Here is a 49739-nt window from a genome sequence, read left to right as displayed (position 1 = left end):
ATCCGATGACTCCCTTCGGGAACCTTGAATCAGAAAACGCTTCAAAGCGAAAGTGCTTTTATGGGTCCGGAGCCTATATCAAGCGTGATTCTTTGTGTTTGTATTTTTTATTAAATTATTGAGCATATTAATGCTTGATTTCACAAATTCGCGATTTTCATCTGACAGCATCGTCTCATTAAGGCCCAAAGCTGTACTCGCTACCAATTCAATCTCTTGCGCAACTTTATCAATTTCAAAAAGAAATTGCATAATTATGCTAATAATTGAACGAATATCTGTAATATTATTTTGCATATATGCTGTATTGCCACTGTTATCGACGGCAGTGAGCCGCTCCAGCAAATTCAGTTGTTCATGCATATTCATATCAGTTCCTCGGCGCGGCAATGACCGTTACGATATTTTCCCGTGTATTCGTTGTCATCCGGATTCCGTTTTTCATTATAGTACTCATCTGTTCCATGAATCTTTCCATCTCCGACTAAATGCCTTTTCGAAACTGTGCCCTTGCAACACTAAATTCTCAATATTTTGCATTTAACCAAGCTCGCGGCCTGAAAATTTCTGTGCGCCATGATTGATTTTCGATTTCGAGGCGAATCGGACGGGAGTTGTTTTCTACATTCGATGAATAGCAGCCAGCTCTAATTAGATTTCATTGTTAGAATAAGATGGGAAAGGGCATTTTTGCGAAAATCCGCTTTTGTTGTGTATAAAAAATTTATTAAATTTACAATTTCGGCCTCACTTAAAGAAAAATCGCTGTCCGCTAGGCCGTCGCATAGAGTTTCCATCCCGAGCGCCGCCTCTCCGTGTTCAACGTAGTCAATAGACATCAAGATGATTTCGTTGCAGATTCGATTCTTGAAGCTTGTGATAAATTCAATTATCCGAATGCTGGAATTATTCATAATAGCTAATGTATCCGATTGAGTTTGGGAATAGGCCCCGTGTGAGGAAGCGCCGTAACTATCCTGCCTGTCGCAGGCTCACAAACTGCGCACACACGTACACCACCCCGAATCTCGAATGCCCCCCTGCGTGCGGGATCATCTTTAGCTGTGAAATTCCCACTACCCCCCTTTCTGAGCACACCACCAAGCCGGGCTTGATGCTGCATCTATAATTATTTCTTCACGTTATTTATTAAATTAATCAATTCACCAATATAAAAATCGATTTTCATCTCATTGGCGAGCATCAACACCGCTGCAAGCTCTGATACATCCAAGGATGTGTCATCTTCTGATAAAAAACTAATTAATGTTTCCATAGCAAGATAACTTTCTTTATTATTTACGTAGTCGATTACAGCAATTATTGTATCATCTTGCGCTTTTCCTCGCAATTGATTAGAAATCAATAGTATTTTATCAGAAAAATCGTTCATTGTGCCTCAATCAATTAGTTTGTAGTTTGGTTTCGACCCGGTGTGAGGGAGGGCGGAAACAACCCGTCCTGTGGCAGGCATACAAATTACTCGAATCTCCACGCCATCCCGCAACTCATACGATACCCATTTTGCAGGGCGACCATCCTTCAGTAAGTGCCCTCCATTTCCTTTCTGAGCATACCATTTCGTATTCCGAGGCGTCACGATATCCGACACCTCATACGCGATTTTGTCTCCAGACCACGTTTTACGGCGTAGACTCATAAGGTCTGACACCAGATGGGCGCCGCGATGAGCTTTACAGCGACCCGGCAGTTTTCAGGGCTCTTGTCGTAGCGGGTTGCGATGCCCCTGAACTGATTGATACGGTTCAATAACCGCTCGACATGATTGCGTCGGCGGTACACCCACTGGGAAAACGCGAAGCTGCCCTTGCGATTGTACCTGGGCAGCATATTGGCCCAGGCGTTTCGCTCCGCCATGGCCGCTCGCAGGTCATTGGTATCGTAACCACGGTGGCCAGCAGCACATGGCCGCCTTGTACGTCGATGGTCAGTGCTTCCGCCTGTGTGCAGTCGGCAACCTGCCCACCAGTCAGGCGCAGTTTGACCGGACGGCCTTCGGCATCGACGAGTGCGTGGGTCTTGCTCGTGAGGCCACTGCGGGAACGTCCCACGCCGCCGCCGTCTCCAGCCCCTTTTTTTCGTCGCGCCGTGCTGGTGGACGCGGACGCAGGTGGAGCCGATCATGACGATATCGTTCTCGTAAGCGTCTGCGACCGCTTCGAGAAGCCGATCCCATGCTCCGGCTTTTCGCCACCGGACAAATCGGTTGCGGCAGGTCGTGGAGGGGCCGTAGCGCTCAGGTAACTCCGCCCACGGCGTGCCTGTGCGGAACCGCCACAGGATGCCGTTGAGCACGCGCCTGTCGTCAACGCGTGGAACACCACGCTGCTTGTTGGGCAAAAGTGGATCTATAATCGCCCATTCATGGTCGGTCAGTTCGTAGCGACGACGGCTCATCAGGGCTCCCCACAATCTTGAGCCTTGAATCACCAGCTCACAAAACCGCAAACAATCTTATGAGGGCACGCCGTAGAGCGGATCAGCAATTTGAGACAGATGCGGGCAGCTTGCGCCAGCCGCGAAAATAGCGCCGACGGAGAGAAAAACCGTCGACGCTGGCAATGGCCAGGATTGAGCCGGAGCTGACGTCGCGCGTCCCGATTTTCACGCTGGCCGCGATGTGGCGAAGGCGTAGGTCAATTTGGCTTTCAGCTGGTTGGAGACCACATCGTTGCCTTTCCGTTTTGCCCTTGCCCTTGCACCAGCTCCCAGCGTGGCGACCTGCCCGGCTGGCGTTTTTCGGGATGCAGTTCCCACCCATGACCGGCCATCATGCATGACCTGCATCTGCATAAGCCGCTGAAGAGCGCGAGCCGGGGATCGTCCTCCAGAAACAGCCAACGAAACCCGCGCAAGATTCCATTGACAAGGATACACGAAGGTGGTGCTCTTATTTGCTGAAATTTGGCTGCCGTTAACTGAGAGAGAAAGTCCACGAGGTCGCAATTATTGATATAACAGCGATTGAATACTCCCGATGCGCATTATCGGGAGATGGTTTTATACGTACGAACGCCATGCTTGCATGCGAATAATGACCAGTAATTGGACCGGCATCTCGACGCGATTGACAGCAGAATCCGTTGGTGAGGTCATCATGGCGACAGCAAATCAACATCCTCATGCCGGCAGTCTTGCGGACGAGACTTTCATGTCGGCCGACGACCTCCGCAGTTACATGGCGGATCTCGAGATGGCGCGCGCCTCCAGGCTGGAGAGCGCCATGAGCAAGGCCGAGGAGGCGCAACGCAAGCTGATCAAAACCCTGAAGGAAACGATCGTCGTCACGCCTGAGAAGGTTGAGGAGATCAAGCATAACATCTCCTTCAAGACGCGCGCTGCGGCCAAGCGAGGCGAGACAGACGTTCTCGTCATGCGCTTTCCCAGCCAGCTTTGCACAGATGGCGGGCGCGCCATTAACAATGCCGAGGCAGGCTGGCCAGATACGTTGACAGGCCGGCCGAAACAGGCGTTTGAATTCTGGAAAGAGCATCTGCAACCCATAGGCTACCGGCTGCGCGCCCTGATTATCGACTGGCCAGGCGGGCTGCCGGGCGATGTGGCGTTTTTCCTGAGCTGGTCCGAAAAGTAAAACCTGCTCCTGCCAACCATCCGGGACGGAGGCAGACATGAAATCTGGCGACGGGGAACCCCTGAAGCGGGGCGTCTATGACCGGAAGCTGAGAGACCTGCACGCGAAGCTGGTGCAGCTTCAGGAGTGGGTGAAGCATGCAGGCGCGAAAATCTGCATTGTTTTTGAGGGACGCGACGGCGCCGGCAAGGGCGGCGTCATCAAGGCAATCACCGAGCGCGTCAGTCCGCGCGTTTTTCGCGTGGTGGCGCTGCCGCCACCCACGGAGCGCGAACGAACCCAGATGTATGTCCAGCGATATGTGCCGCACCTGCCCGCGGCGGGAGAGATCGTGATTTTTGACCGCAGCTGGTACAACCGGGCCGGGGTTGAGCGCGTCATGGGCTTCTGCACCGAGGATCAGGCGAAGGCATTCCTCCAGATCATTCCTGCGGTTGAACGAACCATTGTTGATTCAGGCATTATTCTGCTCAAGTACTGGCTCGAAGTCGGTGAAGAAGAGCAAACGCGCCGGATGCAGGAACGCATTACTGATCCAAGGAAGATCTGGAAGCTGTCGCCGATGGATCTGAAATCATATGCGCGCTGGTATGACTACGCGCGGGCGCGGGATGAAATGTTCAGGGCCAGCGATACGACATGGGCGCCGTGGTATGCGGTGCACTCCGATGACAAGCGCCAGGCGAGGCTGAACATCATCAACCACATGCTGAAATCCATTCCATATGAAGCGCCCCCGCGCGAGAAGATCAGGCTGCCCAAGCGGCAAAAGCCGGACGGCTATGAAGAAACCGATTTCGCCCGGAACTGGATTGGCTGAACCGGACGGCGCGCTGAGGGTTCAGCATGCACATCCCTCCATGCCGGGCGACGCGGCGAATGACGGAAACCGGGAGATTTCCGTGAAAGTGGTTATTTTACACGTGCGTTGATGCGTTTGACATTTGCTTCCAGCGCTACTGCCGGGCGGATGCAGATATCTGGCCAACGTCACCCGACTGTCAGGAGCAATGTGTTCTATGACAACCACCCTGCATCCCATGGCGCCGCACCATCTGCCCGGGTTTATCACCGCGCCGGGTGAGACCGATGTGCTGATGGTCGTCACCGCCATTATTCTTCTTGCGGCGGTGCTTGGGATCGGTCTGCTGTTTCTGCGGCTGCACACCCTGCCGGAGCGGCTGGCGCACAAATCGCAAAAATTGCAGTTTGAGATTGTCGCGGTGTTGGGACTGCTGGCGCTGTTTACCCATATGCATGTGTTTTGGGTCGCTGGCCTGCTGCTCGCCCTGATCGACATTCCGGATTTCTCCGGCCAGTTCGGCAGGATGGCGCATGCGCTTGAACGCATCGCGGGGACGCAGGGGCAGAAGCAGAAAGCCGGCGAGCCGGCCGAACCCGACGCAGGGAGCGCCGCGGCCAGCGAACAGCCCGCCGCCGGGCCGACGGAGGGCGGCCATGTTTGAGCTTATGTTCTGTTCCCTGCTGACAATTTTCCCCGATTACCTTTACCGGCGCTACCGGCAGGGCAAGCGTCTGGGCAAGGAAATCACCTTTTATTCCGTATGGTTCGAGTTGAGGTGGGGAATTGTTTCCTGCCTGCTCCTCACCATCGGCCTGATCACGGTCATCTTTTACAATCACCCGTCGACAACGAACGTAACGCTGATGTTCCGCACCGTTCCGATCGTGCCGGAAATCAACGGCCGCGTGGCGCAGATTTATGTCGGGATCAGCGGTCCCGTCGCCAAAGGCGCGCCGATTTTCAGGCTCGACAGCGCCAGGCAGGAAGCCGCCGTCGAAGCCGCCCGGCGCAAGATTGCCGAGGTTGACGCTGCGATCGTCGTCGCCCGGGCCGAAATCGCCGCCGACGACAGCCGGATTCTTGAAGCAAGGAGCGCGCACAAGCAGGCGCTTGACGAACTGGAAACCAAGCAGGAACTCAGGCGGAGGAACGACGATATCGTTGCCCGTCGGGAGATCGAGCGGCTGTCCAATCTGACGGCGGGCCGGGAGGCCGCGCTCATCACCGCGCAAGCCACCCGCGCGGCGGCCGAGACGCGGCTGGCAACCCAGCTTCCCGCCGACAGGGCGAGCGCAGTCGCTGCCCTGGCGCAGGCGCAGGCCGATCTGGACAGGACCGTCGTTTACGCTGGCGTCAGCGGCCGCATCGAGCAGTTTACCCTTCGCGTTGGCGACATCGTCAACCCATTCATGCGGCCGGCGGGCGTGCTCATTCCCGATGAAGCGGGCCGCAACATCCTCCAGGCCGGTTTCTCGCAAATCGAGGCCCAGGTGATGCGGCCCGGCATGGTGGCCGAGGCGACATGCATGTCAAAGCCATGGGAGGTGATCCCCATGGTGGTGGTCGGGGTTCAGGATTTCATAGCCGCCGGCCAGGTCCGGGGCGGCGAACAGCTTCTGGACGCCCAGCAGGTGGCGAAACCAGGAACCCTGCTGGCATTCCTTGAACCACTTTATGCGGATGGACTTGACGGCGTGACCCCCGGCAGCAGTTGCATGGCTAACGCCTATTCGAACAATTACGATCTGATTGCCTCAGGCAAACTGTCAACGGGCCGCAAAATGGCGCTCCACGCCGTCGATGCTGTCGGTCTGGTGCACGCCCTGTTGCTGCGCATCCAGGCGCTCATCCTCCCTATCCGGACGCTTGTTTTCAGCGGCCACTAGGGCGACTTCCGGCCGCACAGGATCCTGTCCAGTCAGGATTTGCCTGCAAGAACGAAAACTGGAGCAATTGCAGCTCCAGATGACCGGAAAGACCGCCGCGCCGCAGCGAGAACAAGGCGCCGATGGGTCGCGTTATACGGGTCCCGGATCTTCGGGGCCCCGGCAACCGGAACAATGGTCATGACGCGGGTGATGGCAATAGCAAGGGGCCTGCTTCCCTACAAACCGGAATGGCTGCGCCTGGACATCACCTCCGGCTTCGCCATCGCCGCGGTTTCCATTCCCAGCGCCATCGCCTACCCCGCCATCGCGGGCCTGCCGGCCGAAACGGGGCTTTACGCCTGCATTCTGTCTCTTGCCGGTTACGCATTGTTTGGCCCGTCACGGAAGCTGGTGGTTGGGCCTGACGCCGCCACCATGACCGTGCTCGCCGCCACCCTCGCCACCCTGCCGCTGGCCAATATGGCGGATCGGGTGGCGGCGGCGGCGGCGCTGGCGCTGATCGTTGGCGCCTTCTGCATTATCGCGCGCTGGCTGCGGCTTGGCGTTGTCGCCTCGTTCCTGTCCCGGCCGATCCTCATCGGCTTCATCAGCGGCATTTCGGTCTCGATTCTGGTCGGCCAGATTGGCCGCTTCACCGGCGTCCGCATCGAGTCTGACGGTCTGGTGGCGCCGGTTCTCGAGATCGTGCGAAAGGCCGACAGCATTCACTGGCTCAGCGTTCTGTTTGGCGCCGCCATGCTCGCATTGCTGGCCATTGCGGCGCGACTGCGCTCCCCGATACCCGGACCCGTCATCGTTGTGTTTGTGGCTGTGGCGGCGTCAGCGCTGTTTGATCTTGAACGCCGGGGCATGAAGGTCATTGGCAGCCTGCCCGACGCGCTGCCGCGGCCGGCGCTGCCGGCCATCACCAGCCTGCCGGCGCGGGAGCTGTTGCTGGGAGCCGCAGCGATCTGGCTGGTGGGGGTCAGCTCCGGCCTTGTCGCGGCGCGCAGCTTTGGCGCGAAGGCTGGCTTCAGCGTGGATGCCGACCGGGAGCTGACCGGTCTCGGCGCGGCCAACATCTTTGCCGGAATGTTCAGTGGTTTTCCTGTTACGGTGTCGGATTCACGCACGGCGATCAATCTCGCCACGGGCGGACGCTCGCAACTGGCTGGTCTGGCAGCTGCTCTTGTCCTGACGGTGCTGCTGCTTTTCCTCAACGACGCGCTGCGGGTTTTGCCGAACGCGGCGCTGGGCGCAATTCTCGCCTTCGCGGCGGTAGGTCTGATCGATCTTCAGGGCCTGCGGGAGACCTGGCGGATCAGCCGCATGGAATTTGGGTTCGCGCTCATCAGCATGTGGGGGGCGATCAGCCTCGGCGTCCTCAGCGGCGTCATCATCGCCATCGCCGGCACCCTGCTCTACGTGCTGTTGAAGGAAATGCGCCCCCGCGACGCCCTGCTGGGACGGGTTCCCGGGCGGCCAGGTTTCTACAAGCTCCACCGCATCGGCGACGCCGCTCCACCAGACCAGATGATTCTGTTCATGATCCAGGGCAGCATACTGTTTTTCAACGCTGACTATATCCGCGCCAGGCTCGACAGCGTTGCCAGCGCCGCGCCCTCCGGGACCACGCGATTTGTGCTTGATGCGGGCGCCATCGCCCAGATCGATTCGACCGCCGCGATCATGCTGCTGCAATGGCGCGCAGACCTGCTGGCGGCGGGAATGACGCTGGCTATCGCGGAATTGCACAAGGAGCCCAAAGATATTCTGGCGCGGGCCGGCTTCTTTGACGGACCAGGGGCAACCGTCGTGTTCGACGACCTGGAAGACGCCGTTCAGGCCCTGAGACAGGAGCAGATTGTCCCGCAGGAGCCTGCAAACGGCCCTGCGCCGAAGGGGCGGGATAGTCTGGATTGAAGAGAAAGCCGGGCTCAGGGGCAGTTTCACCGCGCAGCCGCTCCGGATGCTATTGCCGCGCCCCCCGGCCGCTGATCTACTCCAGTCGCAACCGCAACCGGATACACCTCATGGGGGAGCCAATGCCCTACGAACTCAGTCATCTGCGGGTGGATCTGACCAGCGCGACTGTGACAGTTCACCTGACCAAGCATGAAGCCGGCCAGACGTTCAGCATCCAGATCGACGTGCCGGCGCCAAAGGCGGAGGATCAGTCGGAAAACGCCCTGCGCGCGACAGCGCGGGAGGCCGCGAAAAGCGCTCTGCTGGAAGCGGCCGACGCCCTTTGAGCCTGACGATCCGGGCGTCCAGCAGGCGCCGGGAGGCCCCTCAAACCAGACAGAGCCTGGATCTGGTGAGGAAACGCTTCTCACGTCCGTTATCAAGCGAGAACATGCCGCCGCGCCCTGGCACCACATCAATGATCAGCGCCGTATGTTTCCAGGCCTCGTATTGCGGGCCGCTGATATAAAAGGGCGCCCCGCCAATCTCTCCCAACTTCACGTCATGGTCGCCCAGCAGGAAGTCGCCTTGCCTGTAACACATGGGCGAAGAACCGTCGCAGCAGCCTCCTGACTGGTGAAACATCACGGGGCCGTATTCGGCCTGCAGTTCCGCCAGCAGTTCAAGCGCCGCATCCGTCGCCGTAACCTGCCCCTCCCCGATTTGCTGCGTCATTGCAAGCCCGCCTCCTGCATCTATGGGCCGCTCATGGCCGATAGCCTGAGCGGCTGCCCGTCATTGCGTGAGGTCCATCACCACACGACCTTCAATCTTGCCCTGACGCATGTCGTCAAAGATCGCATTGATATTGTCGAGCTTGTCCACGCGCACGGTCGCCTTCACCTTGCCGTCAGCCGCGAAATCCAGCGCCTCCTGCAAGTCAAGGCGCGTGCCGACGATGGAGCCGCGCACTGTGATGCCGTTGAGCACCATGTCGAAGATCGACAACGGGAACGAACCGGCAGGCAGACCGTTGAGCGCAACCGTGCCGCCACGCGCCACCATGCCCAGCGCCTGTTCGAATGCTATGGGCGATACAGCCGTCACGAGCACGCCCTGGGCGCCGCCATGCGTCTCCTTTTTGATGAATGCCGCGGGATCACTTTGGGCTTTGGCATTGACGGTGACGGTTGCGCCAAGCTCGCGGGCAAGCTCGAGTTTGGCGTCATCAATATCGACCGCCGCCACATTCATCCCCATAGCCCTGGCGTATTGAACGGCCATGTGCCCGAGCCCGCCGATGCCGGAAATAACCACCCAGTCGCCTGGCTTTGTGTCGGTTACTTTCAGGCCCTTGTAGACCGTGACCCCGGCGCACAGCACCGGCGCGATCTCATTGAACGAGATGTTCTTTGGAAGGTGGCCAACAAAGTTGGGATCGGCGACCACGTACTCGCCAAAGCCGCCATTGACGGAATAGCCCGTGTTGAGCTGTTGCTCGCACAGGGTTTCCCAACCGCCGAGACAGTGCACGCAATGACCACAGGCCGAGTAAAGCCACGGCACGCCAACCCGGTCACCCTCCCTGACGTGTTTCACGCCCCTGCCGACCGCCGAGACAAAGCCAACGCCTTCATGCCCCGGGATGAATGGTGGATTCGGCTTCACCGGCCAGTCGCCTTCGGCGGCGTGCAAATCGGTGTGGCAGACGCCGGATGCCTGCACTGCGACCTGGATTTGCCCGTCGCCGGGCTCTGGAACGGGCGCCTCTTCAATGGTCAGCGGCTTCCCGAACGACCGCACCACAGCGGCTTTCATCGTCTTCGCCATAGCAGCCTCCATATTGAAATCCGGGGCGCCCCGGCGCTTGCCCCGGCACATTCCTCAATCAGCTGTCATGGGGCGGCGATCACACAATCCACTGCAATCGCCGCTGTCCCACTTCGCTGGATCAGAAAAAGCCAAGTTTCTTCGGGCTATAGCTCACCAGCAGGTTCTTGGTCTGTTGGTAATGGTCGAGCATCCGCAGGTGGTTCTCGCGACCGAAGCCTGACTGCTTGTAGCCGCCGAACGCCGCATGGGCCGGATAGGCATGGTAGCAATTGGTCCAGACGCGGCCTGCCTGGATAGCGCGTCCAAAACGGTAGGCTCGCGCGCCATCGCGCGTCCAGATGCCGGCCCCGAGGCCGTAGAGCGTGTCGTTGGCGATCGCAAGCGCCTCCGCATCGTCCCTGAAGGTCGTAACGGAAACAACCGGACCGAAGATCTCCTCCTGGAAAATACGCATCCTGTTATGGCCACGGAACACCGTCGGCTTGACGTAATAGCCGCCGGCCAGATCGCCTGGCAGAATATTGCGCTCGCCGCCGATCAGCAGCTCCGCCCCCTCCTGGCGGCCGATGTCCATGTAGCTCAGGATTTTCTCCAGCTGCTCGCTGGAAGCCTGGGCCCCGATCATCGTCGCCGGGTCCAGCGGGTCGCCTTGCACGATGGCCGCAACCCGCTTCAGCGCCCTTTCCATGAACTGGTCATAGATCTTCTCATGGATCAGCGCACGGCTCGGGCAGGTGCACACTTCGCCCTGATTGAGCGCGAACAGCACGAAGCCTTCAATGGCCTTGTCGAAAAAGTCGTCATCCTCACTGGCCACGTCGGAGAAGAAGATGTTCGGCGACTTTCCGCCCAGCTCAAGCGTCACCGGAATGAGGTTCTGGCTGGCGTATTGCATGATGAGGCGGCCCGTCGTCGTCTCGCCGGTGAAGGCAATCTTGGCGATGCGGGAACTTGAGGCCAGCGGCTTGCCAGCTTCCAGACCGAAGCCGCTCACAACATTGACGACGCCATCCGGCAGAAGGTCGGCGATCAGCTCCATCAGCACAAGGATGGAGGCCGGGGTCTGCTCTGCGGGTTTCATCACCACGCAATTGCCGGCGGCCAGCGCCGGCGCCAGCTTCCACACCGCCATCAGAAGCGGGAAATTCCACGGAATGATCTGGCCAACGACGCCAAGCGGCTCGTGGAAGTGATAGGCGACCGTGTCTTGATCGATTTCGGAAATGCCGCCTTCCTGCGCACGGATGGCGCCAGCGAAATAGCGGAAATGATCGATGGCCAGCGGCAGGTCAGCATGCGTGGTTTCGCGGATCGGCTTGCCATTGTCCCAGGTTTCGGCAGCGGCAAGCTTCGGAAGATTCTCTTCCATGCGGTCGGCAATCCGGTTGAGGATCATGGCGCGCGCGGCCGGGCTTGTTTTCCCCCAGGCGTCCTTCGCCGCATGCGCGGCGTCCAGCGCAGCCTCCACATCCGCCGCATCCGAGCGGGCAATCCGGCATAACGCCTGACCGTTTACCGGAGAGGTATTCTCGAAGTAGCGGCCAGATTTGGGCGCGACCCATTTGCCGCCAATAAAATTTTCGTACTGACTGGCAAACCCTGGCTTCACGGTGCGATTGAATTCAACCTTGTTCATCAACGCCTCCCAAAAGAGTCCACCCCCTGCGGGCAATGGTCGTCAGGATGCCGCTCGCTCCGGATTGTCGCAGCCGCGACGGCCGCTGAAGGCATTGGCTGCGGTGGCGTCGCCAATTTGCTGTCCATCAGCGCCACGCGGCTGCCCGTTGCCGGAAAGATCCGGCCCGATGCGCTTGAGCTCGACGCCCATCGGGCGCCCGCCCAACCTTCCGTCGACATCCATCATGCGGGACAACGGCAAGGTCCTGGCCTCGCCTGCTGCAATCGCGCCCTGAAGGCGCCGGGCGTGCTCCGGTTTCCACCGCGCGCCCATGGTTCTCTCCGGGCGCCCGCTCGCCAGGGAGAATGATCTGTTAATCTATAAGGAGGTGCAATTAGCCTTCCGACGGAGTTGCCGGACGCCCGGTCGCCAGGCAACCAATAGCCAGGTGGCTGGCCTGTCGCGATCAGCCAGAGGAAGCGCCATGACGATACAATCACCTCCGGACTTCACCAGCATGATCGCCAACACGCTGCTGGACAGTGTGTCCGACGCCATACTCGCCACCGATCGCGACGGAACCATCCGCTTCTGGAACCCCGGCGCCGCGCGGATTTTTGGTTTCAGCCAGGAGCAGGCGCTGGGATGCTCGCTCGACATCATCATTCCGCCGAACCTGCGGGCCCGCCACTGGAGCGGCTGGGACCACGCCCTGGCGCAGGGGCAGTCGCGTTATGGGGCCGGCGACCTGTTGTCGGTCCCCGCCATGACCGCGGATGGGCGACGCATCTCCGTGGAGTTCACCATTGTCTTCATGCGCGCGCCAACTGGCGAGATAACAGGCGTCGTCAGCATCTTGCGCGACGTCAGCGTCCGCTTCACGGAACTGCGCGCCTTGCGGAGCCAACTCGCGGCGCGGGCCGCGCCACTTTCAATCTGACGGATCCTGGTCTGGGACAGCGCGCCGCCCGCCCGGCATACGGCGCATTCCGGCCAGAACTGACGGGTGCATGACAGTCCCGATCGCGGGTTTCAGGCACAAGGGAGACAGCGCCGTCATGGCCGCTGCCGGGACCTGTCAACCAGGGACGACAAACGGCGCGGCGAACTGATGTGGCGAGAGGCGATGGCTACGCCATTGATAACGAACAGATTTGTCTGGCCAGCCTCAATCGCATGCCGGCCAATGGAGCATGACATGAAGGTACATGAAGCAATTTCGAAAGCGATCCTTGATCAGGGCGTTGAGGTCATGTTCGGGCTCATCGGCGACGCCAACCTGTACATGGTGGACAGCTTCATAAAGAGTGGCGCGGCAAAATATCTGGCGGCGGTCAATGAGGTTGGCGCCGTTCTGATGGCCATCGGTTACGCGCAGGCTTCTGGCAAGGTCGGCGTCGCCACCGTTACCCATGGCCTTGCGGTAACGAATACCCTCACCGCCCTGATCGAAGGGCAACGGGGCTCCACCCCCATCGTGCTGTTCGCCGGGGATACGGCGGTTACCGACCGATACCACTTTCAGAACATCGATCAGCGTGAGTTTTTCGTCGCCGCAGGCGCGGGATTCGTTCAGCTCCGCTCGGCGAAAACGATTGGTGAGGACGTGGCGACAGCTTTCAGGCGCGCCCGGATCGAGAAGCGCCCTGTCGTTGTCAATATGCCGTCGGACCTGCAGTGGCAGGACGCGGAGTACGTCCCGCAACCGGCTTACGCGCCGGCGCGGCTGGAATATGTGGTCGATGGCCCGGACATGGAGAATGCCGTCGGGATCATCGCGGCCGCAAAACGTCCGGTTGTCCTTTGTGGGCGGGGCGCCTGCGAGCCGTCCGCCCGGAAAGACATCCAGGCATTGGCCGACCGTATTGACGCCCCGCTGGCCAATACGCTGAAGGCGAAAGGCGCCTTTGCCGGGCATCCCTTTAACCTCGGCATTTTCGGGACATTGAGCACGCCGGTTGCTCTCGATGCGATTATGGCAAGCGATTGCATCATTGCCTTTGGGGCGAGCCTGAACCAGTACACAACGGCGCAGGGAAGCCTGCTGCGCGGCAAACGCCTGGTTCACGTCAGCGCTGATCCATCGGATATCGGTCGCCATGCCATTCCGGACGCCGGGCTCGTAGGGGAGCCCGGACGGACAGCTGCGCAAATGGTGCGCCTGCTCGACGAAGCGGAAATCCCCGGTTCCGGCTACCGGACGCCGGAACTGGGCAAGGCCATTTCCGAATTTGAGTACCAGCCGCTGCCGCGCAAGGAGCGCCCGGGAACGGTCAGCGTCCGGCTGGCGCTCCAGACATTCGACAAGGCGGTGAACCCTGACCGTATCCTGGTCACTGATACAGGGCGGTTTCTGATTGACGCCTGGCGGGTGATCAGCGTGCAGGACCCACAATCCTGGGTCTATACGGTCAACACCGGAACGATCGGCCTCGGAGTCGGCGAGGCCATCGGCGCGTCTCTCGCCCATCCCGATCGCCAGACATTGCTGGTGACGGGCGATGGCGGCTTTATGCTGGGCGGCCTGGCCGAGTTTACCTCGGCTGTACGAGCCAAATCCGATCTGATTGTCATTCTTTGCAACGACGGCAGCTATGGCGCCGAGCATATCCAGTTCCGGAACAAGCAGATGGATCCATCAATCTCGATGTTTGAATGGCCAGATTTTGCTCCGGTGGCGGAAGCGCTCGGCGCCGCCGGCGTCACGGTCCGCTCCAGTGAAGACCTCGACGCTGCTGTCGAAGCCATCCGCGGAAACCGTCGCCCGTTGCTGATCGACCTGAAGCTTGACCCTGACAACATGCCAATGATCGATCACTAAAGCGCTTTCCGATCAGGGAAAGCTGCCTGGTCGATTAGCATTCGCTCACCACCAGTGAAGCTGGGGCGATTCCCGATCGATATTGATCGGCAATTGTCCCAGGACGCGTCCCGTTCGATCCGGCGCATGCCCGCAGCCCAGGACTTGCGAACCCGTGGATTTGCGAAGGCGTTTGGCAATCGGGATCAAGGGCGGCAGGTGGTGCGGGCGCCGCCTGCCGCCCTGATCGCATTCCGCAGCCGACAGCCTTGTGGGCCGGCAAGTCGCCCGTCGCGACAATACCAGTTCTCCTGTGGCGGCCCCCGCCCGACGCCGGGCCGGAGCGCCGCGTCGTTGCATGGGCGTCATGGCAACCGGAGCGCCAGGCGTTCAGTCCCGTGCCGGAGGCCGATAGAGGCCTGTGCTGCAATGGTGATGCGAACGCCCCGCGATGACGCCGACGGGCCAGGGCATCTGGCCGGATGCGATCCTCGTATGGCGCCGGCCCCGTCTGCGACGCCTGACGCGTCCGCGTCGCGATCTGCCTGCACAGTTTTCAGGAGGCTGTTGCGGGGAGCGGCTTGCTGGACGCCGCTTCCAGGGCGCAGTGTCAGTTTCACCGATCGCGCGGCATAAAAAAAGCCCGGCAGCTTTGCTGCCGGGCTCCAGATAAAGCGGAGGATTCTCCGAATTATCAGAACTTGTAGTTCAGACCGACGCGAACAACGCCGAACTCGTTGTTCTTGTTGCCGCCCGAGTAGTACAGGCTGGCCAGAGCAGCGCCAGGGATGTAGATGTCGCTGTTGCCGCGGTCGAGGCTGACATACAGACCTTCGATCTTGGCGGTGATGTTGTCGGTGAAGGCGTACTCAAGACCACCGCCGACGGTCCAGCCGGTCGCCGTGCTGTTGCCGTTACCGCTGTAGTAGCCGTAGTTCAGCGCCGTGTTGGCAAGGCCGTAGCTGTAGTAGTTGTGGCTGTTGCCGCCGCCGCCGTAGGCGAAACCACCGGTCACGTAGATCAGTGCGCGGTCAATGGCGAAACCGGCGCGAGCGCGAACGGTGCCGAACCAATCCATGCCCTGGTTGCCGTAGCCGAAGTTGTTCTTGCCGCCCATGTCGGCGTACTGGATGTCGGCTTCAGCGCCGATCACGAACTGGCCGATCTGGTAGTTGTAACCGATCTGACCGCCGCCGACGAAACCGCCGTCATTGCTCGAACCGCCGCCAGTCCACAGGTACTGCGAAGCGACCGGAGCATAATAGTTGAAGGCGTTGTTGTTGTTGTTGGTGTTCCAGCCGTAACCAGCGTTCACGCCGACGTAGAAGCCGGTCCAGGTGAACACGGGAACCACGACGACCGGAGCAACCGGGGCGTACTTACGCGAAGGCAGGTCGGCAGCAAACGCGGAACCGGCGGCCAGCATGGTAGCGGCGGCAACGCCCGCAAGAAGAAGCTTCTTCATCACTCACTCCGTTCATTGCTTGCGATGGAGTGGCGTGGGCCGCTCACCGCGAGTTGTATTGGTCTTACACCGATTGGCCCGGGCTGTCTGTAACATGATGGCCACAACACCATGGAACCTCCCGCAACTGCCGCGCAGCTTCCGCGAAGGCCGCAGTGTTTCCATCCTTGGTAAACCATTGCTTCACGGGCACAATCCGCTGCACCGAAATGTGACCTCGCCAGCCTGTCGCCACAACGCGCCCCGGCATGGCGGCAACCGCCGTCGCTCCGTTGAATGACCCACGGGTCACGTTCGCCGGCCCCCATGTTTGGCCTCGCGCCGTCGGGCGTCCCGGGGCCGCGCGGACATGGTTTAGCCAGGGCTGGCCGCGAATTGCGGCGCCCCTTCGGGGATTTCCACCCACGCTACGCGCGAGCGCGTGAAAACGTGCAGGGCGGGAGCGTAGGGATCGGGGTTATCGAGCGTGCCCGCCTTGACGGCGATGACGCCGGCGTTCGCGCCCAGGATAGAGCGAATGGGCGAACCACAATCTCCGCAAAATTCCCGGAACACCGGCTCGCCGCTCGTGGTGTCCCTGTCCTCAAACACCTTCGGCTTGCCCTCCATGGTGAAAGCCGCCGGGCTCACCACCAGATTGACTGAATACATGCTGCCCGACTGCCGCCGGCAGCGGGTGCAGTGACAGGCGGCGACCGCCAGGGGCTCGCCCTGGATCCGGTAGCGAATCGCCCCGCAATTGCATCCACCTTCCATTGCTCAACTCTCCCTGCCCCATGTTATCGCTTGCGCAACGCATATCAGCGCGGGATGGAATGTATGGCCGATCACATCGCGGGGAAATCCATTGTCATTACGGGCGCCGGCGGCGGCTTTGGGCGGCTGGTTTCGGAAATGGCGGCGGCGCGGGGCGCACGGGTAACGTGTGGCGACATTGACCTTGCCGCGGTGGAAGCGACGGTCGGCGCCATTATCGCGGCTGGCGGGACGGCGCAGGCGCGCGCCGCCGATGTCACGGACGCCGGGCAGGTCAACGCACTGGTTCAAGCCGGCGTGGACGCCTATGGCGGCATTGACGTGATGGTCAACAACGCCGGCGTCATGCCCCTCGCCTTCTTCTCCGATCATGCCGCCGCGCATGGCGCCTGGAACCGGTGCATCGACATCAACATCAAGGGCGTGCTGAACGGCATGATCGCGGCGTATGCGCCGATGATGGCCGCGGGCCGTGGCCAGATCGTCAATATATCCTCGATCTACGGCAACTTCCCGGTGATCGGCGCGGCGGTATACGGCGCCAGCAAGGCTGCGGTGAATTTTCTGTCGGAATCATTCCGGCTGGAGACCCGCGGCAAGATCAAGGTGACCACGGTCAAGCCGACCGGCGTTCCCGCCACCAACCTTGGCGGCTCGGTGATCAATCCCCAGGCTGTCATCGGCATTCTCGGCTACAATATGCCGGCCTTTGGCGCGATGGCCGAGGCGATGGGCAACGGCAGCCTCGACCCCATCAAGCTTGATCCCACGGAAATGGACTATCAGTCCCTGGCGCCAGAACACATCGCAGCAGCCGTCCTGCATGCGATCGACCAGCCCTGGGGCGTCTCGATCGGGGAGGTAACGGTGCGGGCAGCTGGAGACCACTTCATCCTGTAAGGAAACAGCACAGACGCAAGGCGAAGCCTGGGAAATCATCGGCCAGCTTCGCCCGCCGTTGCCCGCTGGCCAGGGGCGCGCTGCCCCCCCCCTGATCCGTCTTCTGGAAGCGTTCTGCCAAGCAGGTCCTTCCTGACAGAGGGCGACCTCCGCGGCGGCGCGGCTTGCCCGTGGTCGCCTGCCCGTTGGGCTCGGCCGCAACCAATGGCCCGGCGCAAGGCCGGCGAGCGTTGCGGCATCGACCTGCATTCCCTGTGGGAAGCCGACGAATCCATGGGTTTCGGCAGCTTGTAGCCAGCGGGAGCCTGCCTTACCAAACGCGTAACGCAGCCAGCTCGCAAGGCGGGCTGTCACGGGCCTCCATCATATGGAGCTCCGCAAAATCGTTCCAGAAATACCCAGGGGGAACACGCTCATGTTCAGCAAGCGCTCGCTTCTGCTCGCCGGCATCACCGGCATTCTCGCCACCTCCGTGGCCGCCGCATCTGAAAAGAAATACGGTCCCGGCGTTACCGACACCGAGATCAGGCTTGGGCAGACCATGCCTTACAGTGGGCCCGCCTCGGCTTACGGCATCCAGGGCAAGGCCCAGGAACTGGTTTTTAACGAGATCAACGCAAAGGGCGGCATCAATGGCCGCAAGATCAGGCTGATCTCACTTGACGACGCCTACAGCCCGCCCAAAGCCGTTGAGCAGACCCGCAAGCTGGTTGAGCAGGAAGACGTGCTTGGCATCTATGGCTCGCTTGGCACCCCCAGCAACACCGCGACGCAGAAATATCTGAACAGCAAGAAGGTCCCGCAGATCCTGATCTCGACTGGCGCGTCCAAATGGAACAACCCGTCGCAGTTCCCGTGGACCACGCCGTTTTTCCCGCTTTATGACGTCGAAGGCGAGATTTTCGGCCGCTACGTTGTCGAAAACCTGCCAAACGCAAAGATCGCGATCCTGTCGCAGAACGACGACTCGGGCCGTGACTACGTCAAGGGGTTCAAAAAGGGCCTTGGCGACAGGGTCAAGGATATCGTCGGCGAGACCACCTACGAGGTCACCGACGCGACGGTCGACTCGCAGATGGTGAAGCTGAAAGCCACCGGCGCCGACATGTTCTTCCTGATGGCGACGCCGAAGTTCGGCGCCCAGGCAATCCGCAAGAAGCACGAGCTGGACTGGAAGGCCACGACCCTGGTGTCAAGCGTCGCCGCGTCGATTGGCGCCGTATTCAAGCCGGCCGGTTTCGACGCGTCACAGGGCCTGATCACCGCGTCGTTCATGAAAACGCCGGGTGACCCGCAGTACGCCGACAGCCCCGACATGAAAGAGTATGTTGCCTTCCTGAAGCGCAACAACATGGAGCAGCACCTCAACGATTCAAATGTCGTGCTGGCTTACCTGTCGGCCACCGTGCTGGCCCGCGCGATCCAGAATGCTGGCGACGACCTGACCCGCGAGAACCTGCTGAAGCAGGTGACGTCGTTGAAGATGACCGATGCGCCGCTGCTGCTGGACGGCGTGATCGTCGACATCAAGCCGGACAACTACAGCGCCTTCAATACCCTGCGCATGCAGCGCTTCAAGGGGGAGAGCTTCGAGCTGTTCGGCAAGCCGATCAACGCCGGCGGCAAATAGTTCCCGGGGGCCGGGCGGCGCGCTCTGGCGCCAACAACCATCAGGAAAGGCCGGGCGGCGTCGCCCGGCCTTTCCTGCATCTGGGCGACCCTTGCCAGCGGCCGACCCTGCTGGCTGCGCCCGCCGCGACGCTGCGGGACCCCGGTTCCCTGATGAAAGCCGCCATCCACCCCGCGACAACAGGGAGGCGCACTGTGCTTGATCCAGTCGCTGGCATGGGCCAGTCGCTTCCTGGGCCAGCCGTTTCTTGGGCCAGCCGTTTCCTGGGTCGAAGGTCACCGCATTGTCACAGTTGTGAAGGCAACCTGCCCGCACCACTGGTCGCTGCCGGCCAAACGACCGCCGCGAACCGGATTTTACGCCAGACAAGCGCGACAAAAGCGTCTTGCCGCCAAGGCCGGCCACCGGCCGGGCAGTCAGGGGCTTGACGTTCACGTCCACCGGCGAAACAACGACGCAGCAGCCGTCAGGCGAAGGAAAGCTGATGAAGTTTCGATTTCCCATCATCATCATTGATGAGGACTTCCGCTCTGAGAACACCTCGGGCCTGGGCATCAGGGCGCTGGCGGAGGCGATCGAAAACGAAGGCTTCGAGGTCCTTGGCGTCACCAGCTATGGCGACCTATCGCAATTCGCCCAGCAGCAAAGCCGCGCCTCGGCCTTCGTGCTGTCCATCGACGACGAGGAATTTGGCCCTGGCCCCGAGCCTTCCCCGGTGATCGCCAAGCTGCGCGATTTCATCGAGGAGGTGCGCTGGAAAAACGCCGACGTGCCAATCTTCCTGCACGGCGAAACCAAAACCTCGCGCCATCTGCCCAATGACATCCTGCGCGAACTGCACGGCTTCATCCATATGTTCGAGGATACGCCGGAGTTTGTCGCCAAGCACATCATCCGCGAGGCCCGCAGCTATCTGGAAGGCATTCAGCCGCCCTTCTTCAAGCAGCTTCTGGATTACGCGGAAGACGGCTCCTATTCCTGGCACTGCCCCGGCCATTCCGGCGGCGTCGCCTTCCTCAAGAGCCCGATCGGGCAGATGTACCACCAGTTCTACGGCGAGAACATGCTGCGCGCCGACGTCTGCAACGCCGTCGAGGAACTGGGGCAACTGCTCGACCATAACGGCGCGATCGGCGCATCGGAACGCAATGCGGCGCGCATTTTCAACGCCGATCACTGCTTCTTCGTGACCAACGGCACATCGACCTCAAACAAGATGGTCTGGCACCACACGGTTGCTCCCGGCGACGTCGTCGTGGTGGACCGCAACTGCCACAAGTCGATCCTGCATGCGATCATCATGACCGGAGCCATTCCGGTTTTCCTGCGCCCCACCCGCAACCACTGGGGCATCATTGGCCCCATCGCCCATTCCGAGTTCGAGCCCGAGGCGATCCGCGCCAAGATCCGCGACAACCCGCTGTTGCAGGGCGTCGACGCCGACGCGGTGAAGCCGCGCATCATGACGCTGACCCAGTCGACCTACGACGGGGTTCTCTACAACACCGAAGAGATCAAGCGCATGCTCGACGGCTATGTCGAGAACCTGCATTTCGACGAGGCGTGGTTGCCGCACGCGGCGTTCCATCCGTTTTATGGCGCCTATCACGCGATGGGTCGCAAGCGCGAACGGATGAAGCATTCCGTCACCTACGCCACCCAGTCGATTCACAAGCTGCTGGCCGGCATCAGCCAGGCCAGCCACGTTCTGGTGCAGGATTCAGACCAGACCAAGCTCGACCGGCACCTGTTCAACGAAGCCTATCTGATGCACACCTCGACCTCGCCGCAGTACTCCATCATCGCCAGTTGCGATGTGGCGGCGGCGATGATGGAGCCGCCGGGCGGCACCGCGCTTGTCGAGGAAAGCATTCTCGAAGCCCTCGATTTCCGCCGCGCCATGCGCAAGGTCGACGAGGAGTTCGGCGAAAACGACTGGTGGTTCCAGGTCTGGGGGCCAGACGAGCTCACCGAGGAGGGCATTGGCCACACCAATGACTGGGTGCTGCGCCGCACCGATGCCGACGGCGTCCAGCGCGATGGCGAGGACAGCTGGCATGGCTTCGGCGACATGGCGCCAGGCTTCAACATGCTCGACCCCATCAAGGCCACGATCATCACCCCCGGCCTCGACATTGATGGCCGGTTCGACGCCACCGGAATTCCCGCCTCGATCGTTTCGAAATACCTCACCGAACATGGCGTGGTGGTGGAGAAAACCGGCCTCTACAGCTTCTTCATCCTGTTCACGATCGGCATCACCAAGGGCCGCTGGAACACGCTTGTCGCCGCCCTGCAGCAGTTCAAGGACGATTTCGACCGCAACCAGCCGCTGTGGCGGATCATGCCCGAGTTCTGCGCCAAACACCCACGCTATGAGCATATGGGCCTGCGCGACCTGAGCCAGCATGTGCATGCGCTTTATTCGAAATACGACGTCGCGCGCATTTCCACCGAGATGTACCTGTCGGACCATCATCCGGCGATGACGCCAACCGAGGCGTTCTCGCATATCGCGCGCCGCAAAACCGAACGGGTGCCGATCGACGCGCTGGAGGGGCGCGTCACCACGAGCCTCGTCACGCCTTACCCGCCGGGCATCCCGCTGCTCATCCCCGGCGAGGTCTTCAACGCCAGGATCGTGGACTATCTGCGCTTCAACCGCGAGTTCGCGCGGGAGTGTCCGGGGTTTGAAACCGACATCCACGGGCTCGTTCTCGAAACCGGGCCCGATGGGATCGTGCGGCACTACGCTGATTGCGTGGCGCTCTGACGCCGGCGCCGTCCCGGCCTGACCTGGGAGCGCGCCACGACTGGCGCCAGTCCGGTCAGGCGGCCCGCCCCCAAGGGGAGCCCTGATCCGCCGGGCCCTGATTTCCCGTTGCCGCTGGCTTCAGGCGCCACGGACGGCGCGGGCGCATTCACGCGAACCGCAGACCCCACGCTCCCGTTCGCGACGCCCGGATGCACGATCCCATCGACGTCTTCGCCGCTGATTTCAAAGCAGAATTTTTTGCCGGAATGCGGCGCCTTGTCAGTCGGCCCTGGTTGGCGTACTCGGAGCCCCATATAAAGCAGGTGCGGATGCCAACATCTGCATCCTGAACCGCCGAACGCCGCGCGGGGCTTCTCCAGACCGGGATCGGCATGCGTCCTCCCGGTCTGGTGAAGCCCCTGGCTGATTGACCATTCCGGTTGCTGGCTCTGCCCCGCAGCGCCATGCGCCCCATGACGTTGGAATTGCGATGACCCTCTACCTGGACTACCTGGACGAGATCAAAAGCAGAGAAGCCCAGGGCCTCGCACCCAAGCCGATTGATGATGGCGGGCTCGTCGCCGAGCTTATTACCTTGATCGAGGACGCCGGTAACGAACACCGGGCCGGGGCTCTCAGGTTCTTCATCTACAATACCCTGCCAGGCACCACGAGCGCCGCAGGCGTCAAGGCCGCCTTCCTGAAGCAAATCATCATCGGTGAAACGGTCGTTCCCGAGATCTCGCCGGCCTTCGCGCTTGAACTGCTGTCGCACATGAAGGGCGGCCCGTCCGTCAAGGCGCTGCTCGACATCGCCCTTGGCGACGACCCCACCCTGGCCCGGCAGGCCGGCGACGTGCTGAAGACCCAGGTTTTCCTCTACGACGCCGACATGTTCCGGCTGCGCGACGCCTTCAAGGCGGGCAACGCCGTGGCGAAGGACGTGCTGGAGAGCTACGCGAAGGCCGAGTTTTTCACCAAGCTCCCCGACATCGAGGATGAGATCAAGATCGTCACCTTCATCGCTGCTGAAGGCGACATCTCGACCGATCTCCTGTCGCCCGGCAACCAGGCCCACTCGCGCTCGGACCGTGAGTTGCACGGCCAGTGCATGATCACGCCGGAGGCCCAGCAGGAGATCGTGGCGCTGCAGAAGCAGCACCCCGATGCGCGCGTGATGATGATCGCCGAGAAGGGCACGATGGGCGTTGGCTCCTCGCGCATGTCCGGCGTGAACAATGTCGCGCTGTGGACCGGCAAGCCCTCCAGCCCCTACGTTCCGTTCGTGAACTACGCGCCGATCGTCGCGGGCACCAATGGCATTTCGCCGATCTTCGCGACCACGGTCGATGTGACCGGCGGCATTGGCCTTAACCTGAAGAACTGGACCAGGAAGGCTGGCGCTGACGGCAAGCCGGTTCTGGATGCTGAAGGCAACCCGATCCTTGAGCAGCAGTTTTCGGTTGAGACAGGCCGGGTCCTGATCATCGACACGAAGAACCGGAAGCTGCGCGACGAGAATGGCCAGGAGCTGGTCGATATCTCCTCATCCTTCACGCCCCAGAAGATGGAGTTCATGAAGGCCGGCAGCTCCTACGCCATTGTCTTCGGCAAGAAGCTCCAGACGTTCGCGGCGGAAACGCTCGGCGTCACGGCGACCCCGGTGTTCGCGCCGAACAAGGAAATCACTGTCGAAGGCCAGGGCCTGACGGCGGTCGAGAAGATCTTTAACCGCAACGCTGTTGGCGTGACGCCGGGCAAGGTGCTGCACGCCGGCTCTGACGTGCGCGTCAAGGTCAACATCGTCGGCTCGCAGGACACGACGGGCCTGATGACCGCCCAGGAGCTTGAGGCGATGGCGGCCACCGTCATCTCGCCGCTCGTGGACGGCGCCTACCAGTCCGGTTGCCACACGGCGTCGGTCTGGGACAAGAAGGCCCAGGCGAACATTCCGAAGCTGATGAGCTTCATGAACAATTTCGGCCTGATTACCGCCCGCGACCCGAAGGGCGTCTATCACGCCATGACGGACGTGATCCACAAGGTGCTGAACGATCTCACCGTGGACGACTGGGCGATCATCATCGGCGGCGACAGCCACACCCGCATGTCCAAGGGCGTCGCCTTTGGCGCGGACTCCGGCACGGTGGCGCTGGCGCTGGCCACGGGCGAGGCGACCATGCCGATCCCGCAGTCGGTCAAGGTGACCTTCAAGGGCGCGATGAAGCCCTACATGGACTTCCGCGACGTGGTGCACGCCACCCAGGCGCAGATGCTGAAGCAGTGCGGCGACAACGTCTTCCAGGGCCGCATCATCGAAGTTCACATCGGCACGCTGCTGGCCGACCAGGCTTTCACGTTCACCGACTGGACGGCCGAAATGAAGGCCAAGGCGTCGATCTGCATTTCGCAGGACGAGACGCTGATCGAATCGCTGGAGATCGCCAAGTCGCGCATCCAGATCATGATCGACAAGGGCATGGACAACGCGGCGGGCACCCTGAAGGGCCTGATCGCCAGGGCCGACGCCCGCATCAACGAAATCCGCTCGGGCGAGAAGCCGGCGCTGCGGCCCGATGACAATGCGAAGTATTTCGCGGAAGTCGTCGTCGACCTGGACCTCATCGACGAGCCGATGATCGCCGACCCGGACGTCAACAACGCCGACGTCTCGAAGCGCTATACCCACGACACGATCCGTCCGCTGTCCTATTACGGCTCGGACAAGAAGGTGGACCTCGGCTTCGTCGGCTCGTGCATGGTGCACAAGGGCGACATGAAGATCGTGGCCCAGATGCTGAAGAACCTCGAGCAGACCAACGGCAAGGTCGAGTTCAAGGCGCCGCTCGTGGTCGCCGCGCCGACCTACAACATCATTGATGAGCTGAAAGCCGAAGGGGACTGGGAAATCCTGCAGAAGTATTCTGGCTTCGAATTCGATGACCTGAAGCCGAAGAACGCGGCGCGCACCGAATACGAGAACATCCTTTATCTGGAGCGTCCAGGCTGCAACCTCTGCATGGGCAACCAGGAGAAGGCCGCCAAGGGCGACACCGTTCTGGCCACGTCCACCCGCCTGTTCCAGGGCCGCGTCGTCGAGGATTCCACCGAGAAGAAGGGTGAATCGCTGCTGGCATCGACCCCGGTCGTCGTACTCTCGGCGATCCTTGGCCGCACGCCAAGCGCCGAAGAATACAAGGCGGCTGTCGACGGCATCGACCTGACCAAGTTCGCGCCGCCGAAGGCTGGCCCACTCGGCGCACGGTCCGTTCAGTACTGAGACGTAATCCGGTCAGCCGCAATCCGGTCAGCCGCTCCTGGCTGACCGGCCACCGTTCTTCCGACGTACAACACAAAGGCGTCTGCCGGCCCACGGCTGGCTGCGCCGCACCCTTGTAACGCTTCGCCTGCGATGCGGCTCCCGTGACCCTGCTCCCGTCATGCGCCGGCGGCAGGCCCGGATCGGCTCAGGCCAGCATGTGCTGGCGCGACCGCCAGACCCCTTGCAGTCATTTCCGGTCGATATGGATCGGGAGTGGGTCCCGCTTCCCCGTTTGGCGCGAAGTCAGGTCGACAACACGGCTCCGTCTGGCCGGACAGCGTTCTAAACGCCTGTTCCCGCGTCGGACGCCTGTTTGTCAGCATGGGCCTGAAGCCGTCCGAGATCGGTCACGACAATGCGCTGGCGGCCCCCCGCGACCATGCCCATGGCGGCCCAGGCGGCAAGCAGCCGGCTGACCGTGTGCAGGGTGGCCCCGGTCATATCGGCAATATCCTGACGCGAAATCGGGAAGTCGATCTGCAATCCCGCATCCGTCGGGCGGCCGCTCTGCTGCGCCAGCCGGCACAGCGCCCGCGCCACGCGCTGTTCCACATGCTCCGTGGCCATGTCGATCAGCTGGGTCTGCGTGTCCTGCAAACGCCTGCCGACGGTCCGGCAGGTAGCCGCGGCGAAACCTGGAACCTGGGTCGTGAAACGCCCCCAGAGGCTGCCTGGCCAGGCCAGCGCCACGCAATCAACCGCCGCCACCGCGCTGGCCGGATATGTTGACTGGCCAATGGCCTGGGCAATGCCAATCAGCTGGCCGGCGCCGATATAGCGCATGATCACCTGATCGCCGGCCCGGGTGGTTTTGACCACGCGAACATGGCCATCGAGCAGCAGGAAGAAGGCTTCGGCCTCGCCGCCCTCCTCGAACACCGCCGCGTCCCGCCCAACCCTGAGCACGCGCGCGTCGGCGAGGATCGCGTCGAGCATCTCCGGCGTCGCCCCCTGGAACACATCCATGTCGGCGATCAGGGTCCGGTCGAGCCGCCGCATGACGCCCCCAACGCTGCCTGCATCTGAACTGCGCATCGCCGCCCCCAACGTTTTCGGGCCCCAGTGACCCGGACAGCATGCTCTTTGCGTTATCGCAAGCCGGTCCCGTGCTCCCCTACCTATAATGCTCCTCACACCGGGTGTCATGGACGCCAGCTGAAGAGGACGCCATCATGAAACGGATCGCACTGGCCGCCGCGATGTTGGGAGCGGCTATGGGTCTTGCGCACGCTGCAGACCACGAGATCAAGATGCTCAACAAGGGCGCCAAGGGCGTCATGGTGTTCGAGCCCGACTTCGTGCGGGCGGCGATCGGCGATACGGTTACCTTTACCCCCACCGACAAGTCGCACGACGCAGGGTCCATCAAGGGCATGGAGCCGGCGGGATCAACGCCCTTCAAGGGCAAGATCAACGAAAAGCTGACCGTGAAGCTCGACGCCGAAGGGCTCTACGGCGTCAAGTGCACGCCGCACTACGGCATGGGCATGGTGGCGCTGATTGCCGTCGGCAAACCCGTGAACCTGGATGAAGCCAAAGCCGTAAAGCACCCCGGCAAGGCCCAGAGGACTTTTGAGGCGCTTTTGGGCCAGGCTGCAGCCGCGCCATAAGGCCATGGCGATACCGTGGTGGCGCCTCAGCCTGGCGGCGACATGCCGGCCCGGCCGCCCAGGGCGCCATTCATCCCCGTTTCCGGGAAATTCCGGCGCCCGGCGCTGCTTCACAAAGGCGGACCTCAAGTGGCCGGCGGCTTTTGTTGGCCGTCCGGCGTTGCGGGCCGGCTCCACGCAAAAACGTGGAGCCCTGCTAAGCATTCTGAAGCCGGCATGGGCGCGTGAATGCCGGTCAGCCCTGCCCGTCCAGCAGCGCGTTCATGCGCTCCACGGCTTCCAGATAGCCTTCCTTGAAATCCTGCACCACCTGGCCGGCGCTGCGAACATCCTCGACGAGACCGACGCCCTGCCCGACAAAATAGGTGACCATGTCGCGCGCCTTGTCATTGCCGTTTTCAGCGGCGCGATCCACGGCGCGGAGCGATTTCTCGCTGACGAGGCTCATGAACGGCATCGGCAAGGCGCCAGGACTGTTCGGGCTGCTCTCCCAGGCTTCCGTCCATGTGGAGCGCAACTGGCGCGCCGGCTTGCCGGTGCGGCTGCGAACGCGCACGGCGTCGCGGCTGCGCGCCGCCACCATCTTCTCGCGGAAGACCGGGGAGGTTTCGCTCTCGGGCGTCGCCAGCCACACGGACCCGGTCCAGGCGCCCGCGGCGCCCATGGCCATGCAGGCCGCCATCTGTTCGCCGGTCATGATGCCGCCGGCGGCGAGCACCGGCACGTCGCGAATGGCGCGCACCGCGCGAACCACCTCCGGCACCAGCACCAGGGTGCTGACCTCGCCGCAATGGCCGCCCGCTTCGGTGCCCTGCGCCACGATGATGTCGACGCCAGCTTCAACCAGGCGCACCGCATGTTCGCGCGCGCCGGCCAGCGCCGCGACGGGCACATTGTGCTTCCTGCCCATGGCGATCATTTCCGGCGGCGGCACGCCGAGGGCGTTGGCGATCAGCCGGATCGGGTGCTCGAAGGCCGCCTCCAGCGTGCGCAGCGCTGTTTCCGGATCGAACGGCTGGGCGCGGTTCTCATAGCGGCCGATGGCGTCGTCGGGAAGCGTCACGCCGGCGCCGGCCAGCAGCTGATCGGCAAATTCACGATGCGCGGCCGGGATGCGCTTCTCCAGCGCCGCCGAGGACACGCTGCCCTCGCCCCTGGTGGCCATATTCTCGGGGACGAGAACGTCAATGCCATAGGGCTTGCCATCAACGTGATCGTCGATCCATCTCAGCTCTTCGCGCACCGTCTCCGGCGTGAGCGCCGTCGCGCCAAGCACGCCAAAGCCGCCAGCCCGGCTGACCGCCGCGACCACATCGCGGCAATGGCTGAAGGCCAGCAATGGAAACTCGATCCCGAGCATCTCACACAGTTGCGACGCCATGGTTTCCTCCGCCATCTGATTTCATTTGATACCGTTCGTTATACGAACTATAAAGGCGCGCGAAAGCCTGTCAATCGCGCGCCGTCCGGTCGCGTTTGCGATCAATGACGTGCGCAAGCTCCTCAACGCGGTCCAGCAAGGCCCCGGCGTCGGCCACATCGAGATAGCCGGCAAGTTCGCCGGCCGCGACGCGCTCGAACTCCGCGAAACTGGCAAGACCGTCAGCGGTCAACCGCAACATTTCGGCGCGGCCGTCGTCCGGATCGGCGTAGCGCTCGATCAGGCCGCGCTTCTCCATGGCATTGACCAGAACAGAGGCCGTGGGGCGCCCGATGCCGGAAAGCGACGCCAGCACGCTCGCCCGCCTGGGGCCGCGCTTCAGCATCAGCAGGAACCTGTATTGCGCGACGGTCAGCGCCCCGCCCTGCCCGGACCGCTCCAGCAGGCGGTGCAGGATGACGGTCACGCGCATCAACAAAATCCAGCGCCGGTCGGGATCCGCCTCGCCTGTCACAAACTGCCTCCAGATATGCTGCGCTTCCGCCGCGCCAGATCGGCCCCAGGGCGATGTCCAGAAAAATTGCCGCCGCCTCGCGCAAGCACGGGACGAATTTCCATGCCACAAGACCGGATTTGCCGCGATACATAAAGGGATGCGACCGGAGCCGGCGAGCCGCTCCCCCGGCCCCTGGTCTCCCGACGCCGCCCCCGCGGGCTCCATAGCCAGCGCGCCGGAACAATGTCCCCGATACGCTGGCAGACTGCATGGCGTCGTCAATGTCAGGCGCGCTGCGGCCGCCCGAATGTTTGTGCAAGGCGTGGCTCATGCGCTGGCGGCGTCCCGCTGCCCTCGTTGTTGCCCGGCGGCGTTGCGCCAGAAGCGTGAGCGCCGGCGATCATATCGCGTCCGCGGCCTGCTGGCGGCGGTTGATGTCATCGCTTCGTCATCCATCCGTCATGCCGGTTTCATCCGCCGCGCCCATGCTTCCTGAGGTTCACCGTGGGAAGAGAATGCGGCGTCGCCCGGCGACGGCCGCCTGTTTCCGCAATCCGCCATTCCAGACTTCGTCTGCTGCGACGCCGGGACGGGCAGAATGCTCACTTTCGAAAACCTTTCGCGCCACTATGGGGCCAAGCGCGCTGTTGACGGCGTTACGCTGGATATTCCCCGCGGCGCTTTCGTCGGCGTCATCGGTCGCTCCGGCGCCGGCAAGTCGACGCTGCTGCGCATGGTCAACCGCCTGGCGACGCCGAGCGCCGGGCGCATCGCCTTTGATGGCCTCGACGTCACCACCCTGCGCGGCGCCGGACTGCGCGCGTGGCGCGCCCGCTGCGCCATGATTTTCCAGCAGTTCAACCTGGTTGGCCGCATGGACGTGCTGACCAATGTCATTCTCGGCCGGCTCAACGTCATTCCCGCTCACCGCGCCATGCTCAAGCTGTGGCGGGACGAGGACCGGGCGCTTGCGCTGGCAGCGCTGGAGCGGCTGGACATCGCCAGTCTCGCCACCCAGCGCGCCGACCAACTCTCCGGCGGCCAGCAGCAGCGCGTCGCCATCGCCCGGGCGCTGATGCAGAATCCGGACATCATTCTTGCCGACGAGCCGATTGCCTCGCTCGATCCGCGCAACACCCGCCTCGTCATGGATGGCCTTGCCGCGGTCAACCGCGAATACGGCATCACCGTGCTGTGCAACCTGCATTCCATCGAGCTGGCCCGCGCCTATTGCCACCGCCTGATCGGCATGGCCCACGGCCGCGTGGTGTTCGACGGCTGCCCCGATGAACTGACGGACGCGGTCATCGCCGAACTGTACGGCATGGACAGCGACGAAACCCGCGCCATCCCGCCGCGCCCCGCCGCCCATGCGGCTCCCGCCACCGGCTTCGCTCCGCGCGGCCTGGTTCCCGCCGGCGCCTAGAGCGTGGCGCCAACAATCATGCGCTGCCAGAGATTGGAGCAGGGATGTGGTTCATCCTGAGCGCATCGCGTTGTGAAGCGCAGTCCGACCAGACGACATCGTCCGCCCGATCAGAATTCGCCCGGGCCAGGGGACATTGCCCCTGGCGCAGACCTTCCCGCCGGCAGCTTGCTGACTGTCGCGGTTTCCCGCGAAGGACGGCGCCCGTCCTTCCCGACCGGCTCCCAAGGATCACATCATGCTGAACCGCCGCCTGCTGCTCGCCGCAGCCGCAACCCTTGCGCTCGCCGCCCCATCTGTCGCCGCCGAAACCGGCGCGGCCTGGAAGGCGAAATACCCGGAACTGGTCTACGCCATTATCCCGGCTGAAAATTCCGGCACGGTGATCGACCGCTGGACGCCGTTCGTCGACTACCTGTCGAAGGAATTGGGAACGAAGGTGACGTTGCGCGTCGCCAACGACTATGCGGCGGTGATCGAAGGCCAGCGCTCCGGCAATATCCATGTCGCCCAATACGGACCCGCCTCCTACGCCCGCGCCCGTATGACCGGGGTGAAGATCGAACCATTCGCCATTGAGGTGAACCCGGACGGGACGCGCGGCTACTATTCCGTGCTGTGGACCAAAGCCGGTAGCCCGTACCGGAAAATTGAGGATCTCAAGGGCAAAAACCTCTGCCTCGTCGACCCGAACTCGACCTCCGGCAATAACGTGCCGCGCTTCGCCATGAGCAAGATGGGCATCGATCCTGACAAATTCTTTGGCAAGGTTGTCTATGCCGGCAGCCATGAGAACGTGATCTTCGCCATTAACCAGGGGACCTGCGACGCCGGCTTCAATCTCTGGGTCAGCGATACGGAATCGACCCTGCAGCGCATGGCGGCGAAGGGCGCGGTGAAGGCGGATGACTTCCGCATCATCTTCCGCTCTGAGCAGATCGTGAACTCGCCGGTGGCCTATCTCACCGACCTGCCGGAAGACCTGCGCAAGGCGATCAGCGCCGCTGTCGTCGCCATGCCGCAAAAAGCCCCGGACGTGCTGAAGAAAATTTTCGATGGCAAGGGCGGCTCCTACCAGCCGGTCGATCACAAGGCCTATGAGCCGATCGTCGAGCTGAACGGCTTCGTCGACACCCTGCGCAAGAAGCGCTCCTGAACGGGCGAAATCCCCGGATGGCGCGCTGGTCGCGCCGTCTGGAAAGCCTGCATCCAGACATCAGCTCAGGGCGATGTCCGGCTCCCAGCGGCCGGCCCGCCCCTGGGCCAGAGCCCGAGCCGCCGTGAACGCATATCCTCCCCACGTCCCTGGTTCCGCCTCGCCCCGCGCCGCCTCTCCGGTGGCCGCGGCGGATCACGCCCGCCACTGGCGCGAGGCCCGGCGGCGCAAGCGCGGCCACACGCTGATGTTCTGCGCCGGGCTGGCTGCGGCGACGCTCTGGTCCGCCTGGATGGCGGATGTGAACCTCGCGAAGCTGTCCGGAAATATCGGCAATTTCTTCAGCTACTTCGACCGCATCCTGACGCTGGATTCCGGTCCGGCGGCAGGCCAGCGCGTCTGGACTGCGCCGGGCGAGTGGCTGTGGGGGCTCGACAAATGGCTGCCGCTGCTCGCCGACACCCTGCTGATGGCCTATCTCGGCACGCTGCTTGGCGCCCTCGGCGCGCTGGCGCTGTGCTTTTCGCCGGCGCGCAACCTGACGCCCAATCCCTGGGCGCGCGCGATTGCCCGGCGCTTTCTCGAATTCTGCCGCACCGTGCCGGAGATCGTCTTCGCCCTGATCTTCGTGGTGGCGTTTGGCCTTGGCCCCATGGCCGGCGTGCTGGCCATCGCCGTGCATACCATCGGGGCGCTCGGCAAGCAGTTCTCCGAGGTGGTGGAAAACATCGACATGAAGCCGGTGGAAGGCCTGATGGCCGCCGGCGCGGCGCGCTGGCCCACCATCCGCTTCGCGGTGATCCCGCAAATTCTCTCCAATGTGGTGAGCTATTGCCTGATGCGGTTTGAGATCAACGTGCGCGGTGCCTCGGTGATGGGGTTTGTCGGCGCCGGCGGCATCGGCCAGGATCTGATCGAGGCCATCCGCAAGTTCTATTACGCCGATGTCTCGGCGTTGCTGCTGCTGATTGTCCTGTGCGTCTGCGTCATCGATTTCCTGTCGGAAAAGGTGCGCCACGCCCTGCTTGGCCGGGAGGCGCACGCATGAACATCCCATCCGCGCCCGGGGCCATGCGTCTCACCCATGCCGACGCCGCCAGCATCGCCCGCATGCGCGCCCGCCATCCCGAGGCTTTCCACGCGCCGCCGCTGCGCCGCGCCGCGCCATACCTGATCGTGACCCTGGCCGCGGCCCTGGCCGTCTTCGCCCTGTGGCGCTTCGATTTTTCGCTGGTCAGGCTCGCGGCAGGCCTGATCCGGCTCGGCGACATGGTCGTGCTGATGGTTCCGCCCTGGCCGGGCAGCTTCGCCCAGGCCTGGACGGTGGTGAAGGCGCTTGGCGAAACCGTCGCCATTGCGTTTCTCGGCACGCTGCTGGCGGCGGTTTTCGCCTTTCCGGTGGCTTTCATCGCCGCCCGCAACACCACCTTCAGCGGCGTGGCGCGGTTTTTCACCCGGCGCGGGCTCGACGGCGTGCGCGGCGTCGACATGCTGATCTGGGCGTTGCTGTGGATCAATGTCGTCGGGCTTGGCCCCTTCGCCGGCGTGCTTGCGGTAATGACCAGCGACTTTGGCGCGCTCGGCAAGCTGTTCTCTGAAGCCATCGAGGCGGCGGATCGCAAGCCTGTCGAAGGCGTGGCGTCAACCGGCGGCGGCCACTGGCGCCAGGTGCGCTTCGGCGTGCTGCCGCAGGTGCTGCCGGTGATTGCCGGCCAGGCGCTATATTTCTTCGAATCGAACACCCGCTCCAGCGCCATCATCGGCATCGTCGGGGCCGGCGGCATCGGCCTGTATCTGTCGGAGCAGATCCGCATGTTCGAGTGGCAAAGCGTCGCCTTCGCCATCATCCTGATCCTGATCGCCGTGGCGATTATCGACCGGATTTCCGGCGCCCTGCGCGCCGCCATCATCAATGGCGGCGTGCAAAAGCCTTGAAACGCTTTCTGATCAGACGGCTCCGTCTGATCAACCAGAATTCGCTCAGGATAAAGGCTCCATACCGCTTTCCGGCCCATGCCGCCTCAGGGAGGCGTCTGGATTTCAAACTCGACGCGGTCGGCGGCGAACAGCGAGCGCGTCGCCTGGATTGGCGCGCCGGCCAGATCAATATTGACGCTGTCCACCACCAGCAGCGGCCGGCCAGGCGCCAGTTCCAGCAGCGCCGCCTCCTCCGGCCGCGACATGCGCGCGCCAATGCGCGTCGAAGCCCGCGTGTAGTCGCCAACCCCAAACGCCGCGAAAGCTTTGGTGAAGGAGCCGCTTTGCCCGTAGTGCGCCGGCAACCCGGCAAAACGCGGCAGCGGAAAATGCGTGTAGGCCAGGGAGAGGGGCGTGTCGTCAGCGCGGCTCAGCGTCACCAGCCGCAGCGCCGCGGCGCCCTCCTCCAGCCCCAGCGCCTGCGCCACGGCGGCGGAGGCGGCGATGGTTTCCGCCGACAGCAGCGCGCCTGACGCCTCGCGCCCCACCCGCGCCAGAGCGGCGGAAAAACGCGTGCGGCGCGACAGGGGATAGGGCAGCGGCGACGCTTCGACGAAGGTGCCCCGGCCCTGGGTGGCGCGCACCAGACCATCGGCGGCCAGCGCCGCCAGCGCCCGCCGCACCGTATGGCGGTTGACGCCGAACTGAGCGGCGAGGTCCGCCTCGGCCGGCAGGCGCGCGCCTGGGCCCAGCCGGCCAGCGGCAATATCCGCCGCCAGCGCGTCGGCGATCTGCCGCCATGCGGCGAGGCCGCCGCCACGTTGCACCTGCCTGCTGTCCATCAATCCGCCAACCCGCCGCTTCTGTTCTGCTGGATCATCCGCCAGTGCGGCGCGCCGTCAACCGGGAACGGGCCGCCGTCATGAGGGTGTCACGGACGATCATCATAGTTGTCTATACAAATAGACAATACTCTGCGAAAGTCCCGATCATGACTGACACGCCAGTATCCACGCCGCCAGCGCCCGGCCTGGCGGCATTGCAGCAGACGCGCCGCGCCACGATGGCCATCTGCGCCGAAGCCACGCGCGCGGAGCTGGAAGCTGTTGTGGCGGCAGTGGGCTATCCGGGAGCCATCGCCACCCTGCGCCGGCCAGAAACCGGCCTTGTCATGGTGCGCGGTCGCGCCGGCGGCGACGGCGATGCCTTCAATCTCGGTGAAATGAGCCTGACCCGCTGCGTCGTCCGCCTCGACAATGACGTGGAGGGTTACGCCTGGCTGCCAGGCCGCGACGGCGCGCGGGCGCGCGCCGCCGCCATTATTGACGCCCTGGTCCAGAGCCCCGCCTACGCCGGAGCGCTGGAGGCCGCCGTGGCGCCGGTGCGCCAGCGGCTCGCCAGCGACCTGGCGACGGCCGAGAGCCGCACGGCGGCGACGCGGGTCAATTTTTTCACCATGGTCCGGGGGGAAGACTGATGGGTTCGGGGAAAGAAATGACGACAGGCTTTGCCGACCCGCCGCTTGAATCGCAGCAGGCGTTCCGCGCCATCATGGAGGCGATGGCCCGCCCCGCCAGCGTGCAGGCCCTGCCCACCGCCGCCCGGCCGCCGGCGCCGCTGTCGCCGGAGCTGGCGGCGGTCATCCTGACCCTCGCCGACAACGACGTGACCCTGTGGCTGGACGCGCCCCTGCGGGCGGAGCCGGAGGTGGCCCGCTACCTGCGGTTTCACACCAGCGCCGTGCTGGTGGACGAACCAGCCCTGGCGGACTTCGCCCTGATTGCGACGCCAGAAGCATGCCCGCCGTTCGCCGCCTTCCGCCAGGGCGAGCCGCAATTTCCTGAACGCGCAACAACGCTGGTGCTTCAGACGGCCCGGCTCGACGCCCAGGACGCCCGCCGCTTCACCGGCCCGGGCGTCGCGCCCGCCGAAGACGCGGGCCGTCTGGGCGCATCCCCGCTGCCGGCGGATTTCGACCGGCAGATTGTCCACAACCGGGCGCAGTTCCCGCTTGGCGTCGATCTGATTTTCGTCGCGCCGGGCGCCGTTTCCGCCCTGCCCCGCAGCGCAACCCTGGAGGGCTGACGTCATGTACGTGGCCGTGAAGGGCGGCGAAGCCGCCATTGCCAACGCCCACCGCCTGCTCGCCGACGAGCGGCGCGGCGACAGGAGCGTTCCCGAACTGGACGTGGCGCAGATCCGCGAACAGATGAGTCTGCTGGTCGATCGCATCATGACCGAAGGGTCCGTCTATGACCGCGACCTCGCCGCGCTGGCGCTGAAACAGGCGCGCGGCGACGTCACCGAGGCGATTTTCCTGGTGCGCGCCTGGCGGAACACCGCGCCGCGCTTCGGCGCCTCGGCCCCGGTGGACACCGCCGCCATGCACATCCGCCGCCGGGTTTCCGCCACCTGGAAAGACCTGCCAGGCGGCCAGGTGCTGGGACCGACCTTCGATTACACACACCGGCTGGTCGACTTCGCCCTCGCCGCCGGCGGCGAGCCGGAAGCGGCGGCCATGGCCGAGCCCGCCGCTGACAGCCGCGACTGTCCGCGCGTCACCGATCTGCTCGATGACGAAAGCCTGATCGAACGCCATGAGGCGACCGATGGCCCCACGCCGGATCTGACCCGCGAGCCGCTGGCGTTTCCGGCCAGCCGCAGCCTGCGCTTGCAGGCGCTGGCGCGCGGCGACGAGGGCTTCATTCTGGCGCTCGGCTACTCCACCCAGCGCGGCTATGGCCGCACCCACCCGTTCGTCGGCGAAATTCGCACCGGCGACGTGGAGGTGTTCTTCACGCCTGAGGAACTGGGTTTCGCCGTTCCGCTCGGCCGCATTACCCTCACCGAATGCCAGATGGTCAATCAGTTCCATGGCTCGAAAGAGCGGCCGCCGCAGTTCACGCGCGGCTATGGCCTCGCGTTTGGCGCCGCCGAACGCAAGACCATGGCCATGGCGCTGGTCGATCGCAGCCTGCGGGCGCGGGAGCTGGGTGAAGAACTGACCTCGCCGGCGCAGGATGAGGAATTCGTGCTGGCCCACTGCGATCCGTTGCAGGCCACCGGCTTCGTCGAGCACCTGAAGCTGCCGCATTACGTCGACTTCCAGGCCGAACTGGAGCTGGTGCGCGGCATGCGCGCCGCCCATGCGGCGCAAAACGGCGCCGCGACGACTGACGACGACCGGACGGCGGACGCCGTTTCCGCCAGGGAGGCCGCGGAATGACCACGACCGACGACAACGCCGCCACCGGCTATAACTTCGCCTACCTCGACGAGCAGACCAAGCGGATGATCCGCCGCGCCATTCTCAAGGCGATCGCCGTTCCCGGCTACCAGGTTCCGTTCGCCTCCCGCGAAATGCCGATGCCCTATGGCTGGGGCACCGGCGGCGTGCAGGTGACAGCGGCCATACTTGGGCCGCGGGACGTGCTGAAGGTCATCGACCAGGGTTCGGACGACACCACCAACGCCGTGTCGATCCGCAACTTCTTCCGCAAGACCGCCGGCATTGCCGTGACGACGCGGACCACGGAAGCCACCATCATCCAGACCCGTCACCGCATTCCGGAGGCGACGCTCGCCGCCGGCCAGGTGCTGGTCTACCAGGTGCCGATCCCGGAGCCGCTGCGTTTCCTTGAGCCGCGCGAAACCGAAACCCGCAAGCTGCATGCTCTTGGCGAATATGGCCTGATGTATGTGAAGCTCTACGAGGACATCGCCCGCAACGGCCACATCGCCACCACTTACGCCTATCCGGTGGAGGTGGCCGGCCGTTACGTCATGGACCCCTCGCCGATCCCCAAGTTCGACAATCCGCGCATGCACGACATGGCGGCGCTGCAACTGTTCGGCGCCGGCCGCGAAAAGCGCATCTACGCCGTGCCCCCGTACACCAGCGTGCGCAGCCTTGATTTCACCGACCATCCGTTCACGCCGCAGGTCTTCACCGAGCCGTGCGCCCTGTGCGCGGCGCGCGGCGTCTATCTGGACGAGGTCATTCTCGACGACCGGGGCCAGCGCATGTTCGTTTGCTCCGACACGGATTTCTGCGAGGAGCGCCGGGCCGGCGGCCATCGCGGCCATCTGCTGGGGAACGCGCCCGCCGCGCTCTCCGGCCAGCCGGCGCCACAGGAGGCCCGCTGATGTCCGGTTTGCATGACAATGATGACGCGCCGCTGCTCGCGGTGCGCGGGCTGGCGAAATACTACGGCGCCCATCGGGGCTGCGCCGACGTGAGTTTCGAACTGCACGAAGGCGAAGTGCTGGCCATCGTCGGCGAATCCGGTTCGGGCAAATCCACGTTGCTCAATCTGATCGCCGCCGAGCTGGAGCCGGACGCCGGCCAGGTGACCTACCGCCTGCGCAGCGGCGAAACCCGCGATCTGTTCACTATGGGCGAGGCCGAACGCCGGCTGCTGTTCCGCACCGACTGGGGCTTCGTGCGCCAGGACGCCGCCCAGGGACTGCGCATGGGCGTCTCGGCCGGCGGCAACGTCGGCGAGCGGCTGATGATGACCGGCGCGCGCTGCTATGGCGACATCCGCGCCACCGCCGGCGACTGGCTCGAGCGGGTGGAAATCGATCCGCGTCGCATCGACGACGGCCCGCGCCAGTTCTCCGGCGGCATGCGCCAGCGGCTGCAGATCGCCCGCAATCTGGTGACGCGGCCGCGCCTGGTGCTGATGGACGAGCCGACCTCGGGCCTCGACGTGTCGGTGCAGGCCCGCCTGCTTGACATGATCCGCAATCTGGTCGCCGATCTTGGCCTCGCCGTCATCATTGTCACCCATGATCTCGCCGTGGCGCGCCTGCTGTCGCACCGTATGATGGTGATGAAGGGCGGCGCAGTGATCGAGGAAGGCCTGACCGACCGCGTGCTCGATGACCCGCAGCATCCCTATTCACAGCTTCTCGTTTCCTCCGTGCTGGCGGCCTGACATGACCAGAAATTCTCCATCCGCCGCTCCATTGCTGGAGGTGGCCAATGTCAGCAAGTCCTTCACCATGCACCTGCATGGCGGAGCCCGCCGCGATGTGCTGCGCGCCATCAGCTTCGCCGCCGCGCCTGGCGAGGTTGTGACGCTCGGCGGCCCCTCGGGGGCCGGCAAATCCTCGCTGCTGAAGATGATCCACGGCGACTATCATTGCGCCGACGGGGCCATTCGCATCCGCCATGACGACGGGGTGACGGACCTGGCCAGCGCCGCGCCGCGCCGCATCCTGGCGTTGCGCCGCCATGTTATCGGCTATGTCAGCCAGTTCCTGCGCGTCATCCCCCGCGTCAGCACGCTCGACGTGGTGGCGGCGGCGGGCCGCGAGGGCGGCCTGGCGCCCGGCGCCGCGATGGACCGCGCCCGCCTGCTGCTGACCATGCTGAATGTGCCGGAGCATCTGTGGGCCCTGCCGCCGGCGACCTTCTCTGGCGGCGAGCAGCAACGCGTCAATATCGCCCGTGGGCTGATCGCCCCGCGCCCCCTGCTGCTGCTGGACGAGCCAACCGCCTCGCTCGACGCGCGCAACCGCGCCGTGGTGGTCGAACTGATCCGCGAGAAGCAGCGCGCCGGCGCCGCCATCGTCGGGATTTTTCACGATGAGGACGTGCGCGACGCCGTGGCGACCCGGGTGGTGGATGTGACGCGCTTCACGCCAGCCGCCGCCTGAGCGCCACGGCTCCGATCCCCAGGTTTTCTGGCCCTGTCGCCCGAATGTCATGTTTCGCGCCGACAGTCCCGCCGCGCCGGCGGGACCGGCGCCGGAAGGTCACCATGAGCAACGCAACCATTTTCGAGAACGCCCGGATCGTGCTGGCGGACGACGTCATCCACGGCTGGGTCGCCGTGCAGGACGGCCGCATCGTCGAGACCGGCGCCGGCAAGGCGCCTGAAAAGGGTGAAGATCTCGCCGGCGATTATCTTCTGCCGGGCCTGGTCGAACTGCACACCGACCATCTGGAGAGCCATTACAGCCCCCGCCCCGGCGTCAAATGGAATCGCATGGGCGCCGTGATGGCTTATGACGCGCAGATCTCCGCCTCTGGCATCACCACCGTGTTCGACAGCCTGCGCGCCGGTTCGGACGTGGACGGCGGCGGCTTCGGCCCGGAGCTGATGGCGCTGGGCGAGGCGTTGCAGCAGGCCCGCGACGCCGGGTTGCTGCGCTGCGATCACCTGACCCATCTGCGCTGCGAAATCCCCTCGGTCGACGTGCTTGAGGCGGTCCATGCCTTCGCCGCGCGCTTTCCGGTGGGGCTGATGTCGCTGATGGACCACACGCCGGGACAGCGCCAGTTCCGCGATATCGACAAATACCTGCAGTATTACTGTGGCAAGAGCGGCAAGAGCCTCGAAGCGGTGCGCGGTGAAATCAGCCACAAACAGGCCGTCAGCGCCGATGTCGTCCCGGCCAATCGCCAGGCCCTTGCGGCGCTGGCGCGGCGGCTCGGAACGCCGATCGCCAGCCATGACGACACCACGCTCGACGACGTCAGCCAGTCGGTGGCCGAAGGCGTCGCGCTGGCGGAGTTTCCGACCACCATGGAGGCGGCTGAGGCCTGCCGCGACCATGGCGTCACCGTGATGATGGGCGCGCCCAATCTGGTGCGCGGTGGCTCGCATTCCGGCAATATCGCCGCCGCTGATCTCGCCAGAGCCGGCCTGCTGGACATCTTCTCGTCCGATTACGTGCCGGCCAGCCTGTTGATGGCGGCGTTCCATCTTCCGGAAGCAGCGCCGGACATCACCTTGCCGCAGGCGATCGCCACCGTCACCCGCAATCCGGCGCGGGCGACCGGCCTCGATGATCGCGGCGAAATCCGCGCGGGTTTGCGGGCGGATCTGGCGCGCGTCGCCATGATGGGCGAAACGCCCGTGGTGCGCCAGGTCTGGCGCGGCGGCCAGCGGGTTTCCTGAGATGGCCGGCGGGTTCGTCCTCATCGTCGGCCCCAGCGGGGCCGGCAAGGATACGCTCATTGCCCTGGCGCGCGCGGCGCTGGCGGCGGACAGGCGTTTTTCATTCCCGGAGCGGGTCGTGACGCGGCCTTCCGACCCGTTCGAGCGCCACGACACCGTGACAATGGCAGAATTCCGCGCCCGGCAGGCGGCGGGCGCCTGGGCGCTGGCCTGGGAGGCCCACGGCAATTGCTATGCGGTGCCTGTCGCCGCGCGGCGCGCGGCTGAAGCCGGCCAGATTGTCGTGGTCAACATCTCGCGCGGCAGCGTCGCCGAAGCTCGCGCCGCGCTGCCGGTGCTGGCCGTGGTGGAAGTCACGGCGGCGCCGGACGTCCTGGCCGCCCGCATCGCCGCGCGCGGCCGTGACGGCGACCATGGCGCCGGCCTCGCCAGCCGCATGCGGCGCAGCGATGGCGCGCCCGACGTGGCTCCGGACCTGCGCCTCATCAACGAAGGCGCCCCCGCAACAGCGGCGGCGGAGCTGAAAGCGCTGTTGCTGTCCTGCATCGCCCGCCAGATCATTTGCGAGACAGGCGGGAATCGCGGCTCGTGAAGAGAAACGCATGAGCGCCATGCAAAATGCGCTCAATCAAAAAGATAGACCATGCCGGCGATACAGGTTTCGCGGGTAATTGTCTGGCTCAAGCCTGCCGGCGGCGCTCGCGCATGCACGCATTCCCGGCGAAAATGCTTTAGAGAGGACATCGATCCTGGCTATGCGCCGGAGCGGCGCCAGTTCTGGCGCGCCTTGATGAGGGAAAGTTGCGGTCATGAGTCCACTTTTTCGATCGATCGTTGTTGCGCTTGTGATGCCGCTGATGCTGGCTGCCTGCGGGGACAAGGAGCCAGAACAGCGCAAGGCGTTTATCGAACTGCTTGACCAGCGGGTCATCAAGCCTGCGGGCGTTCGCCTGCCCAAACTGAACGACGAGGAAAAAGCGAAGCTGGGCGAAACCTACAAGGCCCAGTTCGATATCATCAGCAATTTTCATGAAGGCCTGAACACCACCTTCGCCGCCATCCCCAAGGTCATGAGCAATGCCGCCCTGCGCAAGCTCGACGACCTGTCCGCCAGCCGCAAGGCCCTGGAGGAAACGCGCGGCGTGCTGAAGTCCGCCGGCGACGCCATGGACACGGCGGAGAAAAAGGCCGTCGAGGCCAGGGCGGCGCTGAAGCAGCCGGAGGATCTCAAGGCTGCCTACGACAAGGCCTTCGACAAGATGATCACCGCCCCGGTCACGGCAGCCCGCAACCTGTTCGGCAGCGGCAACGCGGTGATTGATGCGGGCCTCCAGCTGATCGATTATCTCGGCGCGAACCGGGACAAGGTGACGTTTAGCGGCGGCGCCCTCCAGGCGAGCGATCCCAAGGCTCACGCCGAGGTCAACGCCCTGCTGGCGAAGCTGAACGCCGTCTCGCAAAAGCTGGCGAGCGACGCGCAGACGCTGAACAAGATCGGCAGGGGGCAGTAACGGTCCTGCCGTTTCCGGGCATTTTGCTTCAGCCGTTCTCCAGGTCATATTATTGCAGGCCATATGGTTTGCAGCTACGGAGCGCGCGCGCCATATGACTGATTGAGGCCGGCAAACTGGCGGCGGACTGGTGCGTCCGCGCCAGCCGGAAGGGGAGATGCGTCATGCCTGGCACTTTATCTGCGGCTGAGCTTCAGGAGCGCATCGCGCTGGCCCGCCGCAACCTCGCGGCGCTGACGGAACAGGCCGCGGCCTTCTCGGGCGCGGCGGATGAAGAACTGGCGGCCCAGCGCATCGCCACCCAGCAGAAGCTGCTGGACGACCTGTTGCAACAACAGGAAGAACAGCGGCGGCAGAGCCACGCGGGATAGGCGCGCACGGGCTGCCCGGAGCAGTTCCCGCGCGAAGCACGCGCGTGCGGTCTGGCTGGCGACAGGCCCCTTTTCTGAAGCGCATGGACTGTTCGGAGCGATGCGCCGGACGGGCGGAGCATGCCTTTGGTTGGGGCGCCAAAGTCAGGAGACCCGATACGCATGTTAAGGATGATCGGCTGGTTCTTTTGCGGCCGTCACACTGGCGCTGCTCATCGTGGCGGGTGTGTCGTATTATCGGGCGGATCAGTTCGCGACCCGCGCGATCCGCACGGAGGGGGTTGTGAAGCGGCTCGCCGCGTCCAGAGGCAATAACGAACATACCTGGGCCGCCGTTATCCGCTTCACCGATCGGGATGGCCAGGAACAGCAGTTCACCGAAAGCGTGCGGACCAACCCACCGCGCTTTGCGCCGGGCGCAAAGGTCCCGGCGCCATATGATCCGCAAAACCTGGCCAGCGCGGCAGTCGCCGGCTATTGGGGCCGTTTCGGAGCCTTGACCATCGTGGCGGACGCAAACTCCGCGTACTGGCCGATCCGGCAAAGCCGCAACGCCATCTCATCGACCTGTCGGCTTGTGTCGATGCGCCCGGCCTCGGCTGACGCCGGAGCCGGACGCCTTGCTGTTGCGTGAAACCACGCGCCATCCGCGCTTGCTGGCGGTGATGTGAGCAGCCATGCGGCTCTTACATGGTAAGTGTCGGTGCCCCGGTTGAGTCGTGAGCGCTGCGCAATCCTGTACGCGCAAGGGCTGACGCAGGCCGGATCTGGATCGATCGACGGAGCTGACTGTGAACCAATTGCGCGCCGTAACGCTTGGCCTCTTCCTCGGATGCTCTTCCGCCGCCCTGGCGCAGGCGCCAGCGGCTACCGCCCCTACGCCAGCGGCTACCGCCCCCGCAGCAACACCCGCCGCGCCAGTAGACGCGGAGGCCACCCGGGCGGTCATCGCCAAGCTCAACCCTTACGTCGCCCTGCTCAACCGGACCATGCGCGCCACGGACTCGATCACCCGCTACGAAAGCTGGGTGAACATGAAAAACGGCCCCACCGGCAAGGAGCGGATCGTCTACGGCCTGTATTCGCTCTATGACGTGCGGGGCGAGATCGACAAGGCCAAGGCGGCCATCGCCCTGTCCCCGACCATGCCGGCGCTGGACGCCGCCATTCCCGACTACATCAGGGCCTATGAGACCCTGGCGCCGCTGGTTACAGAGGCGGACGGCTATTACACCCGCAAGGATTACACCGACGACAAGATGGCCGGCGGCAAGGAGTTGCACGCCCGCCTGGCGCCAGCCATGGCGGCCTTCCGCAAGGAGCGCGCCCGCGTCGACGCCCTGCTTGCCGTGGAAAAGGCCAAGGCTGATGCGGCGGAACTGGCTCTGATCGAGCAGACCGAGGGCAAGAAAGCCCGCTGGCAGGTGGCCAATGTGATGCTGCGCGCCCGCCAGGCGGTGGATCTGTTCCCGTCGCAGAACAGGCCGGTGGTTGACATGCCGGCGTTTGAGGCGGCGGTGCTGGCCTATGCCGGGGCGGTGAAGGAAATGGACGCCTTTTCGGCGGCCAACCCAGGCTCATTCTTCGTTTTTGAATCCCGTCCGCGTGACTTCCTTGGCAAGCTGCGCACGTTCCGGGACGTGTTGCAAAAGGCGAAAGGCGACGCCCGCAAGGGCGCGGGCCGCGATCTCGACTGGCTGGTCCGCGACTACAACATGATGGTTTCGACCTCCCGCGACGCCACCAAATTCGCCAAATAGCGCCGGCAAACGGCGAGAGCGCCTTCCGGTCAGCCGGATCGGCTGATCGACCGGGGCTCTCTCAAAACCAGGAAAACTGGAGCAGTATGCGATCCGGATTGATCGAAGCTGCACCAGCCGGCAGGCCGGATTTTGCCAGCCCTCGCCACCCCCTGCCGCCCCTTCGCCCTTTCTGCGCCAGCGCGCATCTTGAAATTCGGCAACTTGCCTGTAAATTATGGGCATGTTGCCGAAGCCCGTCTTCCAGAGGGTGATCCGGCGCGGGACGGCGGAGGTTCGCATGTCGGCGGTCATTGAAGAAGTCGTGCGCAAACTTGGCGGACAGCCGGTTCTGGGGCGCCAGGTGCGCTCCCAGGCCGACCTGGCGCTTGCGGTGCGCGGCCGGCTGCCGTTGCAGGCGTTGCGCGGTCTTGTCCAGGCTGGCATTTCCGAACAGGAGATCGAGCGCTTCGTCATTCCGCAGCGCACGCGCCGCCACCGCGCCGACCGCCAGCAGCCGCTGACAGTCGACGAATCCGACCGGGCCGTGCGCCTGTTGCGCATCCAGACCCTCGCCGAGGACACCTTCGGCGACCGGGACAAGGCCAGCCGCTGGCTGCGGCGCCCGCTGGCGGCGCTTGACGGCGAAACGCCGCTCGACGTGGCCCAGACGGAAGCCGGGGCGCGGGTTATCGAAACCGTGCTGGCCAAAATAGCCTGGGGCGCGGCGGCCTGACGCCCAACCGTTCAGTCATGGTGGTTCGATGATTCTCTGGCGGCTGTCAGGAGAGGTCCACGCCCGCGCCTTCGACGGCGGGTATGGCCAGTTATATGATGGCCGATGGAACACGGCGGGCCATCCGGTGACCTATTGCGCCACCTCGCCATCGCTTTGCGTTCTGGAGAAGTTGGTGCACGTGGAGGACCCGGACCTGCTGCCGGCCCTCGCCATGGTGCGCTATGACATTCCCGACGATCTGGCCATTGAAACCCTGACGCCCGCTGACCTGCCCGAGGCTTGGCGCCGTCAGGAAAGCTGGACCCAGCGACGCGGCGACCAGTGGAGCCAGGGCATGGGCGCGCCGCTGCTGTGCGTGCCCTCCGCCATTGTGCCGCTGGCGAACGCCCCGGACATGAACATGCTCATCAACCACCGGCACCCGGACGCGGCGCGCATCGTCATCCGCGCGGTGGAGACGTTCATTCTCGACGTGCGACTGTTTTAAAGCCGGTCCGCGCGCGGCATGGCCGGGTTTTTCCTGGCCATGCACAAAGCAGCGCCCACAAAAACGCTGATGAACTGTCCGCGCCAAATTCAGCCCCAGCGCGTGGGTGCCCGGAACAGATCCGGGCATGGGGCGGCGACGCTTCCGGGCCCGATAAGGCGAGGCTCTGTCCCGGCTTATCGCGCCGACACCAGCCCGCCAATCGCTTCCCACGATTTGCCGTTGAACCGCATCATCTGCATGGCCTTCAGCGGCCCGTGATCATCCGGCGTGATGGTGGCGGTGACGCCGGGGAGCAGCATGGGGATCTCCATGTCGCGAATGCCCTCCAGCGCCGCGACCAGATTTTCGCGGGTCGGCCTTGGGCCGGCGCGGAGCAGCGCCTGCTCCATGGCGTAGGCCATGCCGTAAGCATAGGGGTTCAGCCAGTCGTTCTTGGCGCCGGATGGGTAGTATTTGTCCATGAAGGCTTCCCAGGTCTTGTAGTCCGGGCTGTCCTTCCACTGCGGATCGGTGGGCTGCTTGACGTAAGAGGTCGAGACGATGCCGACCGATTTGTCGAGGCCGGCGCCGGTCAGCACCGGATCGACCGAATTGGAAACGCTCGGCAGGATGAACACCGGCTTCCAGCCCAGCGCATCGACGGCGCGGATCGACTGGGCGGCGAATTTCGGCGTGGTGGCGCTGATGAATACATTGGCGCCGGCGCTGCGCAGACGCGAAATCTGCGAATCCACCGTTGCGTCCGAGAGTTCGTAGGCGATCGCCTCGACAATGGCGTTCTTTTTGTCGCCAAGTCCCTCGCGCAGGCCATGCAGGATATCCTTGCCATAATCGTCGTTCTGGTACAGCACGCCGATCTTCGGATCCTTGACATTCTCAAGGATGTATTTGGCGTAGATCTTGCCCTCGGTCGGGTAATCCACGTTCCATGCGAAGGTCCACGGGAATTTCTTTGGCTGGTTCCAGCGCGAGGCGCCGGACGACACGAAAACCTGCGGCACTTTCTTGCCGTTCAACCAGGCCTGGGTGGCCGACGAGGTTGGCGTGCCGATGGGCAGGAAGATGGCCAGAACGTCTTCGCCCTCCACCAGCTTGCGGGTCTGCTCGATGGCCTTTGGCGGGGTGAAGGCGTCGTCAAGGCTGATGATGCGGACCTTGCGCCCGTGCACGCCGCCGCGCGCGTTGACCATGTCGAAATAGGCAACCGCCGCTTTGGCGATCGTGCCATAGGCCGAGGCCGGGCCGCTGTAGGGCGCGGTGTTGCCGAGCCTGATTTCGGTGTCGGTTACGCCGTGGGTTTCGGCGGCGCTGGCTCCCGCCGCCGTGGCGAGCGCGAGGCTCGCCGCCAGACCGGCGCGCGCCAGTTTTTTACCGAAAGCGCCTGTTGAGATTTTCATGGATACTTCCCCCCGCATGTCCGTGCTTTGAGCGGCCCCGCCATCTGGCGGGCCGCCGCTTCTTTCCGGATTGCTTGTGCCGCCGCGGTTCTGGCGGGGCGACGGCCGCCTGCCGCGCTCAGAGCGTGCGCGCGATGATTTCCTTCATCACTTCATTGGTTCCGGCATAGATGCGCTGGCCGCGCGAGTCCGCATAGGCCCGCGCCACCGGATACTCCCGCATGAAACCATAGCCGCCGTGCATCTGCACACACTGATCGAGAACTTTCGCCTCGACATCGGTGAGCCAGTATTTGCACATGGCGGCGTGTTCTGGCGGCAGATCGCCGTCGAGGAAACGCGACACGCACTGCTCCAGGAACGCCCGCGCCACCGTTACCTCGGTCTTCATCTCGGCCAGCTTGAAGCGCAGGTGCTGGAACTGGCTGATCGACTGGCCAAAGGCCTGGCGCTGGTTGGTATAGGCAAGGGTTTCGCGAAACGCCGCCTCGGCCCCCGCCACGGCGGTCATGCCGACCATCAGCCGCTCACGGCCCAGTTGCGCCATCAGATAGTGCAGCCCCTCGCCGCGGACGCCAAGAATATTGCTGGCGGGAACCCGGACGTTGTCGAAGAACAGCTCCGCCGTGTCCTGCGCCTTCTGGCCCAGCTTCTCGAGCACGCGGCCGCGACTGAAGCCGGCGCGCTCCGCTTCGACAAGGAACAGGGTTTTCTTGCCCGGCGGATCGCCTTCAACGCCCGCCAGCACGATGACAAGATCAGCGTGCTGGCCGTTGGTGATGAAAGTTTTCTGGCCGTTGATGAGAAAATCGTCGCCGTCCGGCCTGGCGATGGTGCGCGTGCCCTTCAGATCGCTGCCGGCGCCCGGTTCGGTCATGGCGATGGACAGCACCACGTCGCCGCTGGCGCAGCCAGGCAACCAGCGCTGCTTCTGCTCTTCCGCGCCATAATGGACGATGTAGGGCGCGATGATTTCCGCGTGGGTGTAGAACCCCGGCAAGGCGATGAAGGCGCGGGCGAACTCCTCGATAATCACCAGGGCGTGGTGAATGCCCGCGCCAGAGCCGCCGTAAGCCTCCGGCAGGCAGCAGCCGAGAAAGCCGGCGTCGCCCATCTTGCGCCACAGCTCGCGCGGCATGGCGCCGTCGCGCTCCCACTGGCTGTATTGGGGCGCGATCTCGCGGGCAATGAAGCGGACGACGGACTGGCGCAGCGCTTCGTGCTCCGCCGTCAGATGCGACTGGTTGGTCATCGCCTGCTCCTCAGGGACCGCCGAAGCCCATCCAGCCGCCGTCGACGGGCAGGATGACGCCATTCACGTAAGAGGCCGCGCCAGAGGCCAGAAAGGCGACGGCGCTGGCGATTTCTTCCGGATGCCCCATGCGGCGCATGGGCAGCTTGCGCTCAAGCTGCGTGCGCTCGATGCCGACCTCGTCAAACATGCCGAATGCCAGCGAGGTTTCGATATAGCCGGGAGAAATGGCGTTGACCCGAATGCCGCGCCCGGCCCATTCGCTGGCCAGACAGCGGGTGAGGTGCACGACCGCCGCCTTCGACACCGCATAGGCATTGGAGCCGGGAATGCCCATCATGCCCGCTATGGAAGCGATGTTGACGATGGCGCCGCGACCCCGGCGGGCGAGCACATGCCGGCCAAAGGCCCGCGCCGTCAGGAAGGTGCCGCGCAGGTTGATGTCCATCACCTGCTGCCATGCGTCGATATCCTGATCGACGGTGCGGACAATCGGCTCGCCAACGCCGGCGTTGTTGACCAGCACGTCGATCTCGCCGGCTTTGGCCAGCGCGGCTTCGACCATGGCGTCCGGACCAGCCTTGTCGCCGATGTCGCCGGTGACGGCGTGAAAGGCGCGCTGCGGAAACTGCGCTTTCAATTCCGCCAGGGCCGCTTCGAGCCGGCCGGCGTCCCGGTCGGCCAGCACCACGTCGCCGCCAAGTCCGGCCAGGGTCCGGCAGATCGCCATGCCGATGCCGCCGGCGCCGCCGGTGACGAGCGCCGTCCTGTCGCTGAAATCCATCAGTTCAGACATTGTAGTTTTCCCCGGATGTTTCCCACATTCAGATCAGATCGCGATGGTCGCGAGATCAGGACGCGCCCGGCGCCGGAAACGTCATCCGGCGCCGGGGGGCGTCAGGCATCCGACGGATCAGATGCATCGGACTGTTTCATTGATCCTGCCTGTTTGATCTTGCGCATCGCATTTGCCCGTCGCACTTGCCCGTCGCACTTGCCCTTCAGGCTTGCCATCGGCCCCGGGCATTACTGTTTTTTGCGCGCAGCGGATTTCTCGCGAAATTCATTGACGAGGCGCTGGTGGTCGGCGCTGACATTGGTCAGCGCCTCATAGGCGAGCCCAGCGTCCATCATGGACGTGGCGAGCTGGCGCAGGGCGATATTGGTGGTCACCTTGCTCCAGCGGATCGCCTTCATGGCGCCGCCAGCCAGCCGGTCGGCGAAGGCGTCGACGGCGGCGTCGAGCTGCTCCGCCGGCACGGCGTGGTTGATCAGGCCGATCTCGGCGGCGCGCGGCGCGGCGATGGGATCGCCCGTGAGCAGAAACTCCTTGGCGCGGGCAAAGCCGATAAGTTGCGGCCAGATCACCGCGCCGCCATCGCCGGCAACCATGCCAATGGAAACGTGCGGATCGGCGATGATCGCCTTTTCAGCCGCGAAGCTGACGTCGCAGAACAAAGCGATCGTCGCGCCAAGGCCGACGGCCGGGCCGTTGATGCGGGCAATGGTCGGCTTTTCGCAGTCGATCAGCGAAAACACGATGGCCTTTGCCTCGGCGACCGTGGTCTCAAAACTGTCCGGGTTGTCGATGGCGTCCTGCATCCAGTCGACGTCGCCGCCGGCGCAGAAGGCGCGCCCGGCGCCCGTGAGCACGATCACGTCCGAATCCGGATCCTTGGCCGCGTCGGTGAAGACCCGCGACAATTCCTCGTGCAGCACGGCGTTGACGGCGTTCAGGCTGTCGGGCCGGTTCATGGTCAGGGTGAGCACCCGGCCGCGCCGGCTGATGGTGATGGCCTGGTAGTCCTGCTGCTTCATCGTGTTTCCTGCCCTTGATCCTGCCCGCGCCGGGCAACGGTATCCGTCATGGGGACGCTGCTGCGGCCCGGCCTGCTTCCAGAGAAACCAGGCTCACCGGACGCGCCCTGTCTCGCTGGTCTGGCGCATTTCTTCGCGACAAGTGGGGCCACATTTCCCCACGCGCCCAGCCTGCGCGAAGCGGTCGGGAGCGACGGACCCGGATGTTCCCAGCCCCGCCAGACCCATGGCGCCTGATCCGCGCCGCCTGAACCT

General features: G+C 63.9%; 49 protein-coding genes and 1 pseudogene. 32 read left to right on the top strand and 18 right to left on the bottom strand.

Features of this window, described 5'->3' with window-relative positions; all coding sequences use genetic code 11:
• Positions 1 to 78: 78 nt before the first annotated feature.
• The 4 genes and pseudogenes from ACERNI_RS13990 to ACERNI_RS13975 all read right to left on the bottom strand — a co-directional run bounded on the left by ACERNI_RS13990 (position 79) and on the right by ACERNI_RS13975 (position 2418).
• Complete coding sequence (locus tag ACERNI_RS13990; RefSeq protein ID WP_448833898.1) at positions 79 to 369, bottom strand: hypothetical protein; 291 nt, start codon at positions 367 to 369, stop codon at positions 79 to 81.
• A gap of 278 nt (positions 370 to 647) precedes the next feature.
• Positions 648 to 914, bottom strand: a complete 267-nt coding sequence (locus tag ACERNI_RS13985) for a MafI family immunity protein (protein WP_448833897.1) — start codon at positions 912 to 914, stop codon at positions 648 to 650.
• 215 nt (positions 915 to 1129) lie between these two features.
• Positions 1130 to 1393, bottom strand: a complete 264-nt coding sequence (locus ACERNI_RS13980; RefSeq protein WP_448833896.1) for a MafI family immunity protein — start codon at positions 1391 to 1393, stop codon at positions 1130 to 1132.
• A 263-nt stretch (positions 1394 to 1656) separates the two neighbouring features.
• Positions 1657 to 2418, bottom strand: a pseudogene (locus ACERNI_RS13975) (IS5 family transposase).
• 700 nt (positions 2419 to 3118) lie between these two features.
• Between ACERNI_RS13975 and ACERNI_RS13970 the strand changes: the two are divergent.
• The 6 genes from ACERNI_RS13970 (at position 3119) to ACERNI_RS13945 (ending at position 8538) form a co-directional block, all read left to right on the top strand.
• Positions 3119 to 3613, top strand: coding sequence for a hypothetical protein (locus ACERNI_RS13970; protein ID WP_448833903.1), 495 nt, complete (start codon positions 3119 to 3121; stop codon positions 3611 to 3613).
• Between the two features lie 37 nt (positions 3614 to 3650).
• Positions 3651 to 4433 carry a polyphosphate kinase 2 gene (ppk2, locus tag ACERNI_RS13965; protein WP_448833895.1) on the top strand — a complete coding sequence of 261 codons (783 nt, stop codon included), beginning with the start codon at positions 3651 to 3653 and terminating at the stop codon, positions 4431 to 4433.
• 199 nt (positions 4434 to 4632) lie between these two features.
• The gene (locus tag ACERNI_RS13960; protein ID WP_448833894.1) at positions 4633 to 5079 is read left to right on the top strand and encodes a hypothetical protein; all 447 of its coding nucleotides are present in this window, start codon (positions 4633 to 4635) and stop codon (positions 5077 to 5079) included.
• Positions 5072 to 6304, top strand: coding sequence for an HlyD family secretion protein (locus ACERNI_RS13955; protein WP_448833893.1), 1233 nt, complete (start codon positions 5072 to 5074; stop codon positions 6302 to 6304). The genes ACERNI_RS13960 and ACERNI_RS13955 overlap by 8 nt, the downstream gene beginning before the upstream one ends.
• A gap of 174 nt (positions 6305 to 6478) precedes the next feature.
• A complete protein-coding gene (locus ACERNI_RS13950; RefSeq protein ID WP_448833892.1) occupies positions 6479 to 8209 on the top strand; it encodes a SulP family inorganic anion transporter in 1731 nt (576 codons plus the stop codon).
• Positions 8210 to 8319: 110 nt separating this feature from the next.
• Complete coding sequence (locus ACERNI_RS13945) at positions 8320 to 8538, top strand: hypothetical protein (RefSeq protein WP_448833891.1); 219 nt, start codon at positions 8320 to 8322, stop codon at positions 8536 to 8538.
• A 40-nt stretch (positions 8539 to 8578) separates the two neighbouring features.
• On the opposite strand, the gene ACERNI_RS13940 is transcribed toward ACERNI_RS13945, so the two are convergent.
• The 4 genes from ACERNI_RS13940 to ACERNI_RS13925 all read right to left on the bottom strand — a co-directional run bounded on the left by ACERNI_RS13940 (position 8579) and on the right by ACERNI_RS13925 (position 11975).
• Positions 8579 to 8926 carry a DUF779 domain-containing protein gene (locus ACERNI_RS13940; protein ID WP_448833890.1) on the bottom strand — a complete coding sequence of 116 codons (348 nt, stop codon included), beginning with the start codon at positions 8924 to 8926 and terminating at the stop codon, positions 8579 to 8581.
• 60 nt (positions 8927 to 8986) lie between these two features.
• Entirely contained in the window at positions 8987 to 10021 is a 1035-nt protein-coding gene (gene adhP / locus ACERNI_RS13935; RefSeq protein ID WP_448833889.1) for an alcohol dehydrogenase AdhP, read from the bottom strand.
• 121 nt (positions 10022 to 10142) lie between these two features.
• Positions 10143 to 11660, bottom strand: a complete 1518-nt coding sequence (gene adh, locus ACERNI_RS13930) for an aldehyde dehydrogenase (RefSeq protein WP_448833888.1) — start codon at positions 11658 to 11660, stop codon at positions 10143 to 10145.
• A gap of 42 nt (positions 11661 to 11702) precedes the next feature.
• A complete protein-coding gene (locus ACERNI_RS13925; protein ID WP_448833887.1) occupies positions 11703 to 11975 on the bottom strand; it encodes a hypothetical protein in 273 nt (90 codons plus the stop codon).
• Between the two features lie 151 nt (positions 11976 to 12126).
• On the opposite strand from ACERNI_RS13925, the gene ACERNI_RS13920 reads away from it, so the two are divergent.
• Together ACERNI_RS13920 and ACERNI_RS13915 are read left to right on the top strand one after the other, a co-directional pair.
• Positions 12127 to 12582 (top strand): PAS domain-containing protein, encoded by a 456-nt coding sequence (locus ACERNI_RS13920; protein WP_448833886.1) that lies wholly within the window; start codon positions 12127 to 12129, stop codon positions 12580 to 12582.
• Between the two features lie 258 nt (positions 12583 to 12840).
• Positions 12841 to 14463 carry a thiamine pyrophosphate-binding protein gene (locus ACERNI_RS13915; protein WP_448833885.1) on the top strand — a complete coding sequence of 541 codons (1623 nt, stop codon included), beginning with the start codon at positions 12841 to 12843 and terminating at the stop codon, positions 14461 to 14463.
• 673 nt (positions 14464 to 15136) lie between these two features.
• Here ACERNI_RS13915 and ACERNI_RS13910 read toward each other — a convergent pair.
• Both ACERNI_RS13910 and ACERNI_RS13905 read right to left on the bottom strand, forming a co-directional pair.
• Positions 15137 to 15907 (bottom strand): porin family protein, encoded by a 771-nt coding sequence (locus ACERNI_RS13910; RefSeq protein ID WP_448833884.1) that lies wholly within the window; start codon positions 15905 to 15907, stop codon positions 15137 to 15139.
• Positions 15908 to 16261: 354 nt separating this feature from the next.
• Complete coding sequence (locus tag ACERNI_RS13905; RefSeq protein ID WP_448833883.1) at positions 16262 to 16663, bottom strand: GFA family protein; 402 nt, start codon at positions 16661 to 16663, stop codon at positions 16262 to 16264.
• A gap of 63 nt (positions 16664 to 16726) precedes the next feature.
• On the opposite strand from ACERNI_RS13905, the gene ACERNI_RS13900 reads away from it, so the two are divergent.
• From ACERNI_RS13900 to ACERNI_RS13880, 5 genes are all read left to right on the top strand, one after another.
• Positions 16727 to 17563: an SDR family oxidoreductase gene (locus ACERNI_RS13900; protein WP_448833882.1), complete on the top strand. Its 837-nt coding sequence runs from the start codon at positions 16727 to 16729 to the stop codon at positions 17561 to 17563.
• Positions 17564 to 17978: 415 nt separating this feature from the next.
• A complete protein-coding gene (locus ACERNI_RS13895) occupies positions 17979 to 19193 on the top strand; it encodes an ABC transporter substrate-binding protein (protein WP_448833881.1) in 1215 nt (404 codons plus the stop codon).
• A gap of 198 nt (positions 19194 to 19391) precedes the next feature.
• Positions 19392 to 19709: a hypothetical protein gene (locus tag ACERNI_RS13890; RefSeq protein WP_448833880.1), complete on the top strand. Its 318-nt coding sequence runs from the start codon at positions 19392 to 19394 to the stop codon at positions 19707 to 19709.
• A complete protein-coding gene (locus ACERNI_RS13885) occupies positions 19678 to 21966 on the top strand; it encodes an Orn/Lys/Arg family decarboxylase (protein WP_448833879.1) in 2289 nt (762 codons plus the stop codon). Before ACERNI_RS13890 ends, ACERNI_RS13885 begins: the two co-directional genes overlap by 32 nt.
• A gap of 472 nt (positions 21967 to 22438) precedes the next feature.
• Positions 22439 to 25228 (top strand): bifunctional aconitate hydratase 2/2-methylisocitrate dehydratase, encoded by a 2790-nt coding sequence (locus tag ACERNI_RS13880; RefSeq protein WP_448833878.1) that lies wholly within the window; start codon positions 22439 to 22441, stop codon positions 25226 to 25228.
• Between the two features lie 324 nt (positions 25229 to 25552).
• On the opposite strand, the gene ACERNI_RS13875 is transcribed toward ACERNI_RS13880, so the two are convergent.
• On the bottom strand, positions 25553 to 26305 hold the full coding sequence (locus ACERNI_RS13875) for a Crp/Fnr family transcriptional regulator (RefSeq protein WP_448833877.1): 753 nt from the start codon (positions 26303 to 26305) through the stop codon (positions 25553 to 25555).
• A gap of 137 nt (positions 26306 to 26442) precedes the next feature.
• Between ACERNI_RS13875 and ACERNI_RS13870 the strand changes: the two genes are divergently transcribed.
• The gene (locus ACERNI_RS13870; RefSeq protein WP_448833876.1) at positions 26443 to 26880 is read left to right on the top strand and encodes a pseudoazurin; all 438 of its coding nucleotides are present in this window, start codon (positions 26443 to 26445) and stop codon (positions 26878 to 26880) included.
• Positions 26881 to 27115: 235 nt separating this feature from the next.
• Here the strand turns inward: ACERNI_RS13870 and ACERNI_RS13865 are convergent, their stop codons facing one another.
• Both ACERNI_RS13865 and ACERNI_RS13860 read right to left on the bottom strand, forming a co-directional pair.
• On the bottom strand, positions 27116 to 28261 hold the full coding sequence (locus tag ACERNI_RS13865; RefSeq protein WP_448833902.1) for a nitronate monooxygenase: 1146 nt from the start codon (positions 28259 to 28261) through the stop codon (positions 27116 to 27118).
• Positions 28262 to 28331: 70 nt separating this feature from the next.
• Complete coding sequence (locus tag ACERNI_RS13860) at positions 28332 to 28775, bottom strand: MarR family winged helix-turn-helix transcriptional regulator (RefSeq protein WP_448833875.1); 444 nt, start codon at positions 28773 to 28775, stop codon at positions 28332 to 28334.
• Between the two features lie 580 nt (positions 28776 to 29355).
• Between ACERNI_RS13860 and phnC the strand changes: the two genes are divergently transcribed.
• From phnC to phnE (ACERNI_RS13840), 4 genes are all read left to right on the top strand, one after another.
• A complete protein-coding gene (phnC, locus tag ACERNI_RS13855) occupies positions 29356 to 30183 on the top strand; it encodes a phosphonate ABC transporter ATP-binding protein (RefSeq protein ID WP_448833874.1) in 828 nt (275 codons plus the stop codon).
• 238 nt (positions 30184 to 30421) lie between these two features.
• Positions 30422 to 31339: a phosphonate ABC transporter substrate-binding protein gene (gene phnD, locus ACERNI_RS13850; RefSeq protein ID WP_448833873.1), complete on the top strand. Its 918-nt coding sequence runs from the start codon at positions 30422 to 30424 to the stop codon at positions 31337 to 31339.
• 181 nt (positions 31340 to 31520) lie between these two features.
• Positions 31521 to 32387 carry a phosphonate ABC transporter, permease protein PhnE gene (gene phnE, locus ACERNI_RS13845; protein WP_448833901.1) on the top strand — a complete coding sequence of 289 codons (867 nt, stop codon included), beginning with the start codon at positions 31521 to 31523 and terminating at the stop codon, positions 32385 to 32387.
• On the top strand, positions 32384 to 33274 hold the full coding sequence (phnE, locus tag ACERNI_RS13840; RefSeq protein ID WP_448833872.1) for a phosphonate ABC transporter, permease protein PhnE: 891 nt from the start codon (positions 32384 to 32386) through the stop codon (positions 33272 to 33274). The genes phnE (ACERNI_RS13845) and phnE (ACERNI_RS13840) overlap by 4 nt, the downstream gene beginning before the upstream one ends.
• An 86-nt stretch (positions 33275 to 33360) precedes the next feature.
• Here phnE (ACERNI_RS13840) and phnF read toward each other — a convergent pair whose 3' ends face one another.
• A complete protein-coding gene (gene phnF / locus ACERNI_RS13835; RefSeq protein WP_448833871.1) occupies positions 33361 to 34098 on the bottom strand; it encodes a phosphonate metabolism transcriptional regulator PhnF in 738 nt (245 codons plus the stop codon).
• A 149-nt stretch (positions 34099 to 34247) separates the two neighbouring features.
• Here phnF and phnG point away from each other — a divergent pair, with 149 nt between their 5' ends.
• The 14 genes from phnG to ACERNI_RS13765 all read left to right on the top strand — a co-directional run bounded on the left by phnG (position 34248) and on the right by ACERNI_RS13765 (position 45014).
• The gene (gene phnG / locus ACERNI_RS13830; RefSeq protein WP_448833870.1) at positions 34248 to 34733 is read left to right on the top strand and encodes a phosphonate C-P lyase system protein PhnG; all 486 of its coding nucleotides are present in this window, start codon (positions 34248 to 34250) and stop codon (positions 34731 to 34733) included.
• Between the two features lie 17 nt (positions 34734 to 34750).
• Positions 34751 to 35341 carry a phosphonate C-P lyase system protein PhnH gene (phnH, locus tag ACERNI_RS13825; RefSeq protein ID WP_448833869.1) on the top strand — a complete coding sequence of 197 codons (591 nt, stop codon included), beginning with the start codon at positions 34751 to 34753 and terminating at the stop codon, positions 35339 to 35341.
• A gap of 4 nt (positions 35342 to 35345) precedes the next feature.
• On the top strand, positions 35346 to 36482 hold the full coding sequence (locus tag ACERNI_RS13820) for a carbon-phosphorus lyase complex subunit PhnI (RefSeq protein WP_448833868.1): 1137 nt from the start codon (positions 35346 to 35348) through the stop codon (positions 36480 to 36482).
• Complete coding sequence (locus ACERNI_RS13815) at positions 36479 to 37402, top strand: alpha-D-ribose 1-methylphosphonate 5-phosphate C-P-lyase PhnJ (protein WP_448833867.1); 924 nt, start codon at positions 36479 to 36481, stop codon at positions 37400 to 37402. Before ACERNI_RS13820 ends, ACERNI_RS13815 begins: the two co-directional genes overlap by 4 nt.
• Positions 37402 to 38196, top strand: a complete 795-nt coding sequence (gene phnK / locus ACERNI_RS13810) for a phosphonate C-P lyase system protein PhnK (RefSeq protein ID WP_448833866.1) — start codon at positions 37402 to 37404, stop codon at positions 38194 to 38196. Before ACERNI_RS13815 ends, phnK begins: the two co-directional genes overlap by 1 nt.
• Before the next feature lies 1 nt (position 38197).
• The gene (gene phnL, locus ACERNI_RS13805) at positions 38198 to 38920 is read left to right on the top strand and encodes a phosphonate C-P lyase system protein PhnL (RefSeq protein WP_448833865.1); all 723 of its coding nucleotides are present in this window, start codon (positions 38198 to 38200) and stop codon (positions 38918 to 38920) included.
• 104 nt (positions 38921 to 39024) lie between these two features.
• A complete protein-coding gene (locus ACERNI_RS13800; protein ID WP_448833864.1) occupies positions 39025 to 40167 on the top strand; it encodes an alpha-D-ribose 1-methylphosphonate 5-triphosphate diphosphatase in 1143 nt (380 codons plus the stop codon).
• A 1-nt stretch (position 40168) separates the two neighbouring features.
• Complete coding sequence (gene phnN, locus ACERNI_RS13795) at positions 40169 to 40759, top strand: phosphonate metabolism protein/1,5-bisphosphokinase (PRPP-forming) PhnN (protein ID WP_448833863.1); 591 nt, start codon at positions 40169 to 40171, stop codon at positions 40757 to 40759.
• 217 nt (positions 40760 to 40976) lie between these two features.
• Positions 40977 to 41678, top strand: coding sequence for a DUF3053 family protein (locus ACERNI_RS13790; protein ID WP_448833862.1), 702 nt, complete (start codon positions 40977 to 40979; stop codon positions 41676 to 41678).
• A 164-nt stretch (positions 41679 to 41842) separates the two neighbouring features.
• Positions 41843 to 42049 carry a hypothetical protein gene (locus tag ACERNI_RS13785; protein WP_448833861.1) on the top strand — a complete coding sequence of 69 codons (207 nt, stop codon included), beginning with the start codon at positions 41843 to 41845 and terminating at the stop codon, positions 42047 to 42049.
• A gap of 217 nt (positions 42050 to 42266) precedes the next feature.
• Entirely contained in the window at positions 42267 to 42683 is a 417-nt protein-coding gene (locus tag ACERNI_RS13780; protein WP_448833860.1) for a DUF3592 domain-containing protein, read from the top strand.
• Positions 42684 to 42840: 157 nt separating this feature from the next.
• The gene (locus ACERNI_RS13775) at positions 42841 to 43809 is read left to right on the top strand and encodes a YiiG family protein (protein ID WP_448833859.1); all 969 of its coding nucleotides are present in this window, start codon (positions 42841 to 42843) and stop codon (positions 43807 to 43809) included.
• Positions 43810 to 44089: 280 nt separating this feature from the next.
• Complete coding sequence (parS, locus tag ACERNI_RS13770) at positions 44090 to 44524, top strand: type II RES/Xre toxin-antitoxin system antitoxin (RefSeq protein WP_448833858.1); 435 nt, start codon at positions 44090 to 44092, stop codon at positions 44522 to 44524.
• A 28-nt stretch (positions 44525 to 44552) separates the two neighbouring features.
• Positions 44553 to 45014 carry an RES family NAD+ phosphorylase gene (locus ACERNI_RS13765; RefSeq protein ID WP_448833857.1) on the top strand — a complete coding sequence of 154 codons (462 nt, stop codon included), beginning with the start codon at positions 44553 to 44555 and terminating at the stop codon, positions 45012 to 45014.
• A 176-nt stretch (positions 45015 to 45190) separates the two neighbouring features.
• Here ACERNI_RS13765 and ACERNI_RS13760 read toward each other — a convergent pair whose 3' ends face one another.
• The 4 genes from ACERNI_RS13760 to ACERNI_RS13745 form a co-directional block, all read right to left on the bottom strand.
• Positions 45191 to 46414: an ABC transporter substrate-binding protein gene (locus tag ACERNI_RS13760; protein WP_448833856.1), complete on the bottom strand. Its 1224-nt coding sequence runs from the start codon at positions 46412 to 46414 to the stop codon at positions 45191 to 45193.
• Between the two features lie 118 nt (positions 46415 to 46532).
• Positions 46533 to 47666 (bottom strand): acyl-CoA dehydrogenase family protein, encoded by a 1134-nt coding sequence (locus tag ACERNI_RS13755; RefSeq protein ID WP_448833855.1) that lies wholly within the window; start codon positions 47664 to 47666, stop codon positions 46533 to 46535.
• 10 nt (positions 47667 to 47676) lie between these two features.
• Positions 47677 to 48462 carry an SDR family NAD(P)-dependent oxidoreductase gene (locus ACERNI_RS13750; protein ID WP_448833854.1) on the bottom strand — a complete coding sequence of 262 codons (786 nt, stop codon included), beginning with the start codon at positions 48460 to 48462 and terminating at the stop codon, positions 47677 to 47679.
• A gap of 230 nt (positions 48463 to 48692) precedes the next feature.
• Positions 48693 to 49484 carry an enoyl-CoA hydratase/isomerase family protein gene (locus tag ACERNI_RS13745; protein ID WP_448833853.1) on the bottom strand — a complete coding sequence of 264 codons (792 nt, stop codon included), beginning with the start codon at positions 49482 to 49484 and terminating at the stop codon, positions 48693 to 48695.
• Between the last annotated feature and the right edge of the window lie 255 nt (positions 49485 to 49739).

The sequence above is a fragment of the Camelimonas sp. ID_303_24 genome (assembly GCF_053543495.1).
This window is presented reverse-complemented; position numbering and strand designations above follow the sequence as displayed.

What these genes read in the sequence shown, in the direction of transcription:
- ACERNI_RS13990 (WP_448833898.1), bottom strand. Translation starts at nt 369, where the DNA reads ATGAATATGCATGAACAACTGAATTTGCTGGAGCGGCTCACTGCCGTC.
- ACERNI_RS13985 (WP_448833897.1), bottom strand. Translation starts at nt 914, where the DNA reads ATGAATAATTCCAGCATTCGGATAATTGAATTTATCACAAGCTTCAAG.
- ACERNI_RS13980 (WP_448833896.1), bottom strand. Translation starts at nt 1,393, where the DNA reads ATGAACGATTTTTCTGATAAAATACTATTGATTTCTAATCAATTGCGA.
- ACERNI_RS13970 (WP_448833903.1), top strand. Translation starts at nt 3,119, where the DNA reads ATGGCGACAGCAAATCAACATCCTCATGCCGGCAGTCTTGCGGACGAG.
- ppk2 (WP_448833895.1), top strand. Translation starts at nt 3,651, where the DNA reads ATGAAATCTGGCGACGGGGAACCCCTGAAGCGGGGCGTCTATGACCGG.
- ACERNI_RS13960 (WP_448833894.1), top strand. Translation starts at nt 4,633, where the DNA reads ATGACAACCACCCTGCATCCCATGGCGCCGCACCATCTGCCCGGGTTT.
- ACERNI_RS13955 (WP_448833893.1), top strand. Translation starts at nt 5,072, where the DNA reads ATGTTTGAGCTTATGTTCTGTTCCCTGCTGACAATTTTCCCCGATTAC.
- ACERNI_RS13950 (WP_448833892.1), top strand. Translation starts at nt 6,479, where the DNA reads ATGGTCATGACGCGGGTGATGGCAATAGCAAGGGGCCTGCTTCCCTAC.
- ACERNI_RS13945 (WP_448833891.1), top strand. Translation starts at nt 8,320, where the DNA reads ATGGGGGAGCCAATGCCCTACGAACTCAGTCATCTGCGGGTGGATCTG.
- ACERNI_RS13940 (WP_448833890.1), bottom strand. Translation starts at nt 8,926, where the DNA reads ATGACGCAGCAAATCGGGGAGGGGCAGGTTACGGCGACGGATGCGGCG.
- adhP (WP_448833889.1), bottom strand. Translation starts at nt 10,021, where the DNA reads ATGGCGAAGACGATGAAAGCCGCTGTGGTGCGGTCGTTCGGGAAGCCG.
- adh (WP_448833888.1), bottom strand. Translation starts at nt 11,660, where the DNA reads ATGAACAAGGTTGAATTCAATCGCACCGTGAAGCCAGGGTTTGCCAGT.
- ACERNI_RS13925 (WP_448833887.1), bottom strand. Translation starts at nt 11,975, where the DNA reads ATGGGCGCGCGGTGGAAACCGGAGCACGCCCGGCGCCTTCAGGGCGCG.
- ACERNI_RS13920 (WP_448833886.1), top strand. Translation starts at nt 12,127, where the DNA reads ATGACGATACAATCACCTCCGGACTTCACCAGCATGATCGCCAACACG.
- ACERNI_RS13915 (WP_448833885.1), top strand. Translation starts at nt 12,841, where the DNA reads ATGAAGGTACATGAAGCAATTTCGAAAGCGATCCTTGATCAGGGCGTT.
- ACERNI_RS13910 (WP_448833884.1), bottom strand. Translation starts at nt 15,907, where the DNA reads ATGAAGAAGCTTCTTCTTGCGGGCGTTGCCGCCGCTACCATGCTGGCC.
- ACERNI_RS13905 (WP_448833883.1), bottom strand. Translation starts at nt 16,663, where the DNA reads ATGGAAGGTGGATGCAATTGCGGGGCGATTCGCTACCGGATCCAGGGC.
- ACERNI_RS13900 (WP_448833882.1), top strand. Translation starts at nt 16,727, where the DNA reads ATGGCCGATCACATCGCGGGGAAATCCATTGTCATTACGGGCGCCGGC.
- ACERNI_RS13895 (WP_448833881.1), top strand. Translation starts at nt 17,979, where the DNA reads ATGTTCAGCAAGCGCTCGCTTCTGCTCGCCGGCATCACCGGCATTCTC.
- ACERNI_RS13885 (WP_448833879.1), top strand. Translation starts at nt 19,678, where the DNA reads ATGAAGTTTCGATTTCCCATCATCATCATTGATGAGGACTTCCGCTCT.
- ACERNI_RS13880 (WP_448833878.1), top strand. Translation starts at nt 22,439, where the DNA reads ATGACCCTCTACCTGGACTACCTGGACGAGATCAAAAGCAGAGAAGCC.
- ACERNI_RS13875 (WP_448833877.1), bottom strand. Translation starts at nt 26,305, where the DNA reads ATGCGCAGTTCAGATGCAGGCAGCGTTGGGGGCGTCATGCGGCGGCTC.
- ACERNI_RS13870 (WP_448833876.1), top strand. Translation starts at nt 26,443, where the DNA reads ATGAAACGGATCGCACTGGCCGCCGCGATGTTGGGAGCGGCTATGGGT.
- ACERNI_RS13865 (WP_448833902.1), bottom strand. Translation starts at nt 28,261, where the DNA reads ATGGCGTCGCAACTGTGTGAGATGCTCGGGATCGAGTTTCCATTGCTG.
- phnC (WP_448833874.1), top strand. Translation starts at nt 29,356, where the DNA reads ATGCTCACTTTCGAAAACCTTTCGCGCCACTATGGGGCCAAGCGCGCT.
- phnD (WP_448833873.1), top strand. Translation starts at nt 30,422, where the DNA reads ATGCTGAACCGCCGCCTGCTGCTCGCCGCAGCCGCAACCCTTGCGCTC.
- phnE (WP_448833872.1), top strand. Translation starts at nt 32,384, where the DNA reads ATGAACATCCCATCCGCGCCCGGGGCCATGCGTCTCACCCATGCCGAC.
- phnF (WP_448833871.1), bottom strand. Translation starts at nt 34,098, where the DNA reads ATGGACAGCAGGCAGGTGCAACGTGGCGGCGGCCTCGCCGCATGGCGG.
- phnG (WP_448833870.1), top strand. Translation starts at nt 34,248, where the DNA reads ATGACTGACACGCCAGTATCCACGCCGCCAGCGCCCGGCCTGGCGGCA.
- phnH (WP_448833869.1), top strand. Translation starts at nt 34,751, where the DNA reads ATGACGACAGGCTTTGCCGACCCGCCGCTTGAATCGCAGCAGGCGTTC.
- ACERNI_RS13820 (WP_448833868.1), top strand. Translation starts at nt 35,346, where the DNA reads ATGTACGTGGCCGTGAAGGGCGGCGAAGCCGCCATTGCCAACGCCCAC.
- ACERNI_RS13815 (WP_448833867.1), top strand. Translation starts at nt 36,479, where the DNA reads ATGACCACGACCGACGACAACGCCGCCACCGGCTATAACTTCGCCTAC.
- phnK (WP_448833866.1), top strand. Translation starts at nt 37,402, where the DNA reads ATGTCCGGTTTGCATGACAATGATGACGCGCCGCTGCTCGCGGTGCGC.
- phnL (WP_448833865.1), top strand. Translation starts at nt 38,198, where the DNA reads ATGACCAGAAATTCTCCATCCGCCGCTCCATTGCTGGAGGTGGCCAAT.
- ACERNI_RS13800 (WP_448833864.1), top strand. Translation starts at nt 39,025, where the DNA reads ATGAGCAACGCAACCATTTTCGAGAACGCCCGGATCGTGCTGGCGGAC.
- phnN (WP_448833863.1), top strand. Translation starts at nt 40,169, where the DNA reads ATGGCCGGCGGGTTCGTCCTCATCGTCGGCCCCAGCGGGGCCGGCAAG.
- ACERNI_RS13790 (WP_448833862.1), top strand. Translation starts at nt 40,977, where the DNA reads ATGAGTCCACTTTTTCGATCGATCGTTGTTGCGCTTGTGATGCCGCTG.
- ACERNI_RS13785 (WP_448833861.1), top strand. Translation starts at nt 41,843, where the DNA reads ATGCCTGGCACTTTATCTGCGGCTGAGCTTCAGGAGCGCATCGCGCTG.
- parS (WP_448833858.1), top strand. Translation starts at nt 44,090, where the DNA reads ATGTCGGCGGTCATTGAAGAAGTCGTGCGCAAACTTGGCGGACAGCCG.
- ACERNI_RS13765 (WP_448833857.1), top strand. Translation starts at nt 44,553, where the DNA reads ATGATTCTCTGGCGGCTGTCAGGAGAGGTCCACGCCCGCGCCTTCGAC.
- ACERNI_RS13760 (WP_448833856.1), bottom strand. Translation starts at nt 46,414, where the DNA reads ATGAAAATCTCAACAGGCGCTTTCGGTAAAAAACTGGCGCGCGCCGGT.
- ACERNI_RS13755 (WP_448833855.1), bottom strand. Translation starts at nt 47,666, where the DNA reads ATGACCAACCAGTCGCATCTGACGGCGGAGCACGAAGCGCTGCGCCAG.
- ACERNI_RS13750 (WP_448833854.1), bottom strand. Translation starts at nt 48,462, where the DNA reads ATGTCTGAACTGATGGATTTCAGCGACAGGACGGCGCTCGTCACCGGC.
- ACERNI_RS13745 (WP_448833853.1), bottom strand. Translation starts at nt 49,484, where the DNA reads ATGAAGCAGCAGGACTACCAGGCCATCACCATCAGCCGGCGCGGCCGG.